The sequence below is a fragment of the Streptosporangium sp. NPDC000095 genome, assembly GCF_042899335.1.
In the GTDB taxonomy this organism is placed as follows: domain Bacteria; phylum Actinomycetota; class Actinomycetes; order Streptosporangiales; family Streptosporangiaceae; genus Streptosporangium.
Genome location: NZ_JBIAZS010000019.1, coordinates 112,480 through 169,251 on the forward strand (window position 1 = coordinate 112,480; position 56,772 = coordinate 169,251).

Here is a 56,772-nt window from a genome sequence, read left to right on the forward strand (position 1 = left end):
CGACCACCGGCCACCGTGCCGCTGACCCTCGGCCGGGCCACACGCCTGCCCCGGACCTCGCGCGGGATCGCCTGGCCATGGGCGGAGCCGGGTACGAGGCCGAGCACGGAGCCGTCAAGCCCCGCGTGGAGTCGCCGGGCGTGGGACGCCGACCCCACCACGGAGCCGTCGGGCCGGGCGCCGCCTCCGGCGGTCCTCCGACCCGACGGCGAGGGAAGGTCAGGGGTTGACCAGGCCCACGGCGAAGGAGAGGTCGTCCAGGGTGAACTGGCTGATGCCGGTCATCCGCAGCGCCTGCGCCCGCACGGTGTAGGTGCCGGGACCCAGCGGCGGGGAGAACCGCTCCAGGGAGTGCGCCTCCTCGGCTCCGCCGGGTGTGTCGAACCTGTAGTCGGTGCTCGTGACAGGGTTGAGCTCCACCGTCGTCCCCGTGGAGTTGACGGCCACGATCCGCACCGAGCACCAGCCGGCAGGATCGCCGACGCAGATGGACTCGGCGGTGAAGCGGGCGTCAACGAACCGGGTGGTGCCCGCGGGCACCGTGACGCTCGTCACGGCGGTCGGGATGTTCGACCATGTGGCGACCGTCTGGACGGTCCACGGGGTGCTCTCCCCGGTGAAGAACTGGACGCTGGTCTCGGTGCCGCCCTGGGAACTGGCGACGGCGCCGGCCGTCCCTGTCAGGGCGAGCGCGACGGCGAGGGCCGTCAAGGTGGGCGTGATCCTCCGGGTCCCGAAGAGCTTGGACATCGGGTTCCTTTCCGTGGTGCCGCCAGACCCTGTGCCGACGGCGGTGAGCTCACACTCACGAGCCGTACGGGTCGTCGAAAAGGGGTGCCTGAACTATCCGTACAGTCCCGTACACGCCCACGACCTCGGCCACAGACCGCTCACTACCGGAGAGCAGGCGGAATCCCGGCGTGGAGCCGGGTCAGCGGGGCCACCGGCATCGAGGTCGAGGAATCAGACCCGGTCCGGCGCGAGCTCGGAACGGTCACCGTTCGGCGGTGACCAGCCAGAGTTCTCCGCCCAGGTGGACGCCTTCGGGACCCGCGTGCGGTCGCAGCGCGTCCTCCAGAGCGGTTCTGGCGGCGTCGGGCGTCATGACCGCGTCGTCGGGGTCGTCGAGGATCGCACGGACCGGGCCGGTGCCGAGGAAGAAGTCGGCGGCGCTCGCGGCGTCCCGGCCGAAGAACAGCGGGACGTCGGCGGAGGTCGCGGTGACCGCCCGGAATCCGGCCGCGCCGAGTACGCTCTCGATCCTCTCCCGGTCGGCGAGCGAGAACATTCCGGGTTCGTACGCGTTCGGGGACGGCGTGGAAGGCCCGGCCGGAGGGGACGACGCGGGAGGCCCGGCCAGAGCGGAGATCGGAATGGTGTACCACTCGCATCGGGCCATGTGCCGCGGGCACACGAAGACGAGACGGCCGGTGGGTTTCAGTGCGCGGCCGATGTTGGCGAAGGCGGCCACCGGGTCGGCGAAGAACATGATTCCGAACCGGCTGACGGCCACGTCGAACTCACCGTCGCCCAGGGGGTGTACCTGGGCGTCCCCTTCCTCGAACCTGAGGTTGACGAGTTCGGCTCGGGCCTGGTCGGCCCGGGCCCGTTCCAGCATCGGCCGGGAGAGGTCGAGACCCACGGCGTACCCGCGGGACGCTTGACGGGCCGCCAGGATGGTCGTCTCGCCCGCCCCGCATCCGACGTCCAGGACCCGATCCGTTTCCCCTATCGCCGCGGCCTCGAACAACAGCCGGTGCAGGGCGGTGTTGCGGCCCGTGATGCGGTCCGTGCTCGCGGCCCAGTGGGCTCCTTCGGGCCCGTTCCATGAATTCGCCTGCGCGGCGTTCGAGAGGGACATGAATCTCCTTTTCCGGTGGGTCGTTCGTTCGGGATGCTGTGGTCGACGGTCATCGGGCGCCCCCGCGATTCCCAGGATCATCCAGGAGTGATATGCGCACCACTGCGGATCTCCTATGGGAGACATGCACGGCCTGTATGGCAGGACGATCGGAGAGGAGGATTTGCCCATGCTTGACCCCTGGACGTTGCAGGTGATGGTCGAGGTGGAGGAACGCGGTTCCTTCTCGGCGGCGGCCGAAGCCCTGTCGATGACGCAGCCGGCCGTGTCACGGCAGATCGGCGGTCTGGAGCGCAGGCTCGGTGTGCCGCTCTTCCGGCGCACCGCGCGCGGTGTCAAGGCGACGGCGGCCGGTGAGATAGTCGTCGATCAGGCGCGGGACGTGCTGGCGCGTCTACGGGCCCTGGAGATGCGGGTGGGCGCCTTCACCAGCGCCGAGACCGGGCATCTGCGCCTGTCGGCGTTCTCCAGCGCGAACACCTGGTTGATGCCGGAGGTCATCAGGCGTTTCAGCCGATCCCACCCCGGAGTGCGGCTGAGTCTGGTGCGGGAGGACGCCGCGGGGCCGATGGCCGCGATCAAAGAGGCTCGCGTCGACCTCGCCCTGGTCACCGCCTGGAGCCTGTACGCGGATCCGTCGGCGGCCAAGCACGACCCGTCGGCCGAACTCCTTGAGCCCGCCGACTTCACCGGGGTCGATCTGCTCCCGTTGCTGGACGAGGAGTTCCAGGTCGCCCTGCCCGCCGACCATCGGCTGGCAGGGCTTCGCCGGGTGTCGCTGTCCGACCTGTGCGACGAGGTGTGGATCGAAGGCGGTTACCCCGACTGCCTCGGCCCGATTCCCCAGCTCGCCGAAGCCCTGGGCAGACCCCCTCGGATCGGGTTCTTCTGCGAGGACTGGAACGGCAGGCAGGCCCTGGTCGCGGGCGGATCCGGCATCATGCTTGTGCCCACGCTGGTGCGGGGCGCCGTACACCCGGGGGTGGTGAGGAGGCCGACCGCGCCTTCGCTCCCTTCCCGCCGGTTGTACGCGGCCTCCCTGGCGCCGCCTTTCCGCCTCCCCGCCGTGACCGCGCTGCTGGACGTGATCGCCCGCGTGAGCCGCGAGCAGATCCCGGCCTGATCGACCGGGCTCTCTCGACGTCGCGGTCGGTCGCGGTACGCGGCGACCTCGCTCCGGGGGTGCGGGCGAGCCGTCGACGGCGGCACGGTCCTCGACGGCCTCAGGTCTCGCTGTGGAGGATCGATTCGGGCGTCGCGGGGTCAGTCGATCGTGATGACGAGCTTTCCCGGCGCGTTGCCCGTCGCCAGGTCGCTCACCGCGGTGGAGGTCTCCGCCAGGGGGTACGTACGCCCGACGGCCGGTCGCACGGTCCCGGCCTCGATGAGGTCGCGCAGCGTGTCCAGGTCGGCGGTGCGGGTCAGCGCGATCAGCGCGTCCAGGCGTTGGCGCGTGAACGGTGTGATCAGCCGGACGGTCAGCATCCGGCCGAGCCCGCCGAACCACCGGCCGCCGCCCTCGCCGCCGACGACGACGAGCCGGCCGCGCTCGGTGAGCAGCCCGCGCAGCAGGGGCAGCGGCCGGATGCCCGCGATGTCGACGACCAGGTCGTACGTTCCGGTGAGCGGCTCGCGCGTGTAGTCGATGACGGCCCGGGCGCCCAGCGACCGGACGAGATCGGCCTTGGCCGTGCTGCACACGGCGGTGACGTGGGCGCCGACGGCGGTCGCGAGTTGCGTCGCGAAGCTGCCCACTCCGCCGCCCGCGCCGATGACCAGCACCTTCTCGCCGACGGTGACCTGGCCGAGGGCCCGTAACGCGGTCACCCCCGAGGTGGGTACGGCCGCCGCCTCGGTGAAGCTCAGGTTAGCGGGTTTGCGGGCGAGCTTGGCCGGGCGGGCGAGCGCGAACTGCGCGTACGCGCCGGTCGCCTCGCCGTACACCTCGTCGCCGGGGCGAAACGCGGTCACGTTCGCGCCGACGGACTCCACGACGCCGGCCACGTCCATGCCCGGCACCCGGTTGCGGGGCCGGCGCAGGCCGAAGCCGGGGCGGGCGACGAGCGGCAACCCGGTCATGATGTGCCACACGCCGTAGTCGACGCCGGCCGCGTGCACCCGGATCAGCACGTCGTCGGCGCCGGGCGTCGGGGTCGGGACCTCGCCGAGACTCAGCGTGTGCGGCGGGCCGTACTCGTCCTGGACGATCGCCCTCATAGGGGGTCTCCTTCGGTGGTGGGGAACCGGAAGACGTCATCGAGTCCGACCCGGATCGGCCGGGCGATGGGGATGTAAAACAAAGCTGACATCAGCCAATGTAAAACGCCGCAGACATCATGTCAAAGTTTATTTACATGCGCGGCCATCGACGCCGTGACGTGCGCTGTTCGGCGTGTGGGTTCGACACCCGCCCATGCCGATGAGAGCGAGCGGTCGTCGCCGGCACACTGGCATGCTGTCGGTATGATCGGACGCCTCGAAAAGACCGTGATCGACTGCCCCGATCCGCGCGCTCTCGCGGAGTTCTACTGCCGGGTGCTGGGGATGAGGATCAACGAGGACATCGGCGGCTGGGTGGTCATCGGCGCGGAACCGGGCCTTCGGCAGGTGGCCTTCCAGCGGGCCGTCCCGTGGATTCCACCGCGCTGGCCCGACCCCGCGCATCCCCAGCAGATGCACCTCGACATCCGGGTGACCGACCCCGATCAGGCCGAGCGGGAATTACTCGCCCTGGGCGCCACCCGTGTCCCGAGTGAACACGAGTCGGGCTTTCGGGCCTTCACTGATCCCGTCGGTCACCCGTTCTGCATCGTCTTCGGTCGCCACAGCTCAAGCTGAGCCGCTCACCGCTGGGGCGCGCGCCGCGAGGGCGCATTCTCCTCCGTGTCAGGCGACGCGGGACGCCGGTGCGGTCCAGGTGTTGCACGCGGCCGGGGAGGCGCCTGCGAAGCCCCGCTGCAGCCAGGCGGCCCGGTTCTTGCCCGTGCCGTGACTGCGTTCCTTGTTGACCTTCTCATCGCCGCTGTCCCGGTAGTGGTCCACGACCTCCTTCCAGTCCTCGTCCCGGTAGTTCTGCGATGACCAGACACCGGCCATGAACGCCGCTCCCAGGCAGTCGGCCTGCAGCTCCAGGCGGCGGCTCTGCGTCAGCGCCTGCGCCTTGGTGCGGGCCGGCAGGTGGGCGTGGGCGTTCAATATGCCGGTGAGGTTCTGTACGTGGTGGGCGTACTCGTGTGCCATCAGATGCAGCATCACCGGGTCGGCAGGTGCTTTGACGGCATAGTCGCTGATCATGATGACCAGCCGCTGTCGGCTGGTGCAGTAGCGGCCGGTGTGGTACCTGCCCCATGCCGATCCGCATGCGCGGCCGGGCTTGGTCATGAACTGAATCGTCGGTTTCTTGAACGGCATGCCTGTCTTCTTCAACTGCTTGGACCATGAGGCGTTCAAGCAGCCCAGTATCGCCGTCAGGTGTTTTTTCGCGGCGGCGACACTGCCGGAGTCTTCGGGGTGCCGCGCACAGGGCAGCGTCAGTTTGCCGCTGCGATACAGCGGATTATGGGTCAATGCCTTGGTGCCGGTGGGAACCGGTGCGCCGATACCGGCGTCGGCGTGGGCGGTGCCGGTAAGCAACAGGCCGACCAGAACCCCGGCCGACAGGGCGATATGGGGGGTACGCATGAAGCGGAACTGTACAGCGCGAAGATCACGCCGACGCATCTGGACTTCCGCTGCCTGGCCGAGGGGGGCGAGACGACATTCTCGACCTGACGGTCGCGTCGGCCGAAGAATACGGCCTGGCCGTACGGGGCTGGCCGCGACCCGCGCGACAGAGAATGCGCGGACAAGGCGTGCCCGTCATCGACAACCCTTTCCTGGACGGCTTCTCTCTTTCCACCGACGACAAAACGGCCCACTACTCCCGCCTGTTGCGCAATATCCGGAAGGCGATCGGAAAAGCATCGAAATTCGCGATGCCTTGATCAACTTCCTGGTGACTCGCTATGGTTGGGCGCTTTGACCGCTCCGTCCCCAAGAGATGGCCATGCGTCGCTACCGTTTCGGCAGAATCGCCGCCCTGATCGCGCTGGGTTACCTCGTCTCGGTCGCCGTACTGGGCGCCTTCGCGCTCACCACCGACCGCGGTGATCTCCTTTGGAGAGTCGTCACCCGAGAGTCCGACATGGGCTGGTTCTTCGGCCCCGACAGAGAGACGGTCATTGTTCCGTGGGGGCTGGCGCTCGTCCTGATCCTCATCGGGGCGCTCCAGGCGTGGGCTCTGTGGCAGGTGCTGCGCGGGCGTGCCCGCGGTGAGCTGACACACCGGGGCAGGAAGGTCGGCCTGCTGCGACTCGCCCTGTACCTCGGCGTCGGCTGTGGCCTGCTCAGCATCGTCAGTACCCCGCTGGTCTTCGCACTGGAGATTTACTGGCTCTGGTCGGTGACGGGGATCGTCTCCGGTTTCGTGCAGTTGGCCGTCGCCTGGCTGTTCTTCCTGGTGCTCCGTGACATTGTCTCCCGCGGGCTTCGGCTGTTCTCACTCGTCGTCGGGAGCATCGCCTGCGTGAGCGGCATCGGCCAGGAGATCGCGGGCGTCTTCGATATGAGCTTCGTCGCGCAGATCCTCGCCCTTGCCAGAGGGTACGGATACGTCTGGCTGGCATGGTTCGTGTCGATTCTGATCGCCCAGGCCAGGGATCCTCGGTGGAGCGCGGCGACCGTCCGGATAGGCGTCATCGCGCAGATGGCGTTCATCCTCCAGCCCAACGGGGTCGTCTCCTTCGGCGACAACGGGTCCCTCGACATCCTCACGGTCTATACGCTCCTCGGCGCCGCCGGCGTCTTCGGGCTGGTGTGGAACGCCAGGACCGCTCATGAGTTGGCGAACCCTCTTCCGGGGTCGGTTCCCCGGCAGGCGCCTGCGCGGTCGGCGGCCAGGTGGTGGCCGCTGGCCGCCGCGGCGGTCGCGCTCCCGCTGATCCCCGCCGCCGTCAACCTCGCGTACGGCATGTACCACTGGATCGGCCCCAGGGGCGCGATCGAGGAGTTCGTCCGCAGGTACGGAGGCAACGGGCATGCTCTGACATGGCTCGCCCTGGACGTCTTCGTCGGTGTCGGCGGTCCCGCACTGCTGATCCTGGTCGCCGTCCTGCGCAGGACCCGCCCTCTCGTGCGATTCACGACGCGGGCGTTGACCGTCGCCGCGGCCGTGGGCCTCGTCAGCGCGCTCACGGCGACGCCGAGGTCAGGGGAGTCCGGCGACTTCTTCTACGAAGGCGCACAGATCTACCCGGAGGAGATGTTCACCCCGGGGAAGGACGGTGAGATCTTCTTCGGCATCTCACCGCTGTGGTACAGCGTGGCCTTGCTCGGCTCCGCCCTGCTCCTGGTGCTTCTGTACCCGGCCGCGCCCGCCCCGCGCGTACGCCGTCGCGTGCTGCCGGCCGTGCTCGCCACACTGGTCGTGCTCGGTTTCGTGCCCGCCGCGGACCAGGCCCGTGGCCTGGTCACCGCGGCCGAGGACTGCGGGCCACGCGAGACGTGGACGGGCGAGCCCGAGGAACCCGACCTCACCCGGGATCAGCGATTCGTGTGCTCCTTCCGGCAGGGAAATTTGGTGAAGTTAGCCGCCACCGCGCCCGACGCCGTGATCCTCGGCTACGCCCGCTGGCTGTGCGGTATCTACACCCGCAACGATCCCCAGGAGGTCGCCCGCCTTCAGACGACGGAGGGGTTGGAGCGCGATGACCTGACCTACCCGCTCGCGGAGATCTGCCCCAGCGCGGGCACCGTGGCCAAGGCCGCGGCCGCCGAACAGAGGCGGGAGGAGCAGGAGTGGGAGGACGACGCGCAGCGCATGTGCGACGCGACTCCTCGCCACCGCCCGCTCATCGAACCGGCCAAGGTGGTCCGCATGAAGGAACCGCAGTGGACGAACTACGGGGTCGTGGAGACGTACGAGCCGACCGAGGACGGCGGGGACCCGCACGACGACGGCCTGCTGGAAGGGGCTCAGGGCACCGGCCTGGTGGCCTCGACCCCCGGTCACCTGATGATCTTCACGCACCCCGACTTCGACCTCTGCGTCACGCTGGAGACCTACACCCACCGCCCACCGGTGGAGACGAAGGGCTGGGACCACGTCGTCGAGGTCGGTTACGAAAGCCCCACCGGAGAGATCGTGCTCAGGGACGATATGAGCGGCACCGAGTTTCCCGACCTGTCGCTCAACGGCCGTGCGGGACACTACCGGATCCGCGTGCACTACGACTGGTTCGATTGGAAGGGTGTGCACGAGAACGGCCAGCGTCTGCTGATCATGGCGTTCCCCGGCGAGGGGGACAAGCGGGTCACGTACCGGAAGCGTCCCATCCGGTGAGCACGCTTCCAGTCGCGCGGCATCCAAGGCTGTGGCGTTCTTGTCACCGTCGGCGTCCAGGGCCTTCGCCCGCCGGTCGGGTGGGGTACGGCGCGGTGGAGGTGGATGGTCGCCCGTCGGACGGGGAACCGGCCGGGGGTACACCGGGATTCCGGTCGCTACGGCAGGCCGCGGAGCGGGCACGGTAGGGCCCGCCTTACCTGTGATGACCTGTCTCCTTCATCGTGAACACGGCGCGACTCCAGAAAGCTGGTGAAAACCAACGGGGGCAAGGAGTCGCACGATGAAGAAGGATGTTTCCCGGCGAAGTGTGATCGCTGGGGCGGCTGCGACCGCGGTCGGGGCGCTGGTAGGGGGCGGCCGGGCCGCGCAGGCGAGCACCAGGGCGGTCGGGGGTGCGGAGGGTAAGGTCACCGCCGTCGTGCGGGTGACGGTCATCGACACGACGGGACGACCGGCGGCTCGTGACATGACGGTGCTGGTGCGGGGCGAGCGCATCGTCGCGGTGGGCCCGGTCCGGTCGGTGCCCGTTCCCGCGGGGGCGACCGTGGTGGACGGCACAGGCAAATTCCTCATCCCCGGGCTCGTGGACATGCACGTGCACTCCACGGAACTGGAGCGCACTTATCCGCCGCTCTACCTCGCCAACGGGGTCACCACCGTGCGGGAGATGAGCGCGAACCCGGCGATCAGTGCCTGGCGGCGTGAGGCGGAGGCCGGTACCCGTCTGGGTCCCCGGTACGTGATCGGCAGCCGCATGATCGACGGTGCGCCGTCGCTGTGGGAGGGGATCGGGCCGCCCTTCGTCAGCGTGGCCGGTCCGGAGCAGGCCCGTGCCGCGGTACGGCGGGAGAAGGCGGCGGGCGCCGACTTCATCAAGACCTACACGCGGCTCAGCCGGGCGTCCTTTCTCGCCCTGGCCGACGAGGCGCGCAGACAGCGGATTCCCATCCTCGGCCATGTGCCGGATTTCGTCCGCTTCACCGAGGCGAGCGATGCCGGGCTGCGGACGATCGAACATCTGTCGGCGGTCTGGTACAACACCTCTGACCAGGAGCGAAAGCTACGTCGGGCGATCACCGCGGTGCCGATCGGCCCGGGAGAATATGCCGGCTGGTACAACCGAATGCACCCCGTGGAGTACGCCGCCGCGCGCAGCTACGATCGGCGCAAGGCCGCCCGCGTCTTCGACCGCCTGGCGCGCAACCAGACCCGGTTGACGCCGACGCTGACCAACCACCGGGTCGTCGACACACCGTCGAGTGTGCGCACCGATGACCCGCGTCACCGCTATTTCCCCGCTCAGATACGGCAGTTGTGGGAGATGACCATGCGGGAGGTGTATCTGAAAGACCGTCCAGCGGAGCAGGCCGCGTCACGCAGGGAGCTTTTCGAACGCCGGCTGCGGCTGGTCGCCGAACTCGATCGCGCCGGGGTGCCGCTGCTGGCGGGCACCGATACCGGCACCTCGTATGTGATGCCCGGCTTCGGCTTGCACGACGAGCTGGAGCTGCTGTCCCAGGCAGGGCTCAGCGGCATGAGCATCCTGCGGGCGGCGACCCTGGAACCGGCGAGGCAGCTCGGGCTGCGTGACCACGGGACCGTCGAGCGCGGAAAGGTGGCGGACCTGGTGTTGCTGGACGCCGACCCGCTGCGCGACGTCCGCAACACGACGCGCATCGGCGCGGTGTTCGTTCGAGGCCGGTTGATCGATCGCGCACAGCGGCAGCGCATGCTGGACGATGTGATCACGGCCGCTCGGGAGGCCGTCCCGGCCGCGGCACGGGTGGCCGGCTGCGCCTGTCATCCCAGCGCTTCACCCGCGCTGCATCACTGAACATCCCGGCGCTTCACCCGCGTTTCATCACCGAACGTTCTCCACCGTCCCGGACCGCGCGTCAGGTCGCCCGCCCGAGCTCGCGGCGGCGGGCGTCGATGCCGTCGAGCAGGCGTTGCAGCCCGTACTCGAAGACCGCGTCCAGGTTGAAGTCGAACGGTTCCCGCGCGGCGTAGCCGAGTCCGGGATTGCCGGTGGAGGCCCACCGGCGCGGGCCGTCCTGGAAGTTCATCCAGTCGTCCGCCGACATCCCGGTGTCCTCTTCCGCCTGCGCCTCCGCGAGACGGACGAGCGCCATGCCGCGTACGTGCCCGAACAGGTTGATGTGCGTGCACAGCATGTCGTGCGCGCCGAACCCCATCGCGCGCAGTGTGCTGAGCGACCACTCGGCGATCGGCAGCACGTTGGGCATGAGTTGCGGGCGGCTCAGCGAGAACACCTCGGCGGCCCACGGGTGACGGCCGAAGACGGTCCAGAACAGGTGCGCGGCCGCTTCGAGGCGTCGTCGCCAGGCCGTCATCGGGATCTCGGGCAACCTGGCGCCGGCGAACACGCTGTCGGCCATTCGCAGCGTCAGGTCGTTCCTGTTCGGGACGTGGCGGTAGAGCGCCATCGTGGAGACGTCCAGGGCGACGGCCACCCGTCGCATCGTGACGAGCGGCAGCCCGTCGGTGTCGGCGATCCGTACGGCGGCCTCGACGATCTCGCGCTGGGTCAGCCCGGGGCGCCGTGTCCGCTCGCCGGTGGACGGGCCGGTCCTCCCGGTCGCAGGCTCGTCTCGCCGCCGGACGACGGTCCCGCGGCCCGGGACCGCCTCGACCAGGCCCGCCTCGCGCAGGGCGCCGAGGACCTTGGTGGCGGTGGCCATCGCGACCCCGCGGTCCCGGACGATCTGCCGGGTGGACGGCACCGGCCGGCCTTCCGCCAGTCGCCCGCTCCGGATGTCGCCGGCGATCTCGTCGGCGATGCGCAGATAGAGCGGTCGGTCTGTCATGACTCTCCAGTGCACTAGTGCGGTCGTGAGCCGACGGACCCCCGCACTACCCCGCTTTTCTGCGATGACATGCGAAGTGCACTAGCTCGCAGCGGTGCGAGGTGGTGGGGCTCCTTCGTCACTGCGTACATTGTAAGCACCGCTCGGGGGTGGGTCCGGGCGACGAGAGAAACGGAGAACACCATGTCTGGTCTGGACACTCGGTCGGTGACATCGGCGGACGGCACGCCCGTCGAATACCTCAGCGTGGGGTGCGGGCCCGATGTCATCGTGGTCCCCGGAGCGCTCGCGGTGGCGTCCGACCTCGCCGCCTTCGCCGGACTCCTGGCGGCCCGGCACACCGTGCACATCGTGCAGCGGCGTGGCCGTGGCGGCAGCGGCCCGCAGGGCGATCGGTACGGCATCGCGCGGGAGTGCGAGGACGTCGAGGCGGTACGCGCACGAACCGGTGCGCGGCTGATCTTCGGGCACAGCTTCGGCGGACTGGTGGCCCTGCGAGCCGCGTGTGAGACCTCGGCGTTCGACGCGGTCGCCGTCTACGAGCCCGGGGTGTCGGTCGACGGGTCGGTCCCGGTCGACTGGATCGAGCGAGCACGCGATGAGATCTCCAAAGGCGCGAACTTCGAGGCGTTCGTCACCTTCGCTCACGGGGCCAACCCCGATCAGACCGGACACCTTCCACGCCGGCTTTTCCGGATCATCCTGCGGTACGCGATCCCCCGCGCGGAGAAGCGGCAGAAACTCGCGCTCATGCCCCAGGCGATCAACGAGCACACCGAGGTGGGGCGGCTCGACGGCCGGTTGGCCGACTATCGTGAGATCTCCGCGACCGCTCTGATCATGCGAGGCAAGGGGCGTGACACCGCTCGGCAGAGCGTCGCCCTCGCCCGGTTGGCCGAGACGATTCCGCGCTCCGAGACCGCGACGTTCGGTACGCTCGACCACTTCGCGCCGGAGAAGAAGCCCGGCGAGATCGCGGATGCCGTCCTGCGGTTCTTCGCCGCGTACGTCCGGCCGGGTGTCCAGGCCGAGGGGTGACCCGTGGCTTCGGGGGAGCCGGGCCCGTCGCCCGCGTCGCCGTCTGCGGAGAGAACGTCGCCTGTGGAGAGAACGCACGCCTGCGACGGGAACGCCGCCTGGCCGGGGGGTTATGGCGCGGCGGTGGCCGAGGGAGGCGTGCGGCCCCTGCGTGAGGCGGCGGAGCGGGGCGGCTGGGTGCGCAGGTGGTCTCGGACGCGGTTCATGATGTCACCGAGGTGGTGCAGGTCGTCGTTCGCCAGCGGGTCGAAGAGCCGGCGGACGATCTGGATGTGGCCGGGCAGGACGCGTTCGACGAGAGCCCGGCCGTCGCCGGTGATGGTGACCAGGGTGGCGCGTTCGTCGTCGGGGCTGGGGCCGCGGGTGATGAGACCGGCCTTCTCCAGCAGCCCGGCCTGGTAGGTCAGGCCACTGCGGCTGTAGACGACGCCGTCGGCGAGCTCGGTCATGGTCAGCGGGCCGTCGTGATGGGCGAGGCGGGCCAGCACCTGGAACTGAACGTAGCTGATGCCGCCTTCGGCGCGTAGCTGCTGCTCGACCTGGTGCTGAAGCAGGCTGACAGCCTCCGTGAGCACGAAGTAGGCGCCCAGCTGGGCGGGATCGAGCGGCTGGACGTCCTCGGTTCCCGTACCGGCTTCCGGCTGGCTGTCGTTCATGCCCTCACGCTACATGTCGCGAATTCGAAGCAGTGTGACGATCGTCACACTCATGAGGGTGTCGCTTTGAATTCGAAGCAAGTTACCGTTCTTCCTGTGTTTCGACCTCGGTTCACAGCCTGTCCTCGCGGGACGGCCGGGGGGTAGGACCATCCGCATCCCCTGACTCGCGCGAAGTGGCTGTCGGTGCCGCTGACGGAACCGTACCGGGCCAACCGGTCCCGCGGCGATCACCGGGCCGCTCCGGCGGATGACGAACCGCCGCTCGAAGCCGTCGGGACACCGCGTCGCGGATCGATGCGGGTGACGGCAACACTGAAAAGCCCTGCGAGATCCCGTCCGATCAAGTGATCGGACGGGATCTCGCCGTTTCCGGATTCTCCGTGCGCCGGATCCGGCCGGGCGCGGGAAAGCGGAGGCCCGGGGCGGTCTTCGCCGCCCCGGGCCTCCGATTCGGTCCGCCTTCCTCGGCTGACGGGCAGCCGGAGGCGTTCATCCGGGGTGATTCACCGCTTCGCGCCCGCCGGTTCGAGGATCTCCCGCGTGCGCACGACCCCTTCCGGCCATCGGGCGTCGAAGTCGTCGAGCAGCGGCTGGAGCGTCGGGGACCCGACCATCCGTACCAGGGCGTCGAGGTCGTCGAACTCGTACTCGGCGAAGTGGACCCCGGGACTGGTCACGCTCCAGCAGCGTCGCCCCGACCTGGCCCCGAGCGTTCTGATCACCAGTGGGAGGTGGTCGGTCTCGTACCAGTGGTCGAAGTCGTCACGCAGGTCGTCACGAACCTCGGCGCGTACCAGGAACACTCCCGGCTTCGCGGTGCCGATCTCAGACATTGCTCAGGTCCTCCTCCTCGTGGGACAGCCCACGACGCGTGAACAGGATCGTGAGGAACGCGATGATCGAGATGCCCGCGGCGAACAACGAGATCGGGATCGTGCTGTCGTAGCTGTCCATCAGCGCGACGGCGAGCGCCGGCGTGATGCCTCCACCGATGACGGCCGCGATGGTGTAGCCGAACGAGATGCCGGTGTAGCGGACCTGCGTTCCGAACAGTTCGGCGAGCCAGGTGCTCATCGGGCCGTAGAGCAACCCGAGGAAGATCAGGCCGACCGAGAAGCCGATGCCCGCGAACAGGGGGTTGCCGGTGGCGATGAGGGGGAACAGCGCGAACACCCAGACGGCGAAGCCGATGACGCCGATGAGCATCGGAGGCTTGCGGCCGACCTTGTCCGAGATGTGGCCGGAAATCATGATCGCGCTGAAGTAGAAGACGGACGCGATCAGGACCATCACCAGGCCGGCCGTCGCACTGAAGCCCACCTCGTTACGGGCGTACGACAGGGCGAAGATGATGGACAGGTAGTAGCCGGCGTGGATGCCGAGCGAGGCGCCGATGGAGGAGAGGACGCTGCGCGGGTAGCGCTTGAACATCTCCATGAGGGGGATCTTGACGACCTCCGTGGTCTTCGACTGCTCGACGACCTCCTTGAACGCCTGCGACTCCTCCAGGGACAGGCGGATGTACAGGCCGACGATGACCATGATGGCGCTCAGCAGGAACGGGATACGCCAGCCCCACGAGTTGAAGGCGTCCTCCGGCATGAACGCCGAGGTCAGGGCGATCAGTCCCGCGGCGAGGATGTATCCGATCGGTGAGGCGCTGCCCATCCAGGCTCCGAAGAAGCCGCGACGCTTGGCCGCCCCTTCGTGCTCGACCACCATCAGCACCGCACCGCCGTACTCGCCGCCCAGCGCCAGACCCTGGATCAGGCGGAGCGTGACAAGGAGGATCGGGGCCGCGATCCCGATCGAGGCGTAGGTGGGGAGCAGGCCGATGGCGAACGTGCCGATACCCATCATGAGCAGCGCGAGGACCAGCATCTTCTTGCGGCCGTACTTGTCGCCGAAGTGGCCGAACACGATGCCGCCGAAGGGCCGCGCGACGAACGCGACGCCGAACGTCGCCAGGGAGAGCAGCGTGCTGGTGAGCGGGTTGTCCGAGGGGAAGAAGAGCGGCCCGAGAACCAGCGCGGCCATGGCGCCGAAAAGATTGAAGTCGAACCACTCGATCACGGTGCCGACCATGGAGGCGGTGGTGACTTTGCGGATGGAGTTCTTGCTGGCTTGGGGGGCGCCCTTGTTGGTGGCGGCGACAGCGTCTTGTGTCATACCGGATTCCTAATGTTCGACATTCGACCTGATGGACGGACGATACCGGTGGGCCGTGATGAAGGCAACAGTCTTATTTGTCGTGCTCACCGGCTCGCTTCGGCTGTGGTGAGGGGGCCGGCCGGGTTTTCCGGCGGTGAATCGCGGTCTCCTGCCCCCTGCGTGAGGGGGTGGCCGCATTGTGCGGGGGGTGTGCGGTGGCGCCTCGCCCTGCCCGGTCGTCGATCCGGGGGTGCTCTGGGTGTCCGGTCGGAGGCTCTGCGTGAAAGCCCCAGGTCATGGGACTTTACCGCACGGTTTCCGGTTGATGTTCGTTACGAGATGTGATGGATTCGTAACGTTCGATCATGGTGTGATGGTGCTGTCGCGCTATCGCCGAGTCTCCGTGGAGCGCAGGCGATCCGCGAAGAGCGCGGGCTGGGGGGCCGAATGGCCGCCGTACTGATCCGCGTGACGCTGCACATGCATCAGCGGGGCGGACAGGAACCCCCCGTCGACCACCAGTTCCTGGCCGTTGACGAACGCGGCGGCGTCGCTCGCCAGGTAGGCGACCACGCTCGCGATGTCGGACGCGCCGCCGATGCGGCGCACCGGGGTGAGCTGGGTGCGCAACGCGAGCAGATCGGGGTCGGCGTAGTGGGCCGCCGACATCTCCGTGCGCACGAACCCGGGGCTCACCGCGTTCGCCCGCACTCCCAGCGGGCCCCACTCCACGGCGGTGTGTCGCGTCAGTGCGACCAGGCCCGCCTTGGAGACGCCGTAGGTGGGGGAGGTGTTCGGCGAGTGCGCGCCCACCGAGGCGATGTTCACGACGGCGCCGCGGCCGTTGTCGATCATGAGGCGGCCCAGCTCGCGAGTGCAGAGCATCGCGGCCGTCAGATTCACCGCGATCGTCTCGTTCCACGCCGCCGTGGAGAGCGACGCCAACGGCCCGGGAGCGCCCAGGATGCCGGCGTTGTTCACCAGCACGTGACAGGTCCCGAACCTGCGGGCCGTCGCCTCCGCGAGACCGACGACGTCCTGCTCGTCGGTCAGATCCCCGGCGTGGGCCATGACGCGGTCGGGCAGGTCGAGCCGCAGGGCGACCTCTTCCAGGCGGTCGGCGTCCCGATCCGTGAGCACCACACTCGCGCCGGCTTCGAGGAACTCGCCCGCGATCGAGCGTCCCAGACCTCCCGCCGCACCGGTCACGACCACTACCTGCCCCTCGAAACCCATCGCGTACTCCCTGTATCGGCTATTTAAGGACTAGCCGATTATTGTCGGACAGTTCGGAATGCGGCAAGGGGGGAGAAATCGACGCGTTTTCGGCCGCGCGGGCTGGAGTCGGGGTGTGCCGAATCGCCGCACGGGACCAGGGATCGGAGGCGGCGGGTCGGAGATGCTCGGGCGGGCCGGAGTCAGGGGCGCCCGGTCAAGGAGACGCCCCGTGCGGGCCCGGAGTCAGGGTCGCACGGGGGTGAGAGGCGCTCGTACGGGCCGGAGCCGGAGGCGCCGGGTCAGCCGTGCTCCGCCGCGGCCACGCGGTGAGCCTGCAGGTAGCGAAGGTGCGTCACCATGGCGTTCTGGGCCGCGTCCTCGTCGCCCGCCTCGATCGCCTTCACGATCTGCAGGTGCTGGAGCACGGTCTCGGCGCCGACCTGCTCGGAGAGGTCGAGGAACCGTACGGGCATCGTCTGCTCGTGCAGGGCCTGGACGAAGGAGCCCAGCACCCGGTTGCCGGACGCGCGGGCGACCGCGGAATGGAAGTCGACGTCGAGCTGGGGTACGGACGGGTCCGTCACGCGGACCGACTTCTGGCGCTCGATGATCCTGTGCATCTGGGCGAGGTCTTCCGCGCTGCGGTGGCCGGCGGCGAGCCGGACCGCGGGGACCTCAAGGTATTCGCGCACCGACTGCACCTCGTCGGCCCCGATGCTGCCGAGGCTGAGCAGGTTCTTCATGGACTCCGAGAGCATCTCGCTGAGTGCCTCGTGGTCCACGGCCCGGACGAAGCTGCCGCCTCCCGCCCCGGGGACCTTCTCGATGAAGTTCTGTGTCGACAGCGAGCGCAGCGCCTCGCGCACCGTCGTCCTGCTCACCTCGAACTGACGTGCGAGCTCGGTCTCGGAGGGGAGACGCTCGCCGCGCTTGAGCTCGCCGTCGAGGATCGCCCGACGGATGCGGTCCTCCACCTGCTGGCGCGGGCGCACGACCGCCTGCCCGAGAGCACGGGGCTCACCAAAGGTCTCCAATGTGGGCCTCTCGTTTCCGGGGGGTTGACAAGTGTCCTACATCAGTCAACCGCCGAAGCAGAAGTCTACTGGCTTCCCAGGGCGGCAGTATGTCGTAGCTCCTAACGGATACTACTTGCCTATGTGGTGAATGTTCGACATTATGCTTACTCGGCACCGCTTCGCGGACGTGGTCGACTCGTTCCTGAGAGAGGGCGGTAAAGACGCCCCCGCGCGATGAGGAGCAACAGCATGTCGGGTTTCCCGGATCTGGCCGGACGAAGAGCCGTCGTCACGGGCGCCAGCAGGGGGATAGGCCGGGCGATCGCGCGAGCGCTGGCCGCGGCCGGCGCGACGGTCGCGATCGGCGGCCGGGACTCCGCGGCACTGAGCGCGGTGGCCGACGAGATCGCCGCCGAGGGGGGCAACGCCCACCCACACGTCGTCGACGTCTCCGATCACGACTCCATTGAGCGCTTCGTCACGGAGGCGGTGGACGGCCTCGGCGGACTGGATCTCCTGGTCAACTGCGCGGGGGTGCTCGCCTCGGGTTCTCTCCTGGACGCCGGTGACGAGCCGTGGGACGCGGTGTGGAAAACGAACGTCCTCGGCACGGTGCGGGTGACACGCGCCGCGGGGGTCCTCCTCACCGCCCAGGGCTCCGGCAGGGTCGTGAACGTCGCCTCGAACTACGCCTTCAAGGGGGTGAGCGGGCACGCCGCCTACTGCGCGTCGAAGGCGGCCGTCGTCTCGTTCACCCGTAGCATGGCGGTCGAGTGGGCGCGCCACGGCGTCCAGGTCAACGCCATCGCCCCCGGGTTCATCGCGACAGACCTCAACGCGAGCATCCGCGCCGACCCCGAACAGAGCGCCCGTGTGACGAGGGCCGTGCCCGCGCGCCGGTTCGGGACGGTCGACGACGTCGTCGCCGCGATGGGACCACTGTGCGACCCCCACAGCACATTTCTCACCGGAGCCGTGCTGACCGTCGACGGAGGAGAGACCGCGCGCTGAGCGGTCGAGCAACACCAACCAATGAGGAGCGCATCGTGAGTTCGCAGAACACACCCGCCGCGGGCGAGCACCCGGGCATCCGCCCGGACAGCAGGCTGACCCGGGATCTCGCGACCACCTACGAGACCGGCGGCCAGTGGACCTCACAGACGCTGACCTCCCTGCTCGCCGACGCGGCCGTCGCACACCCCGAGCTGACCGCGGCGGTCGACTCCGCCGGGCCGGGGGGAAGCCGCCGCGCGATGACCTACGCCGAGCTCGACGCGTACGTCACCGATCTCGCCGTGGGCCTGCGGGCCCGGGGAGTCACCGAGGGTGACTCCGTCGTGGTCATGCTGCCGAACTGCATCGAGTTCGCCGCGCTCATCTTCGCCATCAACCGCGCCGGCGCCGTCTACACCGGTATCCCGGTCGCCTACGGCACCAAGGAGGTCCGCCACATCCTCGCCTCGACCGGCGCGAAGGTGGTGGTGACGCAGGAACGGGTCGCGAGCGCCACCCCGCTGGAGGTCGTGCGAGCCTCGTACGGAGAGGCGGCGCCGCTGGTCGTCGTGCGCGGAGACTCGGGCAGGGGCGAGGGCGAGATCGCGCTCGGGGATCTGGCCGTCCCGGCCGCCGACGGCGCGCGACTCCCGGACGTGGACCCCCGCGGCCTGTGCCACATCGGTTTCACCTCCGGTACGACGGGCGCCCCCAAGGGGGTGATGAACACCAACCAGACTTTGATCGCGGTGCTTCGGAACTGGCTGGCCTACTTCGGTGCGGAGAACCTCGGCGCCCCGATGGTGAACGCCGTGGTCTCACCCGTCGGCCACCACAGCGGCTTCCTGTGGGGAGTCCTGATGACCGCCTACCTCAGGGGGACGGCCGTCTACCTGGAGAAGTGGAGCCCGGCGACGGCCGCGACCTTCCTGCGCGAGGAAGGGGCCACGGTGTTCTTCGGTGCCCCGACGTTCCTCCAGGACCTGCTCACCACCGACCTCGTCGGTGACCCGCGCTGCGCGCTGCGCGCCGTCATCACGACGGGATCGCCGGTCCCGCGTGCGCTTCCCGGTGCCGGGCGCAGTGCCTTCGGCTGCTGGGTGGGCTCCGCGTGGGGAATGACCGAGATCGGGATCGGGATCTCCTGTCGGCCGGGTATGTCCGACCCTGAGCTCGCGAGCGACGGCCGGGCGGTGCCCGGCGTCGAAGTCCGCATCGTCGGGACGGACGGCGAGCCCGTGGCCGCCGACACGCCGGGACGGATGCAGGTTCGCAGCGCGGGACTCTTCCTGGGTTACCAGGGCCTGCCCGACAGGACCCGCGAGGAGATCGACGCGGAGGGCTGGTTCGACACCGGCGACACCGCCCGCATCGACGAGAACCAGCTGGTCTACCTCGAAGGGCGCAGCAAGGACATCGTCATCCGCGGTGGGGAGAACATCCCGGTGGTCGCGGTGGAAAGCGTGCTCTACACCCACCCCGACGTCGTCGACGTGGCCGTCGTCGGTGTCCCCGACGAGCGTCTCGGCGAGCGGGCCTGCGCCGTGGTGCACTCCCGCACCGATGATCTGACCCTGGACGAGCTCAACCGGCACCTGCTCGACAGCGGCGTGTCCAGGCACTTCCTGCCGGAGCGCCTGGTGCTGGTGCCGAGTCTGCCCAAGACGCCCAGCGGGAAGATCCGCAAGGTCGAGCTCCGTCAGCGGCTGGCACTGGTGGAGACGGCGCCCCAATGACGGTGACCTGGGACCCCGCTCCGGTGCTCGCCCGACTCGCCGCGCTGCGTGAGCGCCAGGAGTCGTGGCGGACCCGCGAGATCATCGAGCCCGCAGACGCGCTCGGCCACGCCCGCCTCTGCGACGTTCCGGCCGGCCGATCGGTTTTCGGTGACCGCGAGAAGGAAGGGGTGACCGGCGGCACCCCGCCGGACGGCCCCGACGTCGGCGACCACGGCGGGGAGGACCGCGCCGGTGCCGGTGACCACGGCGGGGAGGATCCCGCCGATGTCGGTGACCATGGCAGGGGGGACCGCGCCGCCGCCGGTGGCCACGGCGGGGAAGACCTCACCGGCACTCGGGAGGTGCCGCCCGGCCTGGCCGTCGCTCTCACGATGCGCGCCGTACTCGGCGTACTGCACGATCACCGCCTCGACCTGCCGTTCGACCACAACGTCCACGCGGCGCAGTCCCTGACGTGGCACGCGCCCATCGCGGTGGGCGCCTCGATCGAGACCCGAGCCTGGATCGGCCGTATCAAGGAAGGCGCGCGCGCCGTCTTCTTCGATGTGGAGACCGAGTCCTTCACCGAAGACGGCCGGATGTGCCTGCGCGGCACCAGCACCCAGGCTCTGCGTCATGGGTGAGCTTCCCGTGCCCGTGGTTGAGGTCCCCGTGCCCGCTCCTCTCGTGTGGGAGCCGGCCGCCGACGTGCCTCGCGACTACGCGCGGGTCTCTCGGGACCACAGTGCCGTGCACCTCGACGAGGCGGTGGCGAGCCGCGTCGGCCTGCCCGGTGTGATCCTGCACGGCATGTACGTCTACGGATACGTGGCCACCTACCTCGGGCGTCACGCGGACGGCCACGGAGGCCGTCTCGCCTCGTTCGAGTGCCGGTTCCAGGCGCCGATGCTGCCGGGAGTGCCCATCCGGGTGCGGTTCGAGCGTGGTGACACCCGGGAGTCCGTACGCGTCGAGGCCCGCCAGTCGGACCGTCCGGTCCTGTCCGGGGTCGCCGTCCTGACGCCGGCCCTGCCGTCGGCCGGATCTTCCGACGCCTCCTGAGCTCTATGAGGACAAACCAGACGGTGTTGACCAATCGATAAATGTCCAACATTATTAGTAGGTGATTTCATTGGACACCAGCAGTGGGCCTGTGGACGAGCCGTCGGGGCCTCTCGACGGCGTGCGCGTGGTCGACATGACCACCTCCTATGCCGGCCCCACCGCCGCGATGTACCTCGCCGACCTCGGCGCGACAGTGATCAAGGTTGAGCGCCCCGGCAGCGGGGACGACGCCCGGTCCTGGGGCCCGCCGTTCGTCGACGGGGTCTCGGCGTGGTTCGCCTCCGCCAATCGCAACAAGCGGTCGGTCGTCCTCAACCTCAGCGCACCCGAGGGGCGCGAGGTGCTCCTGCGGCTGCTCGACACCGCGGACGTCTTCCTGCAGAACATGAACCCCGCGAAGCTCAGCCGCATCGGGATCGACGGTGAGACCCTCCGGCGCCGCAACCCCCGGTTGGTGTACTGCGCCATGTCCGGGTTCGGCCTCACCGGCCCCGACAGCGACCTGCCCGGATACGATCTCGTCGCCCAGGCGCGGTCCGGGCTGATGTCGGTCACCGGGGAGAAGGGCGGGGCACCCCAGCGCGTCTCGACCGCGCTCTCCGACGTGGCGACGGGGATGGCCGCGGCGATCGCCGTCAACGCGGCACTGGTCCGTCAGTGCCGTACCGGACAGGGCGACGCCATCGACGTGTCCCTGCTCGACACCGACCTCGCCCTGATGGCGCCGCGGGTCGCCGCGTTCCTCGCCGGCGAGCCGGAACCGGCGCCCAGCGGCGGCACCGATTCGGTCCTCGCCATGTACCAGCCCTTCGAGGCCGCCGATCGGACCATCGTGATCGCGATCGGCAACGACTCCATGTGGCAGCGGTTCTGCGGCGCCATCGAGCTTCCCGAGCTGGGTGCCGATCCGGGGCTGTCGGACAACGCGAGCCGCCGTGCCGACCGCTCACGGATCACCGAACTGGTCGCGCGGCGACTCGCCACGCGGCCCGCGGCGGAGTGGCTCCGGCTGCTCGCCGACGTCGAGGTGCCGGCCGCGCTGGTGCAGACCCTCTCCGAGGTCACGAAGGACCCCCAGGTCGTGGCGCGCGGCGCGATCCTTCCCGTCCCGGGGGGCCACGACGACCTCGTCAGCGTTCGCAGCCCGTTCCGCCTCGCCTCGCAGGAGAAACCACGTAACGAGCGGTTCCCCGCGCTGGGGGCGGACACCCGGACGACCCTGCTGGATCTGGGATACACACAGGAGCAGATCGACGAACTCGCGGCGGCCCGCGTCGTCGGTCTGGAGGCAGCGGAGATCGCGTCATGACCCCGTCCGAGAGCGTCCTCGTCGAGCGGACCGGCCCGGTCACGATCGTGACCGTCAACCGGCCGGAGGCGTACAACGCGCTCAACGCCGAGGTCCTGTCCCGGCTGCGCGCCGCGGTCCTCGACGCCGACGCCGACCCCGCGGTCCGCGCCGTCGTCGTCACGGGAAGCGGTGAGAAGGCGTTCTGCGCCGGCGCCGACCTCAAGGAACTCGCCGGGATGGGCGCGGACCGCGCCCACGAGACGCTCCGCACCGGACAGCGGATCCTGCGGGACATCGAGCGGGCGACCGTACCCGTGATCGCGGCGGTCAACGGCGTCGCGCTCGGCGGCGGCTTCGAGCTCGTGCTCGCCTCGACGTTCCCGGTCCTGTCGACCGGGGCCTCCCTCGGGCTGCCCGAGTCCGGGCTCGGGCTGATGCCCGGGTACGGCGGCACGCAGCGGCTGCCCCGCGCGATCGGCGCCCCCGCGGCCGCGCATCTCATGCTCACCGGAGCGCGGCTGGACGCGCAACGCGCCTACCAGCTGGGACTCACCCCGATCCCTCCCGTCGCCCCCGCCGACCTCATGTCCACCGCGTCGGCACTCGCGGAGAAGATCGCCGCCCAGGGGCCGATCGCGGTCCGCTCCATCCTCACCGCCCTCGAATGCGGCCGGGACGCCGGGCTCGACGCCGGACTCCAGATGGAGACCGGCCTGGCGGCACTCGCCGTCGCCGGCGCCGAGTCCGACGAGGGGATCACCGCCTTCCTGGAGCGGCGGCCGCCCCGGTTCACCGACCCCGCGTCCAGCCCCGGGGAGTCCGCGTGAACACGGAACGACTGGCACGACTCGACCTCGACACCGACCCGAAGGCGTACCTGGCCCTTCACGAGCGGCTCGACGAACCCGTCGCCGACGCGGCACTGAGCGACAGGGAACTGGAGGTGCGCGCCCTCACCCGGGATGTCGTCTCCCGCGAGGTGGCGCCGCGAGCCCACGACCTCGACCGCACCCACGCCTTCGCGCACGACAGCGTCCAGGCGCTCGCCCGGGCGGGCCTGATGGGTCTGATCTTCCCGGAGAGCCTGGGCGGAACCGGAGACACCAACGTCGCCTACGCCGTCGCGATGGAGGAGATCACCGCGGGCTGCGCCGCCACGTCCCTGGTGTTCATGACGCAGACCCACGCGGCGTACCCCATCATGATCGCCGGCAGCGACGACCTGGCACGGCGCCACGTTCCCGGCCTGCTCGACGGATCGGTGTACGGGGCGCTCGGCATCACCGAGCCGAACGCCGGCAGCGACGTGTCCGGCCTGCGCACCACCGCCCGGCCCGTCTCCGGCGGCTACCTGCTCAACGGTTCCAAGACCTTCATCACCACCGGTGACAGGGCCGGTGTGATCGTCTGCTTCGCGACCACCGACAAGACCCTCGGCCGCGACGGCGTCAGCGCCTTCGTCGTCGACGGCGGCTGGGACGGCGTCCGCCCCGGCCGGCCGTTCGACAAGATGGGGATGCACGGCTCAAGCACCGCCGAACTCTTCTTCGACGACGTGCGCGTCCCGGCCGACCACCGCCTGGGCGCGGAAGGCGAAGGCTGGCGCGTGGTCATGAACTCGGTCGTGAAGTCACGGATCAGCGCGGCGGCGCAGGGCGTCGGGCTGGCCAGAGCCGCCTACGCGCGCACACTCGCCGTCCTGACCAGGACACACGGGACGCGCCTGCCGGACGAGCACGTCTTCGCACTCGCCGACCTGCGCGGACGCATCCTGCAGGGCAGGCTGCTCCTGCACGCGGTGGCCCGCCGGGCGGACGCCGCCGACGACATCTCGACCGGGCAGATCGGGATGATGAAGCAGGCGTGCACCGACCTGGGCTTCGCCGCGGCGGTCGAGGCCACCCGGATCCTGGGGCCCTACGGCGACCTCGCGGTCCTGGGCGTCGAACGCTGCCTGCGCGACGCCAAGGTGACCCAGATCTACGACGGCACGAACGAGATCCAGCGAATTCTGATCGGCCGCGAGATCACCCGTTCGATGAAGGGAGCGACATGAGCGACCTGCAGGGCAAGGTCGCGATCGTCACGGGAGCCGGTCGCGGGCTCGGCCGCTCGATGGCGGCGGCGCTCGTCGACGCCGGAGCCTCGGTGACGGTCGCGGCACGCACCGCCGCCGAGCTCGACACGTTCGTCGAGGAGGCCGGGAACGCCGGAGGCCGGGCGCTCGCCTGCCCGACCGACATCACCGACGAGGCGGCGGTGGAACGCATGGTCGCGGCGACCGTGGAGACCTTCGGGCGCGTCGACGTGCTCGTCAACAACTCCGGGATCGTCGCCTCCACGCCGTTGCTCGACCAGCCGGCCGCCGAGTGGGACCGCGTCGTCGCGACCAACCTGCGCGGCACCTTCCTCGCCACCCGGGCGGCCGGTCGGCACATGGTGGCCCAGGGAGCGGGCAAGGTCATCAACATCGCCTCCAACTTCGCGCTCCAGGGCGTCGCCGACCACGCCGCCTACTCGGCCTCCAAGGCGGCCGTGATCGGGTTCACCCGCTCGATGGCGATCGAGTGGGCGCGCTCGGGAGTGCAGGTCAACGCGATCGCACCGGGATACTTCGCCACCCCGCTCAACGCCGGGATGCGCGAGGACGCCGACGTCCTGGCGAAGGTCGTACGAACCATCCCGGCACGTCGCATCGGCGAGCCCGACGAGCTCAGGCCGTGGCTGCTGCTGCTCGCCGGTAGCGCCTCGGACTTCATGACCGGAGAGGTCATCGTCGTCGACGGCGGCCAGAGCGTCCGATGACCGGCCCCAGCCCGGGCCCCGGTTCCAGCCCCGGCCTGGGCCACGGCCCCAGCCCGGGCCGCAGCCACAACCCCGGCCACAGCGAGGAGGAGACCCCGTGAGGAACGAGAGCAAGACCGTCGCCGTGCTCGGCGCCGGCACCATGGGCTCCGGCATAGCCATCGTGATGGCGCGAGCCGGGCACCGGACCATCCTCTTCGACGTCGACGAGAACAACCTCAAACGCGGCATCGAGACCGTGCACGGCTTCTTCGACAAGGGCGTCCGGCTCGGCAAGATGGACGAGGGAGCGGCGCGGAGGGCGAAGGACGCCCTCGTGGGCAGCACCGACCTCACCGATCTGGCGCCCTGCGACGTGGTGGTCGAGGCGGTCTTCGAAGACCTGCGGGTGAAGAAGGAGATGTTCGGCCGCCTCGACGAGATCGTGTCGGACTCGACGCTGTTCCACACCAACACCTCGACGCTCTCGGTCACCGGCATCGCGTCCGGGTCGCGCCGGCCGGAACGGGTCGTCGGCACCCACTACTGCAACCCCGCGCCGCTGATGAAACTCGTCGAGGTGGCCGATGGACGGCACACCGCCGGCTGGGCGCACAGGGCGACCGAGGAGTTCCTCGGCTCCCTCGGCAAGGTGAGCGTCGTCACCAAGGACAGCCCCGGGTTCATCGTGAACAGGTTCCTCATCCCGTGGGAGAACTCGTGCATCCGGGCGCTCGAGGCGGGCGTGGCCACCAAGGAGGACATCGACGCCGCGGTGCTCGGCGCCGTCGGCCACCCGATGGGGCCCTTCCGGCTGCTCGACATCGTCGGCCTCGACATCCACCAGCAGGTCGCGACGCGGCTGTACGAGCAACTGCGCGACCCGCGGTTCTTCCCGCCGCCGATGGTCGAACGGATGGTCGCGGCCGGCGACCTCGGTCGCAAGACCGGTCGCGGCTTCTACGAGTACGACGACACCCGGCTCTTCGGATCCTGAAGGAGGCAGACGATGAACCAGTTCCACAGAATCGGAGTGGTCGGCCTGGGAACCATGGGCGGCGGCATCGCCCAGGTGTTCGCCATGTCCGGCCGCGACGTCGTCGCCGTGGAGGCCGACCGGACACGGGCCGAGGCGGGCGTCGCCGCGATCGGCGCCTTCCTCGACGGTGGCGTGGCCCGCGGCAAGGTGAGCGGCGAGGAGAAACGGGCCGCACTCGCCCGCATCACCACCGTCACGTCGCCGGGCGACCTGGCCGGCGTGGACCTCGTCGTCGAGTCGGTGACCGAGAACCTCGAGGTCAAGCGCGAGGTCCTCGCCGCCGCCGCTCTCGCCGTCGGTGACGAGACCCCGATCGTGACCAACACCTCGGCGCTGTCGGTGACCGAGCTCGCGGCCCTGCTGCCCAACCCCGCGCGGGTCGCCGGGCTGCACTTCTTCAACCCGGCGCCGGTGATGCGCACCGTCGAGGTGGTCCGCGCCCTGCAGACGGACCAGGGCCTCGTCGACCGGCTCGTCGCGCTCGTGAACAGCCTGGACGGCAAGCAGCCCGTCGTCGTGAAGGACCGCCCAGGCTTTCTGATCAACGCGCTGCTCCTTCCGTACCTCAACGACGTCATCCAGGAGTACGACGAGGGGCTCGCCACCGCCGAGGACATCGACCTGGCGCTCAAGTTGGGGCTGGGCTACAGGTCGGGCCCACTGGAGATGCTCGACATGATCGGCCTCGACGTGCACCTGCACGCCACGGAGAACGCGTACGCCGCCACCTCCGACGACCGCTACGCGCCGCCCCCGCTGCTGCGGCAGATGGTCGCCGCCGGCCGGCTCGGCACCAAGAACGGCAAGGGTTTCCGCGCCGGAGAGAAGAGGACCCGATGAAACCGTCGCACTACGAGGACATCCTCATCGACCTCGAAGGCCCGGTCGTCACGATCACGATCAACCGGCCGGAGGCGGGGAACAAGTTTCGCCACCGGACCTGCCTGGAGCTGTTCGACGCGCTCCAGCGCTTCCGCCTCGACCCCGCCCTGCGCGCCGCGGTCCTCACCGGGGCGGGAGAGAAGTTCTTCTGCATCGGAGGCGAACACGACCCGGTCACCTCCCTGGACCAGTCGCAGGTCCTGCCGATCGTCGACGTCTACCAGGCGCTCGACACCATCCCCAAGCCCGTGGTCGCCGCCGTGAACGGGTTCGCCGTCGGCGGAGGCAACGTGCTCCACACGGTGTGCGACCTCACGATCGCCTCGGAGAACGCGGTCTTCCGGCAGGTCGGGCCCATGGTGGGCAGCTTCGACGCCGGTTACGGATCCTGGTATCTGGAGGACACCATCGGCCGCAAGCGGGCCAAGGAGATGTGGTACCTCAACCAGAAGTACTCCGCCGAGGAAGCGCTGGCGATGGGGCTGGTCAACGAGGTGGTGCCCGCCGACCGGCTGCGCGAGCGGGTCGCCGAGGTGACCCGCGCACTCACCTCCCGCGGTCCGATGGCGATCGCCGGTATGAAGGCCGCGTTCTCGGCTCGCCACAACGGCGTTTCCGGCCAGGCGCGGATGGCCCACGACCAGCAGCTCTCCTTCTACCTGCAGACCCGTGAGGCCCACGAGCTGAGCGACTCGTTCGGCGAGCGTCGCGCGCCCGACCCGGAAAGCTTCTGGTCGTGACGTCGTCTTCGCACCTCACGGCGGGGATCTCCATGCGGAAAGGACCACGATGAGCCGGTTCGGCCCCGCCCTCGACGAGGAGCAGCGCGACCTGGTGGCGATGCTGGACGCCTTCGTCGCCGATCACGACGTGGTGTTGTCCGACGACGCTGACGTCGTCGGCGGGCTCGCGACCGAGCTCGCCGAACTGGGCGTCTGGACCATCGGTACCGACGAGCGGTACGGCGGCGGCGGAGCCGGCCGCCTCACCACCGCCGTGGCGATGGAGCGGCTGGGACGTGCCTGGCCGGCCCTCGGCTGGGCGGCCACCCAGGCGCACGCGGCGGTCGACGTCCTCGGCGGCGACGACCGGTTCGCCGACGTGGTCGCCGCCGTGCACACGGCCGCCGTGGCGATCGCCGTCGTGGACGCGACGTCGCCGCAGGTGCGGCTGGACTGGTCGGCGGATGCGCTCAGCGGTTCCGTGGACCGGATCGATCCGGCCGCCGAGGCCCCCTACCTGCTGCTGCTCGGCGACGACGACACCGCGGTGCTGGTCGGACCGGAGGCGATGACCACCCGGCCGCTGGAGCGGACCGGGCTGGGCGGCGCCCTGACACGATCGGTGCGGCTCAAGGACACCGTTCCCGCGGGCGCGGTTCACCGGATGGGAAACGTCGACGTCGGCGCGGCGCGGACCCGACTGCGCCAGGGGGCCGCGGCGGTCGCCGCGGGAATCGCCGGGGCCGCCGCCGATGCCGCGGCCGCCTACGCCGCGGAGCGCCACCAGTTCGGCGGACCCCTCACCGAGCTGCCGACCGTGCGGCAGTCGCTGCTCGACCAGGCGATGCGGACCTCGGTGGCGCTGGCGGTGGCGTTCGCCGCGGACGAGCGCGACGGGGACGGCGAGGGCGACCGGGGAGACAGCGGCGTCAGGGGCGTCAGGGGCGTCGAGGACGGCGGGGGCGTCGAGGGTTCGGTGCGGGCGCTCGCCGCCGTACGCCACGCCTGCGACGCCGCGATCGAGGTGGCCGCCGCGGCCCTGCAGTCCCACGGCGGCTACGGCTACCTGGCCGAGTACCCCGTCGAACGCCACCTGCGCGACGCGGTCTCGCTGCGCGCGGCGACGGACACCCAGACCGCCACCGCTCTCACCGCCCGTACCCTCGTCGGTCTGGGCCCGCTCCGTGAGGCCGAGGCGTCATGACACCCCCCGTACCGACCTCGCGTCCTCGGCTCCCCCTGCACGGAGTGAAGGTCCTGGACCTCTCCACCCTGCTGCCGGGCCCCCTCGCGACCCTGATGCTGGCCGACGCGGGCGCCGACGTCGTCAAACTCGAACGGCCGGGCCGCGGGGACGAGATGCGCACCTATGAGCCGCGCTTCGGCGAGGCGAGTGCGAACTACGCGGTACTCAACCGGGGGAAACGGGCGTACGCCGCGGACTTCAAGGACCCCGTCCAGCGGGACCGCGTGCTCGAACTCGCCGCCGAGGCCGATGTCGTGGTCGAGCAGTTCCGGCCGGGTGTCGCCGACCGGCTCGGCCTGGGGTACGAGCACGTGCGCGCGGTGAACCCCGACGTTGTCTACTGCTCCATCAGCGGGTACGGCCCGACGGGCCCACGGGCCACCCGCGCGGGCCACGACCTGAACTATCTCGCCGAGTCCGCCCTGCTCGGGGCGGCCGTCGACGGCACCGGATCCCCCGGTTTGCCGGTGACCGTGCTCGCCGACATCGCCGGCGGCACCTACCCCGCGGTCGTCAACATCCTGCTCGCCCTGCGACAGCGGGACGTCACCGGTGACCCGGTCCACCTGCAGATCTCGATCACCCACAACCTGCAGGTCCTCGCGTACGGCTACTTCGCCACCCACCAGGCGGGCGGGGGCTGGCCTCGCCCCGGCGCCGAACTCCTCACCGGCGGCAGCCCGCGCTACCAGGTGTACGAGACCGCGGACGGCCGTCACGTCGCCTGCGCGGCGTTGGAGCAGAAGTTCTGGGACCGGCTGGTCGAGCTGGTGGGGCTCGACCCGAGCTTCCACGACGACCGCGGCCAGGAGCGGGCCGTGATCGGCGCGCTGGCCGGACGGTTCGCCTCCGAGACCGCCGACCACTGGCGGTCCGTACTCGACGGTGAGGACGTGTGCACCGTCGTCGTCGCGACGTGGGACGAGGCGGTCGAGGCGAACCTCGTCGACGTCGACGCGCCCCAGCGGGTGTCCGCACCCGGAACGCGGGACTCGTTCGCGACCCTCCCCAGCCCCATCTCGCCGACGCTACGTCAGGGACCCGGCACCGTGCCCTACCCCGCACTCGCCGATCTGGGCGAAGAGTCGCCCTGGTCCTGACGCCCGACCAACCGAAGGAGACATCCATGCGCGCTGCACTCGTCAAGGAGTTCGGCCCCCCGACCAGCCTCGTCGTCGAAGACGTACCCGACCCGGTGCCGGGTCCGGGCGAGGTCGTGATCGAGGTCGGTGCCGTCAGCGTCAACTTCCCCGACATTCTCGTCGTCGAGGGCAAATACCAGAACCTGCCGGAACGGCCCTTCAGCCCCGGCAAGGAGGCGGCGGGACGCGTCAAGGCGGTCGGTGCGGGCGTCGAACGACTCCGGGTCGGCCAGCGTGTCCTCGCGCTGGTCGAGTTCGGTGGCTACGCCGAGCAGCTGCGCGTCCCCGAGGAACTGGTCATGGAGTTGCCCGACGCGATGTCCTACGAGTCGGCGGCCGCCTCCGGCCTCGTCTACTCCACGGCCTACTTCGGGCTGCTGCGCCGAGGCCGGATGAAGCCGGGGGAGACCGTTCTGGTCACCGGCGCGGGCGGAGGCGTCGGTTCTGCCGGCGTCCAGCTCGCCAAGGCGTACGGCGCGCGGGTGATCGCGCTGGCCCAGGACGACGCGAAGGCGGAGCTGGCCCGCCGGCAGGGCGCGGACGTCGTGCTCACCTCCACCCCGGAGACGTTGCGCGACGACCTGCTGGCGGCCACCGACGGCAGGGGCGTCGACGTGGTCCTCGAGATGCTCGGCGGTGACTTCCTCACCCAGATCATCCGGGCGACCGCCTGGGAGGGCCGCATCGTGATCGTCGGATTCGCCTCGGGTGGTCAGAACCCCATCAAGCCCGGACACATCCTGGTGAAGAGCATCAGCATCGTGGGACTCCAGAGCAGCGACTACCGCGACCGGATGCCGGAGCTGATGCGCTCGACCATGGCCGAGGTGTTCCGGTTGTTCGTCGACGGGAAGGTCGACGCGGCGGTCGACACGACGTTCCCGCTCCAGAAGGCCGGCGACGCCCTGCAGTACGTCAAGGAGGGCCGGGTCAAGGGCAAGGTCGTGTTGACGACGGGCCTGGGCTGAGCAGGAAAGGACTCCACGGGTGACCACCTCGTTTCTCTACGCCGCCGTCCGTACGCCGTTCGGCCGTTTTGGCGGCGCCCTCGCCGAGGTGCGTCCCGACGACCTGGCCGCGGCCGCGCTCACGGGGGTGCTCGACACGGTGCCGGCGCTGGATCCCGCACTGATCGACGATGTGATCTACGGCAACGCCAACGGCGCCGGTGAGGACAACCGCAACGTCGCGCGCATGGCGGTGTTGCTCGCCGGGCTGCCCACCTCGGTGCCCGGCTCGACGGTGAACCGGCTCTGCGGCTCGTCGCTGGACGCGGCGATGACGGCGTCCCGGATGATCGAGGCGGGTGACGCCGAGGTCGTCGTGGCCGGCGGTGCCGAGTCGATGACGCGGGCGCCGTGGGTGCTCCCCAAGCCCAGGCGCGGCTATCCCGCGGGTGACCTCAGCGCGGTCTCCACGACGCTGGGGTGGCGGCTGGTCAACGCGCGTATGCCGAAGGAGTGGACGGTCTCCCTGGGCGAGTGCAACGAGCAGCTGGCCGACAGGTACGGCATCACCCGCGAGCGGCAGGACGAGTTCGCGGCGCGCTCGCACCGGCTCGCCCACGCCGCCTGGGAGGACGGGTTCTACGACGATCTGGTCGTTCCGGTGGAGAACACCGGGCTGCACAGGGACGAAGGCATCAGACCCGGCTCGTCCCCCGAGACGCTGGCCGGGCTGAAGCCCTCGTTCAGGCCCGACGGGTCCATCACGGCGGGCAACGCGTCCCCGCTCAGCGACGGGGCGTCCGCCCTGGTCGTCGGGTCGGAGGAGGCCGGATCGCTCATCGGCTCCGACCCGGTGGCCCGCTTCGCGGGCCGGGGAGTGCACGCGCTGGATCCGCAGGACTTCGGATTCGCACCGGTCGAGGCGGCCGGGGTCGCCCTGGCGAGGGCGGGGATCGGCTGGTCCGACGTCGGCGCGGTCGAGCTCAACGAGGCCTTCGCCGCGCAGTCACTCGCCTGCGTCGACGCCTGGAAGATCGACCCCGACATCGTCAACACCAAGGGCGGCGCGATCGCGATCGGGCACCCGCTCGGGGCCTCGGGCGCGCGCGTCCTCGGCACGCTCGCCCGGCGCCTCGCCTCGGAAGGGGAGCGCTGGGGCGTCGCGGCCATCTGTATCGGCGTGGGACAGGCCCTCGCCGTCGTACTGGAAAACGTCACCGACACAGGGAAGTGGTCATGATGCGGTCCACCAGCGCTCCGTCGACGGTGGGGGTGTACGGAGGCGGGCGGATGGGCGCGGGCATCGCGCACGCGTTCCTGCTGGCAGGCGCCGACGTACGGATCGTCGAGACCTCGGACGACACCGTGCGGGCCGCCCGTGAGCGGGTGGAGGGCAGCGTGGCGAACGCCGAGCGGAGGGGGAAGCTCCCCGCGCCCGCGGCCGAACTCCTCTCACGGCTGGTCGTCACCACCGACCGCACCCCGCTGGGGGCGTGTGCCCTGGTGATCGAGGCGGTCCCCGAGGATCCCGACCTCAAGCGGCGGGTGCTGCGCGACGTGGAGGAGGTCGCGGCGGACGCCGTGCTCGCCACCAACACCTCCAGCCTGTCGATCGACGACCTGGCCAGGGAGCTGGCCCGGCCGGAGCGCTTCGTCGGCCTGCACTTCTTCAACCCCGTACCGGCCAGTGAGCTGGTGGAGGTCGTCGTCGGCACCAAGACCTCACGGGACCTCGTCGCGGACGCGCAGACCTGGGTGACCGCCCTCGGCAAGACCGCGATCACGGTGAGCGACTCGCCGGGCTTCGCGAGCAGCCGGCTGGGGGTGGCCCTCGCCCTGGAGGCGATGCGGATGCTGGAGGAGGGGGTCGCGTCGGCGGAAGACATCGACACGGCGATGACGCTCGGCTACAAGCACCCCCTGGGCCCCCTGAAGACGACCGACGTCGTCGGACTCGACGTCCGGCTCGCCATCGCCGAACACCTCGCCCGCGAACTGGGAGCGCGCTTCGAACCTCCCCGCATCCTGCGCGAACTGGTCGCCGCGGGACACCTCGGGCGCAAGACGGGCAAGGGCTTCTACGACTGGTGAGCCCGTCCCCGTGGGGGCGGCTGGGCGAGCCGGTGGGCGAAGTAGTCCGTCCCCGTACAGGGCCGGCCGGGCAAGCCGGTGGGCGATGTAGGCGGCACCGGTGAGTCCCGTTCCCGTACGAGGTCAGCCCATCCACATGCCGCCGTTGACGTCGATCACCGCCCCGGTGACCGAGGCGGCGGATGAGGAGCACAACCACTCGACCGTGCCGGCGATCTCCTCGGGGCTGGTCACCCGGCCGAGGGGGATCTGGCGTCGCAGGGCGTCCATCTCCTCCTCGGACAGGCGGGTCAGCATCGGGGTCGCCACCGGGCCGGGGGCCACCGCGTTCACCCGGATCCCCCTCGCCGCCTGGTCCTTGGCCAGGTGGCGGGTGAGGCCGATCAGCCCGGCCTTCGCGGTGGCGTAGGCGGGGCCTGACAGGCGGTTGCCGCCGTGGCGGCCGTTGACCGAGCTGAACAGGACGACCGAGCCGCCCTCGCCCATCAGGGGGAGCGCCGCCTGGGTGACGACGAGGGCGGAGGTCAGGTTGTCGTCGAGCACCCGGCGCCACTGGGCCAGGTCGAGCTCCTCGATGCCGCCCTCGCCGACGGAGCCGGCGGCGTGGACGACGTTGTCCAGGATCGGGGTGTCACCGAGTGCCTCACGTACCGAGGAGGGGTCGCTCGCGTCGTGGCCGAGGGCTCTGTCGATGACGATCAGGTCGTGGCCGAGGGCGCGCAGGCGGTCGGCGCAGGCGCGGCCGATGCCACCCGCACCCCCCACCACCAGGGAAGTCTTCGCCATCCGGACATTTGTATCAGGGATGGGTGAGGCCGGACGACCCGGGGGCGGGCTATGCTCTGAGCTTGTGCGGGCGGAGGAGAGTACGGCGAACGGGACCCCTGCCGACGACGGGCAGACCAGCAGCGGTGTCGAGAGGGCACTGCAGGTGATCTTCGCGGTCGCGGCGGCGAAGGAGCCCGACATCGGCGTCTCCGAGCTGGCCAGGTCGCTCGGGCTGAGCAAGGCGGTGGTCCACCGGGTGGTCCGCACCCTCGTGGCGGCCGACTTCTTCTCCTTCGACGAGCGCACCCGGCGTTACCGCCTGGGGCCCGGCGCGGTGAGCGTGGGCCTGGCGGCGATGGCGCAGATGGAGGTGCCGAGGATCGCCCAGCCCTACCTCGAACGGCTGGTCGCCCACACCAAGGAGACCGCGACCCTCTCGGTGCGGTACGGCACCCAGCGCATGTATCTCACCCAGGTGCTCTCACCGCAGGAGATCCGCATGTCGGTGCAGCTCGGGCGGCTCTACCCGCTCCACGCCGGCGGGTCGTCGAAGGCGATCCTGGCCGCGATGGAGGCCGAGGAGATCCGCGGTTACCTGTCCTCGCAGCCGCTTGAGGCGCTGACCGGGATCACGATCCAGGACCCGGCCCGGCTCGCCGACGAGCTGGAGACCATCCGGCAGCGCGGTTACGCCGTGAGCCTCGGCGAGCGCCAGCAGGGGGCGGCGTCGGTCGCGGCGGCGGTCCACGAGGCGACCGGCCGGGTTTACGGCTCGATCTCGGTCTGCGGGCCGGTGAGCCGGCTCAGCGTCGGCAACATCGAGGAGTACGGCCGCCTCGTCCACGAGGCCGCCACCGAGGTCTCCCGCCAGCTCGGTTACCGTTCCTCCTGACTTCGCCGCCTTCCTGGCTCCATCTCCCTACCTCGCGACCTTCACTTCGCGATCTTCCTGGCTCCGCTGCCCTCCCGGCCTCGCCGCCCCTGGCTCCGTTGCCTTCCCGGCTTCGCCGCCCGGTTTCCTGAGCGGAACGCGGTTGATCCTCAGGACCGGCCGACTGCGGGGCCGGCTCACCGTTCGGGCCGGCCGCCCCTGAGGGCCGACTGACCGAAATCCCTGACAGGCGCCCGCCGTCGACGCGGCGGCGCCTCTTTTACCTGCTGTTATCACTCTGTGTAGCGATCGATTGCGCACCGGTCACCCTCAGATATGGTGATAAAAGCGTCAAATCGCCCCTGCGTGTTACAAACTCGAAAAACAGTGATGGATCCCTTGACCTGCTTTTGGTGGCGCGCCTAGCATCACGGTATCCGGTACGGCGTTCCGCCCAGCGATACACCGGGAGCCTGGAGGGCAGCACATGTCGACCTCAGTCCGCACTTCGGAGGAGATGCGGCCCCGCGCGCCTCGACGTAAGTGGACCGATTCCTCGTTGATGCTGTGGATCACCACCCCTCTGCTGCTTCTGGTCTTCATCGGGGCGTGGAAGGCCTACACCGTGCTGTTCGGCGTCGGAGAGCTGATGCTTCCCCCGCCCGAGACGGTCGGCGCGGCCCTGGTCGAACTGATGCAGGGCTCGCTCATCTACGAGGCGATCAAGGTCACCCTCTACGAGACGCTGGTCGGGTTCGCCCTCGCCGCCGTCGTCGGGGTGGCCCTGGGCATCATCCTCGGCAAGGCCCGCAGACTGGAACGGGTCCTGTCGCCGTTCCTCATCGCCACCCAGGTCGTACCGAAGGTGGCCATCGTCCCGCTGTTCCTTCTGTGGTTCGGTTTCGGACCCACATCCAAGATCTTCATGGCGGCGATCATCGCGTTCTTCGTGATGATGCAGAACACGATCCTCGGGATCCGGTCGATCGAACCCGGTCACCGCGATCTCATGCGCGTCATCCAGGCACCCTGGTGGAAGCGTGTGATCTCCCTGGACATCCCGTCCTCGCTGCCCTATGTGCTCACCGGCGTGGAGCTGGGCATCGTCTTCGCCATCACCGGCGCCGTCGTCGGCGAGTACCTCGGTGGCGACGAGGGCCTGGGTGCCCTCGCGACGATGATGCTGGCCGGTCTCCGCACCGACATGCTCTTCGCGGTCGTGATCGTGATGACGGTGCTCGGTTTCCTCCTCTACGCCGTCACCGCGGCCATCCGGAGGTTCGCGATCCCCTGGCACGAGTCGTCCGGCCGTCCCACGTCTCTCTAGAACAGGAACACCTACATGGACCGCCGCAACTTCCTCCGCGGGGCCGGGCTGCTCGTCGCCACCGCCACCGGAAGCCAGTTCCTCATCGGGTGCTCGTCGGACGGCTCCGGCGGGGACACCGCCGCCAGCACCGGTCCTTCGGGCGAGCAGCTGCGCAACCTCGTCTACATGACCCCGTTCCAACACATCATCGCCCACTCCGACGTGTACGTCGCCCAGGCCCAGGGGTTCTTCGCCGAGGAGGGCCTGCTGATCACGTCGATCGGCGGCACCGGCACGGCGAGCTCCGTCTCCCAGGTGGCGGGCAAGCAGGCCATGTTCGGCAAGGCCGCCTCCGTCATCACCTGCCCGCTCATCGCCGACCAGGACACCCCGATCGTCACGGTCGGCCAGAAGGACCAGGTCAGCCAGTACAGCGTCGCGTCCCTGCCGGACAAGCCGCTGACCAGCCCCGAGCAGTGGCAGGGCAAGACCATCGGCGTCATCTCCAAGGGCGGCACCACCGAGCTGCTGCTCGACGCGATGTCGGTCGCCGAGGGGCTTGACCCCACGAAGGTGAAGAAGGTCGTCACCGGCGCCGACGTCGGCTCGCTGGAGTTCCTCAACCGGGGCGAGGTGGACGGCTTCATCACCTTCATCGGTTCCGAGACGGCCTTCAGGCAGCGCAACATCGAGCTGAACTACCTGAACACCGACCTGTTCGCGCCGCTCCCCGGCGACTCCTACTTCGTCACCAGGGAGACCGCGCAGGCCGAGGGCGAGGCGATCACCAGCTTCCTGCGGGCCTGCCGCAAGGCGTGGAAGTTCATGGCGGACACCGCCAACACCGACAAGGTGCTGGAGGCCGTGGGCGTGCTCAACGAGATCGAGGTCTCCGACAAGGCACTGGCCGCCGCGAAGGTCGCCGCCGAGGTCAAGGTCAGCACCGCCAAGAACGGTGACTTCCTGTCGATGGACACCGCCGTCTGGGAGAGCGGGATCGAGCTGATGCGCAAGTCCGGAATGATCAAGGACACCAAGCGGCCGGTCACCGACTTCATCGACACCACGTTCATCGACTCCGTGTGAAAGGCCGCTCCTGATGCAGCGCACCACGACCACCGACCTCGTGGTGGTCGGCGCCGGCACCGCCGGGTTGCCGGCCGCGATCGAGGCCGCGGCGCACGGTCTGCGGGTCACGGTCGTCGAGAAGGGCGACCGGCCCGGCGGCACCCTGTGGCGGTCCTGGGCACAGCTCTCGGCGGGCGGCACCGCCCTGCAGCGTGCCAAGGGCATCCGTGACAGCCCCGACCTGCACTTCGACGACGTGATGCGGATCAGCAGGAACACCGCCGATCCGGAGCTGGTCCGGCTCGCGGTGGACCACGCGCCCGCGACGATCGAATGGCTGATGGCCTCGGGTTTCGACATGGACCCCGACGCCCCGGCGGTGCTGCACTTCCACGAGCCCTACCTGCTGCCGCGCACCTACTGGGGGCGCAACGCGGGGCGGTCGGTGCTGGAGGTGCTGCTCCCGGCGTTCGAGAAGGCGTGCGCGGGATCGGTCACGTTGGCGCTCGGCACCGAACTGGTGGCGTTCCGGACCGCGGAACGTGCTGTGGAGACCGGAAAGCCCGGGGAGCCCAGGGTGGCCGGGGTGACGGTCCGGGACCCCGATGGAACGTTCCGGGAGATCGACGCGACGAACGTGATCCTCACCAGCGGCGGCTACGCGGGCAACCCCGAGTTGTTCCCCCGGCTCACGTCGGGGGCGCCGCTCGCGGGCCCCGCCTCGCCGGGCGCCGAGGGTTCCGGCATCCTCGCCGCCGTCGACGCCGGTGGCCGGGTGCGCGGTCAGGACCGCTTCCTTCCCACGTACGGCGGGGTGCTGCGGTCGGGCAGCACCTGGGAGACGGTGGGGCTGGACGACTATCCGGCCCTCACCCCGCAGGCGCGGGCCCCGTGGGAGATCCACGTGAACACCCGCGGCGAGCGGTTCGTCGCCGAGGACGCCCCGAGCGTCGACGACCGGGAGAACGCCCTGCTCGCCCAGCCCGAGCTGAAGTTCTGGGTGGTGTACGACGCCGCGATCCGCCGGTCGGCGCCGGCGCTGTTCCCCACCTGGGACGAGACGGAGCTCGACCGGGCCTTCGACGACCACCCGTCGTTCGTCACCGCGCTCGACCTGACGACGCTGGCGCGGGCCGCCGGGATGGATCCCGGCGTCCTGGCCGACACCGTGGCCGCCTACAACACGGCCGTCGCCTCGGGCGACGACCCCTTCGGCCGGGCCCACCTGCCCGCGCCGATCGCAGAACCGCCGTACTACGCCGTACTGAACCACGGCACCACGCTGAAGAGCCCGGCGGGGCTCGCCGTCGACAGCCGGCTGCGTGTCATCGGGCCCGACGGCCCGTTCGCGAACCTGTGGGCCGCGGGCGAGGTCATCGGCGGCAGCACCTTGTCCGGCAAGTCGTTCGTGAGCGGGATGAGCGTCACTCCCGCACTCGGGTTCGGCCGGATGCTCGGACGCCGGGCGGCCGGCGCCACCACCGATCCAGGGAGCATGTGATGTGGAACAGGCCTGACGTCGACTTCGTCCAGACCCAGGACGTGCCGTGGCAGCCCGTCCAGGACGGGGCGTTCGGCGCGGCGCAGGGCGGGCTCAAGCGGTTGCTGAGCCGCGACGCCGGCACGGGCGCGGAGACCGCGGTCCACCGGCTGACCGGCCGTCACCAGGGTGTGCTGTCCGCCGGGGTGGATCTGTTCGTGGTCGCGGGGGAGGGGTTGCTCGACGGAGAGCCGCTCCGCACCGGCGACTACGTCTACGCCCGGGCGGGCAGCGCGATCGACCTGGTCGCGTCGGTACGCGGCCTCACCGTCTACGCCGGATTCTGGGGCGAGCCCGGCTTCGCCGCCGGCGTCGGCTCCGGTGAACCGCTTCTGCGGATCACCCCCGAGCGGGAACCGTGGATCCCGGCCGGCTGGAGCGGCGAGGTGGAGCTCGAAGTCGGGGCGATGTCGAAGACGCTGCGCTCCGACGGCGAGGTCTACATCTACCTCGCCGCGATGATGCCCGGCTGGAAGTCGCCCATGGCAGAGGCCCACCCGGTCTACGAGGAGTCGTTCAAGATCTACGGCGACGTGCTGATGGGCCCGCTCGGCGTGATCCGCGAGGGCGGCTACTTCTTCCGCTCACCGGGGGTCTTCCACGGCCCGCTCTACTCACGCGGCGGGACGATGTCGTTCATCCGCTCCGACGCGGCGCCGACCACCGAGTACCGCGTCCCCGAACCCGGCAACACCTGGGACGAGCTGTCGGAGCGTGCGTATGTCCGATGAACGGATGATCGACGGCGGGGCGGCGATCTCGATCAAGGGCGTCGGCAAGGAGTACACCACCGACGCCGGACCGGTCCGCGCCCTCGTCCCGACCGACCTGGAGATCAAGCCGCGCGAGTTCGTCGTGCTGCTCGGCCCCTCCGGCTGCGGGAAGACGACGCTCCTGCGGATGCTCGGCGGGCTCATCGCGCCGACCGAGGGCACGATCGTCATCGGCGACAAACTCCTGTACTCGGAGGGCGACAACACTCCTTCGCGGGAGGCGCTCGGCTCGCTCGGCTTCGTCTTCCAGCAGGCGACGCTGATGCCGTGGCGGAAGATCTGGAAGAACATCGCCCTGCCGCTGGAGGGCAAGGGCGTCGGCCGCAAGGAGCGCCGCAGCAGGGCCGAGGAACTCGCCGACATGATGGGCCTGGCGGACTTCCTCGAACACTTCCCGCGCGCGCTCTCCGGTGGCATGCAGCAGCGGGTCGCCATCGCGCGGGCGCTGATCCACCGGCCGTCGATCCTGCTCATGGACGAGCCCTTCGGCGCCCTCGACGCGATGACGCGCGACCGGATGAACTCCATGCTCCAGCAGCTGTGGATGGACACGGGGAAGACGACCGTGCTGGTCACCCACTCGATCTCCGAGGCGGTCTTCCTCGCCGACCGGGTGGTGCTGCTCTCGCAGCGGCCCGGACGCATCCAGGACGTCGTCGAGATCGACTTCCCCCGCCCGAGGTCGCTCGACATCGTCAAGACACCGCAGTTCGGGGAGATCGTCCAGCACCTGCGCTCCCAGCTCGGTGAGATCTGATGGGCGGGACGACCGACGGGCCGACGAACGGGACGACGAACGAATCGACCGGCGGGGCGACGCGCGGGGCGACCCGCGCGCTGGCCCGCTTCGTCGCGGAGCTGACCTTCGACGACCTGCCGGAGCCGGTCGTCGCCAAGGCCCGCCACCTGCTGCTCGACTTCTTCGGGGCGGCACTGGCGGGCGGCCGGGTCCCGGAGGCGGCCACCATCACCGAACTGGTCCGCGCCAGGGGCGGCACCCCTGAGGCGACCGTGCTCGGTGCCGGTTTCTCCACCACCCTGGCGGACGCCGCCTACGCGAACGGATGCGCGGCCGACGTACTGGAACACCAGGACGGATACCGGTTCGGCGGATTCCATCCCTCCCACGCCCTTCCCGCGCTGCTCGCGGTGGCCGAGTCCCGCGACGCCGACCTGCGCGCGCTGCTGACGGCGGTGGTGGCGGCGTACGAGGTGGCGAACCGGATCGGCCGGGTCATGCACCCCGGCGCGACCGTCGCCGGATGGTTCCCGGTGGCCGCCGGGTACGGCGCCGCCGCCGGATGCGCGAAGCTGCTCGGCCTCGACGAGGACGGGATCGTGTCGGCCGTCGGCGCCGCCGGGTTCTTCGTGCCCGCCGTCATGATCGAGGAGATCTTCGCCGGGTTCACCGTGAAGCCCGCGTTCGCCGGGCAGATCGCCCGCGCGGGGGTCGAGGGCGCCCTGCACGCCCAGGCCGGGCTCACCGGCTGGGACGAGGTCGTCGAACACCCGAGAGGGCTGGTCGCCCTGTTCCGCGGCGACCCCACGGACTCCCGCCTCACCGACGGACTGGGCGAGGAGTGGACGGTCCTGGAGGTCCACCAGAAGCGTTTCGCCGGGTGCCGCCACACCCACGGCGCCGCCCAGGCGTGCGCCGAGCTCGCCGCCGAACACGACCTCGACGTGGCCGAGGTGACCGCCGTCGACGTCGAGACCTACGACGTCGCCAAGGTCCTGGTCGACCGTCCCGCGGGTGGCTCGGTGGTGCCGTGCACGTTGAGCCTGCCGTACGTGGCGGCCGTCGCCCTCGCCGACCGCGACGTCACCGCCGCCCAGTACGCCCCGGAGCGCACCTCGGATCCGCTCGTCAACCGGGTGGCCGCCTCGGTCCGCATCCGGGTCGCCCCCGACCTCGACGCGCGCTACCCGGAGTACACCGCGACCCGCGTCACCGTCACGACCGGGAAGGGGACGCACACCCGCCAGATCGACCTGCCGGTAGGAGACAGCCGCAACCCGCTGACCAGCCAGGAGCTGCTCGGCAAGTATCGGGGCTCGGCCGTCCCCGTCGCCGGGGAGGAGGCCGCCGACCGCGCCGCCGAGTTGCTCCTGACGGCGAAGGACACCCCCGTACGCGCCCTGGTCACGATCACGACAGGAGGACAGCCATGCTGAGCCCGGACAGTCCGCAGCACGTCATCACCCCGCAGCCGCTCACGGCCGCCGACTTCGCCCCCTACGGCGAGGTGATGTCGCTGGAGGCCACCCCCCGGTTGCCGATCGACTTCTACTCCGGCAAGAACGCCGTGCACGGGCCGATCCGGCTCGACTCCGACACCCCGCCGGAGTTCCTGGTGTTCCGCGTCGGCATGCGGGGCGACAACCTGCGCTACCTGGAGCGCCACGTCGAGATGACGCAGACGATGATCCCGCTCGGCGGCAAGCCCTACGTCGCCGTCGTCGCGCCGCCGGACGTGCCGCTGGAGCACGGTTTCCCGCCGCTCGACCAGGTGAAGGCGTTTGTGGTGCCGGGCGACGTGTCGATCAACCTCTACCGGGGCACCTGGCACGAGCCGCCGTTCCCCTCGGTCGACGGCCAGCTCTTTCTGATCACCAGCCACGAACGGCTCACCCAGGGCCTGCAGTGCCGCCTCGACGAGAACGGCGAGCTCGACAAGTTCGACGTCGAGAAGCGCAATCCGTTCCACCGCACCGGCCAGCGGGTCAGGGTACGGCTGCCGTGACGGCGATCGGCACCTCGGTCCGCAAGGCGGACGGCGAGGTCCTGCTGACCGGGCGGGGCCGGTTCGTGGACGACTACGTCCTGCCCGGCATGATGCACGCCGCGATCGTCCGCAGTGACGTCGCGCACGCGCGCATCACCGGGATCGACATCTCCGAGGCCGAGCGTGCCCCGGGTGTCGAGCTGGTGCTGACCGGGGAGAGGGCGGCTCGGCACAGCGGGCCGATCCCGCACTTCATCGACCCGGCCGCCCGGGGCGGACGCCGCGCCGAGGTGCGCTGCCTGGCCGTGGACAAGGTGGTCCACGCCGGTCAGGCCGTCGCCGCCGTGGTCGCCCGCACCCGCCGCGAGGCCGAGGCGGCGGCCGGACTGGTCAGGGTCGGCTACGAGCGGCTGCCCCACGTGCTCGACGCCGACGCCGCGCTGCGGCCCGACGCGCCCCGGTTGTACGACGACTGGCCCGACAACGTCATCCTGCACAACCACTACGGCACCGGCGACGTCGACGCCGCCCTCGAAACGGCCGACCTCGTCGTCACCGAGACGATCCGCATCGGCCGTAGCACCACCGCGCCCATGGAGCCGCGCGGCTACCTCGCCTCCTGGGACCGCTTCGACGAGTCGCTGACCGTGCACGGTTCCGTCCAGAACCCCCACCAGCTTCGCTGGATGCTGGCCCGCAGCCTCGGCCTCGACGAGACCAGGATCAGGGTCGTCACCGCGCGGGTCGGCGGCAGTTTCGGGCTGAAGATGCAGGGACACCCGGAGGAGACCCTGATCTGCCTGCTCAGCAGGCTCACCGGCGCGCCGGTGAAGTGGATCGAGGACCGCCGCGAGTGTTTCCTGTCGGGGGCCCGCGAACAGGTGCACCGTGTCACCGTCGGCGCGATGCGCGACGGGCGCATCGTCGCGGTCAGGGACCGGATCGTCGCGAACGCGGGCGCGGTGACGGCACAGCCGGGCTGGGCGATGCCCAACATGTCGGCGACCACGCTCGCCTCCGGTTACCTCGTACCGAACGTCGAGGCCGAACTGCACGTGGTGGCGACCAACAAGCCGCCGCTGAACGCCGCGAGGGGTTTCGGCAAGGACGGCGCCCACTTCGTGATGGAACGGGTCGTCGACCTGGTGGCCCGCGGGCTGGGGGCCGATCCGGCGCGGGTGCGGCGGGTCAACTTCGTACCGCCCGACCGATTCCCCTTCCGCACCGCGACCGGCCTGAACATCGACAGCGGCGACTTCCCCGGCCTGCTCGACAAGGCGCTCAAGGCGCTGGACTACGACGCCCTGCGCGACCGCCAGCGCGAGCTGCGTGCCCAGGGGCGGCACCTCGGGATCGGGCTCGCCTTCGAGCTCACGCCGGAGTCGGCCGACGGTCCCGGCACCTTCGTCTCCGGGTTCGACGTGACGACGGTCCGGATGAACATGAGCGGCGGCGTCACCGTGCTGACCGGGGTGACCAGCCCCGGCGGCGGCAACGACACCGCGATCGCGCAGATCGTCTGCGACGAGCTCGGGGTGCCGCTGAGCTGGATCCAGGTCGTCCAGGGTGACACCGACCGGTGCCCGAGCGGGTTCGGCAACTTCAGCGGGCGCGGCATGGTCGTCGGCGGCGGGTCCGCCGCGCTCGCCGCCCGCGACGTACGGGCCAAGATCGCCACGGTCGGCGCCCGCATGCTGGGCGTCTCCTCCGACGAGGTCGAGGTGACCGGCGGCGTGGTGCGGGTCTCCGGCGAGCCCGACCGGTCGGTGCCGGTGCCCGACGTCGCCGCGGCCGTGCTCACCCGCGCGTTCGCCGTGGCCTCGGAGGTCGAGCCGGTTCTGGAGGCCACCCGCGCCTTCAAGCCGGGCAACATCAACCACGTCCCGGACGAACGCGGACGTATCCAGCCTTACCCCACCTACTCCAACTGTCTGCACGCCGCCGTCGTCGAGGTCGACGCCGACACCGGCCTCACCGAACTGGTCGACTTCGTGATGGCCCACGACTGCGGGGTCGTCATCAACCCCGCCCTCGTCGAGGGCCAGGCCCACGGCGCGATCGTGATGGGCCTCGGCGCGGCGCTCACCGAGGAACTCGTCTACGACGACGAGGGCCGCCTGCTCAGCGACCGCTTCAAGTCCTATCTGCTGCCTCGCGCCGGCGACCTGCCGAAGGTCCGCCTCGAACACCAGGTCACCCCGAGCCCCTTCACCATGTACGGCAACAAGGGCGCGGGCGAGGCCGGGGTCGGCGGCGCGCAGGCGGCGGTGGCGAACGCGATCGAGGACGCCCTCGCGCCCTTCGGCGTCACCGTGACACAGGTGCCGCTGCCGGCGCCGGTCGTGCTCGACCTCATCGAACGGGCCCGCTCGAAATGATCACCCAGAACTTCGCCTACCACGCGCCCACCGACCTCGAAGGGGTGGTGGCCGCGCTCGCCGGGCACGACGCCGTGATCGTGGGCGGCGGCACGATGGTCATCCCCGACCTCACCCACGGCCGGACCTCGGCGGACGTCGTCGTCGACCTGTCACGGGCCGGACTGTCCGGGATCACCCGGGCCGGCGACACCGTGGTCGTGGGCGCGACGACCACGTACACCCGTCTTCTGCGCGGCGGCGGCGAGCAGGTGCCACCGCTGCGGCGAATCGCGGGCGGGATCACCGGCGGCCCGCAGATCCGCAACCGGGGCACCGTCGGCGGGTCTGCCTGCTACGCCAACCCGTCCTCCGAGGTCCCGGCCATGCTGGTCGCCCTCGGGGCGGAGCTGCGGCTGGTCTCGGCCGCCGGGGTCCGCGAGGTCGCGGCGGCCGACTTCTTCACCGGCGCCTTCACCACCGCGCGGCGGCCGGACGAGGTGCTGGCGGCGCTCGTGCTGCCCGACCCGGCCGGCCCCTTCGGCTACCACAAGCTCAAGCTCGCCGAGAGCAGCTGGCCCATCGCGACGGCGGCCTGCGTGCGCCTGCCCGGAGGAGGGCTGCGGCTCGCCCTCGGCGGGGTCGCGGCCACACCGCTGCCGGTGCACCTCGAATCAGACGACCCCGGGCACGTGCGCGCGGAGGTCGGGCGGGTGCTCACCGAACCGTGGAGCGACGTGCTCGCGGACGGCGACTACCGCCGCCGGGTCGCACCGGTGGCGGCCCTGCGGGCCGTCCGGGAACTGCGGGCCGTCGAGGAAGTGCGGGCCACCGAGGAATCGCGGGCCGTCGAGGAAGTGCGGGCCACCGAGGAATCGCGGGCCGTCGAGGAGTCGCGGGGCATCCGGGAACCGCGCTCCGCCCAGGAAGGAGAACCGCGATGACCAGGGTCAACCTCACCGTGAACGGCCGGGCGCGGGAGATCGACGTCGAGACGTCGAAACTGCTCGTCCACGCCATCCGCGAGGACCTCGGACTGACCGGCACCCACGTCGGCTGCCTCACCGGGGACTGCGGCGCCTGCACCGTGCGCGTCGACGGCGCCACCGTCAAGTCGTGCTCGGTGCTCGCGGTCGGCGCGGAGGGCGCCGACCTCACCACGATCGAGGGCCTCGCGGGCGAGGACGGGCTGCACCCGGTGCAGCGGGCGTTCTGGGACGAGTTCGGCTTCCAGTGCGGCTACTGCCTGCCCGGCATGCTGCTCACCGCCTGTGAGCTGCTGGAGGACGACCCCGACCCCGACGACGACGCGATCGTCGAGGCGATCAACGGCAACCTGTGCCGCTGCACCGGCTACGCCGCCATCGTGCGCTCGATCCGCTGCGCCGCCGACCGGATGAAGGACACCCCATGAGCACCACTGACGCGGCCATCGCGATCGTCGAGGATTTCCTGGCCGCGGTCGGCCGGGGAGATCTGGAGTCGGCAGGGACCCACCTCGCCCCCGACGCCGTGATGATCTTCCCGGGCGACCGCCTTTACACCACCCTTCGCGACCTGGCGGACGCCTCCGCCACCCGCTACCGGCATGTCGACAAGCACCGCACCGAGTACGAGGCGTTCACCGAAGCCTCGGGTGACGTCGTCGTCTGGTCGATGGGCACCCTGTACGGCGAGAACAACCAGGGCGTCGGGTACGACGGCGTGCGCTACGTGGACCGGTTCCGGTTGAGCGCGGGCCGGATCGTCGAACAGCGGGTCTGGAACGACCTGGAGATCAGCGGCGTGCTCCGGGCACGTACCACGGAGGAGATCGACCCGCGCTGGCGCACGGCCGCGCCGACGGCGACGACGCCGACCGCGCCGACGACGACCGCGACGGTACGCCGCGTCGCCACCGCCGCCTGGGACGGCGCGCTGCGCGGCGGAGCCGGCCGCCTCGCCCTCGCCTCGGGCGCCACCGATCCGCTGCCGATCTCCCTGGAGAGCAGGAAGAACAGCGTCGCGCCCGCGACCTCGCCCGAGGAACTGCTCGCCGCCGCGCACGCCGCCTGCTTCGCGATGGCCCTGCGCGGCGCCCTCGACGCCGTCGCCCCCGGCACCCCGGAACAGGCCGTCGAGGTCACCGGCACGTGCGTGCTGCGCATCGACGCGGCGGGCTGGACCATCGACGCCATCCGTCTCGACGTGACCACCAGGAGCGTGCCGCGCGACGCGCTGGAGACCGCGATCCCCGTCGCCGAACGCCGTTGCGCGATCTCCAACGTGGTGAAGGGCAACGCCGTCGTCACGGTCACCGTACGGGAGCAGCGGGATGACTGAACGTCACCCGCACGTGTTCGCACCCCTGAACCTGGGCGGCCTGACCCTGCGCAACCGCGTCTTCGTGTCGGCCCACACCACCAACTTCGGCGTGGACTTCCTGCCGACCGCCCGCCACGTCGCCTACCACAGGGAACGGGCGAGAGGTGGGGCCGGGCTGATCATCACCGAGCCGCTGCGCGTGCACGACACGAGCCTGGGCCGCGTGGGCGGGCTGAGCGCCTCCCGGGCCGCGCTGCCGGGCCTGGCCGACATCGTCACCGCCGTACGCGACGAGGGCGCCGTGATCTTCACCCAGATCACCCACACCGGGCGCCACAGCGACAACCTCTTCCGGCGGGCCGCGTCGTGGGGGCCGAGCGCCGTGCCCTGGCACACCACCGGCCAGGTCCCGCACGTGATGACCGCCGCCGACAGGAAAGAGGTGCGACGGGCCTATGTCACGGCGGCGCTGCTCGCGGTGGAGGCGGGGTTCCAGGGGATCGAGGTGCACTTCGGGCACGGGCACCTGCTGCACCAGTTCATCTCACCCGCCGCGAACACGCGGACCGACGACTACGGCGGCACCGAGGAGAACCGGCTGCGGTTCCCGCTGGAGGTGCTCGACGACGTGCTGGACGCGGTCGGGTCGTCGGCGCTGGTGGGGGTGCGGATGAGCGCCGACGAACTGCTGCCGGGCGGGCAGGACCTCGCCGAGGGGCGGCGCATCGCGGAACTCCTGTGCCGGACCCGGCCGATCGCGTTCCTCAACGTGTCGGTCGCCTCCTACACGGTGCCGTCCATCGGTCACCACGTCGCCGACATGAGCGAGGGCCGGACGCCCTACCTGCCGGAGACGCTCGCGATCGCCGAGGTCGCGGGTGACGTTCCGGTCTTCGCGGCCTGCCGGTTCGTCGACGTCGACGACGCCGAACGGGTCCTCGCGGGCGGCGAGATCGCGGCCGTCGCGATGACCCGCGCCCACATCGCCGACCCCCACCTGCTCGCCAAGACGGCCGAGGGGCGCGAGGGCGAGGTACGGCCCTGCGTCTCGTGCAACTTCTGCATCGGCGAGATCGCCGGGCATCGCGCCATCACCTGCATGATGAACCCCACCGTGGGACGCGAGGCCGAGTGGCCGGTTCTCCCGGAACCCGCGAGCCCGGCCAGGACGGTGCTCGTCGTCGGCGGCGGCCCGGCGGGAATGGAGACCGCGAGGGTCGCCGCGGAACGCGGCCACCGGGTGCGCCTGTGGGAGCGGGGCGACGAGCTCGGCGGCCAGGTGCGGGTCGGGCGGCGGGGGATCGGACGACACGAACTCGACCTGCTGCGGACCTACGAGGAGCACGAGCTGGACAGGCTCGGGGTGACCGTCAGGACCGGGGCGGGGGCGGTGACCGCCCAGGAGGTGGTCGCGGCGGCTCCCGACGTCGTGGTGATCGCCACCGGATCGACCCGCCGCCGCCCCCTCGCCGCCTTCGAACGTCGTTCGTGGGAGGGACGGACCGTCGTCGTGGTCGATCGGGAGGGCACCTGGACCTGCGCGTCCGTCGCCGAGACCATCGCCGGGTCCGGCGGGACGGTGCACGTGGTCACCCCGGCGACGTCCCCGCTGTGGGGGGTGACCGAGTACAGCCGGATGACCGCGCTCGAACGGCTCAGGAACCGGGGCGTCGACATCTGGACCGGCGCCGTCGCCGAGTTCGGTGAGGGACGGGCCGTGGTGCGCTCCTCCCTCGTCTCGGCCGAGACCGTGATCGACGGGGTCACCGACGTGATCGAACTCGACCCTCCGGACGCCCTCGACACCCTCGCCGCCGACCTCGCGGGGAGCGGGCTGACCGTGCACGTCATCGGTGACGCGGTGGCGCCCCGATCCCTGCTCGACGCCATGTACGAGGGCCACGCCCTCGCCCGCGCCCTGTGAACCCATGAACCCGCGCCCCGTGAACCCGTGTCCGACGAACCCGCGCCCCCGTGAGAACGACGGCCCGCGCCCTGTGAACCCCACCCCCCATGCCCCGTGAAAACGACAGAGGACAAAGGAGGCGCCGCCATGGCGCGCAAACTGGTACTGCTCACCTACGACATCCGGCCCGGATCGGACCTGACCGAGTACGCCGACTTCACCCGCTCGGTGGACTACCCCGCCTTCCGCCAGAACCCCGGCATCCAGGACTACGCGAACTACGTGGTGAGGAGGAACGTCCGGGGCGAGGAGAGCTTCCGGCACTTCGACCTCATGTTCGTCGACGACCTCGACGCCTTCCACGCCGACGGGAAGCTGCACTTCGGCGACCCGGTCATCCTCGACCACGCCGCTCGCTGGCGGGCCAAGTGGGGGCAGGACGAGGCCACCGGCTGGCGTGCGAACGTGAACATCAGCTACGCGGACGAAATCTAGGGGTGAGCGACTACCCGACGTCGCGTCGGGCGGTCGTCCTGGCCGTGCTGCTCGGCATGACCTATATGTATCCCGCCTACCTGGTGGGCACCCTGGGCGTGGCGATCCGGCACGACATCGGCCTCGACAGTGCGGGCCTCGGCCTCACCGTCAGCGTCTTCTACGTGGTCGGCGCGGTCGCCATGTCCCCGGGCGGCCGGATCGCCGACCGCGTGGGCCCGCGCAGGGCCCTGCGGTTGTCGGCGGTCATGACCGGCCTCTGCCTCGTCGGGGTGGCCGTGTTCGGCGGGTCATGGGCCGGTCTGCTCGCCGCGCTCGCCGTGGGCGGGATCGGCTCGGCGGTCGGCGCCTCGATCGGCACCGTACTGATCGTCGAAAACGTGCGGGCGTCTCGGCGGCCGATGGCGTTCGGCCTCGAACGGTCGTCGATCCCGGCCTCTACGCTGGTCGCCGGGCTGTCGCTGCCGCTGCTCGCCACCGTGATGCACTGGCGGCTGGTCTTCCTCGTGGGCGGTGTCGCGGTCGCCGCGCTGCTGCTGATGCGGGTGCCCGGCACTCCTGCTCCGGCCTCGGCGGGACGCCCCGCGCGGGTGAAGCTGACGCCGCTGATGCCCCTGTTGCTGGTCACCGGCGCGTTCCTGCTGGGGTCGGCCGCCGCGACCGCGCTGAGCAGTTTCTTCGTGGACTACAGCGTCACGCTCGGCCTGTCCCCGTCCTTCGCGGGCATCGCGCTCGCCGTGAGCAGCGCGGTCATCATCGCCGTGCGGCTGACCCTGGGCCGTACCAGGTACGGCCGTCTCACGGTCGCCGCGATGATGGCGCTCGGCGGGGTCGGGTTCCTGCTGTTCGTTCCCGGCGACCGGGGGTTGTTCCTGGTCGGCACGCTGGTGGCCTGCGGCGCCGGCTGGGGCTGGACCGGCCTGGTCGCCCTCACCGTCGCAGAGACCTACGCCACCATGCCGGGTGCCGCGTCCGGCGTCGTGCAGTCGGGCGGCGCGGCCGGGGGCATTCTCGGGCCGCTGCTCGTGGGAGCAGTGGCGCAATATCACTCGTACGCCGCCGGCTGGTTGCTGGCGGCGGCGTTCTGCGGGCTGGCCGCACTCCTCGTGCTGGTCAACCGGGCCGCATGGGAGGCGACCTGATGAACTTCACCACCCTCGATCATCCGCCGACGTCGTGTGACGTGCTGGTCGTCGGCAGCGGCGCGGCCGGGCTGACCGCCGCCTGCAGGGCCGCCGACGCCGGACACCACGTCGTCGTCGTGGAACGGGCCTCCGTGCTCGGTGGCACCACCGCCGTGTCGGGCGGCGTGATCTGGGCGCCGGGCAACCACCTCGCCGACGCCGACAGTGCTGCCGACGGTGCCGCCGACGCCCTGCGCCACCTCGTCGCGGTCACCAGGGAGACCGTGCCGCGCGCTCGCCTGGAGTGGTTCCTGCGCACGATCGGGGAGGCCGTACGCTACCTGTGCGACGAGACCCATGTGGACCTGTTCGCCCTGGAACGCCCCGACTACCGGGCCGATCTGCCCGGTGCCAGGCGCGGGGGCCGGGCCCTGGACAACCGGCCGTTCGACGTCACCGCGTACCCGGGACTGGAGCGTCTGCTCCGGCCGCCCACCTATCTGCCCTGGCTCACCATGGCCGAACGGGAGCAGGACACCGGCGCCGACCTCGCCGCGCTCGACCGTGAGCGCCGCGACCGGGGGGTGCGCACGCTGGGCGGGGCGCTCGCCGGTTCGCTCGCCGTCTCCGCCCGCGCCCGCGGTGTGGAGTTCCTGCTCGGTGCCCGCGCCGTCGGCCTGGAACGGTCGGGCCGGTCGTGGGACCTCACTCTCGAGGACGCCGGTCACGTCACCGCGCGCCGGGCGGTCGTGCTGGCCGGCGGCGGCTTCGAGTGGGACCCGGCGCTCCAGCGGGCGTTCCTGCCCGCCCGGCTCACCCCGATCGGGGCACCGGGCAACGAGGGGGACGGCCTGCTCATGGCGCTGCGCGCCGGGGCGGCGGTCACCGACCTGACCGCCTCGTGGGGGGTGCCCGTGTTCTGCGACCCCGAGGCCCGCTACGACGGGCTGCCCACCGGGCGGCTCGCCACCGTGGAGCTGACCAGGCCGGGCTCGATCATGGTCAACGGCTCCGGCCGCCGGTTCGCCGACGAGACAGGGAGCTACCACGACCTGACGAAGGTGTTCCGCGAGACCGACCCCGCCACCGGCGCGCCCCGGCACGTCCCCGCCTGGTTCGTGTACGACGCCGTCCACCGCGCCCGGTATCCGGTCGCGGGCGGCCCTCCCGGAGGCACCCCCTCCTGGGCGGTCACCGGTTCGACGCCGCACGAACTCGCCGACGCCTGCGGTATCGACGCGTCGGCCCTGGCCGAGACGATCGCGGAGTTCAACGCCGACGCCCTCGCGGGCGCCGACCGGAGGTTCGGGCGCGGTCCCGCGTCCCTCGCGCCGCTGGCGGAAGGGCCGTTCACCGCGGTCCCGGTCGTTCCGGGCACCCTCGGCACCTGCGGCGGCGTGGTCACCGACGACCACGGACAGGTCCTCACCCCCGGCGGGACCCCGGTGGACGGCCTGTTCGCCGCCGGGAACGTCTCCGCGAGCGTCTTCGGTGACCACTACCCGGGTGGCGGCACCTCCCTGGCCGCGGCCGTGGCCCGCGCGTACGCCATCGGGGCGGCGCTCGGAGGAGGGGGACGGCGTTGACCGTACCAACCGCCCTGACATACGCTCTGAGCGGACCGGCGTTCGCTATAGCGGAACAAGGAGTGATGGTGGAAGACGGACCTCTGACAGGTCTGCGAGTAATCGACGTGTCGACCATCCTCGCCGGCCCGCTCTGCTGCCAGATTCTCGGAGACCAAGGTGCCGAGGTCGTGAAGGTCGAGCACCCGGTCGCCGGGGACGGCATGCGCGGCCACGGTCCTTCCAAGGACGGCGTCCCGCTCTGGTGGAAAGAGATCTCGCGCAACAAGCGCACGATCGGACTGAGCCTTTCCGTTCCGGAGGGCGCGCAGCTGTTCCTGGAATTGGCGAAGACGGCCGACGTCGTCGTGGAGAACTTCCGGCCGGGCACCCTCGAACGCTGGGGCGTCGGGCCTGAGACGCTCCACGAGATCAACCCCCGGCTGGTGATCGTCCGGATCACCGGCTTCGGGCAGGAGGGCCCTTACGCGGCCCGCCCCGGGTTCGGCACCCTCGCCGAGGCGATGAGCGGCTTCGCCCACCTCACCGGCGAGGCCGACGGCCCCCCGACCCTCCCGGCGTTCGGGCTCGCCGACAGCATCTGCGGCATCGCGGCCAGCTCGGCGACGATGATGGCGCTCTGGGCCCGGGAGCGGACCGGCCGGGGCGAGGTCGTCGACATCAACCTCCTCGAACCGATCATGACCGCGGTCGGCCCCCACGCCACCGTCTACGACCAGCTCGGCGTGATCGGCCGCCGCCAGGGCAACCGGTCGGGCAACAACTCCCCGCGCAACACCTACCGCTGCAAGGACGGCGGCTGGGTCGCCATCTCCACCAGCGCCCAGAGCATCGCCGAACGGGTGATGACGCTGGTCGGCCACCCCGAGGTGATCACCGAACCGTGGTTCGCCTCCGGGCGGCAGCGGGCGGCCCACGCCGACCTGCTCGACGCCCACGTCGGCGGCTGGATCGCCGAACGCACCCGCGAGGAGGTCATGGCCGAGTTCGAACGGGTCGGCGCCGCCGCCGCACCCGTGTACGACGCCCGCGACCTCGCCGAGGACCCCCACGTGACCGGCACCGGCATGCTCACCCGCGTTCCCGACGAGGACCTGGGCTCGGTGCTGATGCACAACGTGATGTGGCGGATGCCCGGCGCCCCCGGGCGGGTCCGCTTCACCGGCCGGCCCCTGGGCGCCGACACCGACGAGATCCTGCGGGAGCTCGGGGTCGACGCCGCGACGACCGCCGACCTGCGGGTACGCAAGGTGATCGCATGACAGGCGCCGGATCCACCGGTGTGAGGACCGGAAACCGCACCGCAGACGCCGGGACCACCGAGGTGAGGACCGGAGACCGCGCGACAGACACCAAAACCACCGGCGCGAGCGCCGGAAACCACACCGCAGACACCGGGACCACCCGTGTGAGGACCGGAAACCGTACGACAGACGCCGGGACCACCGGCGTGAGCACCGGAAACGGAAGGCCAGGCGACGTGAGCGGCACCGCTACCACCGACCCGCTGCTACAGGCGGTCCGCGACGGGGTCGGCATCTACGACCTGGGGCGTCCGCTGACCATCGGAATGCCGCAGTCACCGAACCACCCCCCCTTCTGGCACACGCTGCCCCGCCGCCACGGCGACATGGTCCGTGCCGACGGCGGCTCCGCCGCCAACGACATGATCAGCATGGGCACCCACGTCGGCACCCACATCGACGCCTTCGCCCACGTCTCCCACGACGGCCGCCTCATCGACGGCTCCGACGCCCTCGAGGCGAGCCGCGGCGGCCGGTTCGCCGAGCTCGGGGCGCACACGATCGCCCCGATGGTGCGGCGCGGCGTGCTGCTGGACGTGCCCGCCGCCCTCGGCGTCCCGGAGGGCTGCGAGGCCGGTTTCGAGATCACCCCCGACGACCTGGAGAAGACGGTCGCGAGACAGGGCACCCCCCTGGCCCCCGGAGACGTGGTGCTGGTGCGCAGCGGCTGGGGCCGCCTCTTCGGAGACCCCGACCGGAACGTCTACATCGGCCGCGACTCGGGCGTGCCGGGTGTCGGCGAGGCGGGCGCGACCTGGCTCGCCGACCAGGGCGTCCACGCGGCGGGCGCCGACACGATCGCCTTCGAATGCCTCAAACCCGGCAGCGGCCACAGCGTGCTGCCCGCCCACCGGGTGCTCCTGGTCGAGCGCGGCGTCTACATCATCGAGACGCTCGACCTGGAGGAACTCGCCGCCGCGGGGGTGCACGAGTTCACGTTCGTGCTCGCCCCGCTGCCCATCTTCGGCGCCACCGGCTCACCGGTCCGTCCGCTGGCGGTGGTGGGCCGTGGGTGAGCCGATCCTCGCGGCCGAACTCGCCAGGTTCGCCGCCGCCACCCTGGGCGACCGGCCACCCGCCGACGTGATCGCCAGCGTACGGCAGCGGGTGCTCGACGTGCTCGGGCTGTGCGTGGCCGCCTACCGGCTGCCGACCAGCGTGGCCGCCTCCGGCTACGCCGCCGACCAGGGCGGGCGGCCCGAGGCGTACGCCGTCGGGGTCGCCCAGGCCCTGCCCGCCGCGCAGGCCGCGTTCGCGAACGGCGTGCTGGCGCACTCGCTCGACTACGACGACACCCACCTGCCGTCGGTGCTGCACCCGAGCGCCGGGGTGATCCCGGCCGCGCTCGCCGCCGCGCAGGCCTCGGGGGCCTCGGGCGCCGACACGGTCGCGGCGATCGCGGCCGGACTGGAGATCACCGTCCGGCTCGGCATGGCCGGCTACGACACCACGCTCGGCAACTCGGTCTTCTTCGAACACGGCCAGCACGCCACCTCCATCTGCGGCACGATGGGCGGCGCCGCCGCGGCGGCCCTGCTCATGGGCCTGGGCGAGGACGGCGTACGCGACGCGCTGGGCGTCGCCGCCTCGTTCGCCTCGGGCATCATCGAGGCCAACCGCACCGGCGGCACCGTGAAGCGGCTGCACTGCGGGTGGGCCGCCCACTCGGCCGTCACCGCCGCGTCGCTGGTCGGGCGGGGTTTCACCGGTCCGCCGACCGTGCTGGAGGGCCGGTTCGGCTTCTTCGAGGCGTTCATCCGCGACGACAAGACCGACCTGTCGCAGGTGCTCGACGGACTCGGTGACCGCTGGGCGGTGCCGGGCGTCTTCTTCAAGCCCTACCCGGCCAACCACTTCACCCACACCGCCATCGACGCCGGGCTCGCGCTGCGGGCGCGGGGCCTGCCGCTCGACCGGATCGAGCACATCGAGCTCCGGGTGCCCTACGCGGTGATCCGCACGATCGGCCAACCGATCAGCGGCAAGCGCGCCCCCGAGACCGGTTACCAGGCCCAGTTCAGCGGCCCCTACGCGGTGGTCGCCGGGCTCGTCGGCGGCTCCGGCCTCGGCGTGGGACTGGACGACTTCACCGACGACCTCGCCAGGGACCCGTGGCGACGGGCCCTGATGGCGAAGGTCGACGTCGTCGCCGACGAGCGGTGCGACGAGATCTACCCCCACCAGTTCCCGGCCGTGGTCCGGGTGCGCACCGACGACGGCCAGGAGTGGACCGAGGAGGTGCTCGCCAACCGGGGCGGTCCGGCCAGGCCGCTCTCGGACGCCGAGCTGTCGCGCAAGTTCCGGGAGAACGTCTCGGGCCGCCTGCCGGACGAGGCCGCGGAGACCGTCCGCGACCAGGTGCTCGCACTCGACCGGCTGCCCGGCGTCGCCGACGTGCTGCGCCCGCTCACCCACCTCGAAGGAGTCTCCCTGTGACCTCGTTTGACCTGATCATCAAGAACGTCCGGGTCGTCCACCACGACCACGCCGAGCCGGCGGACGCCGACATCGCGGTGCTCGACGGGCGGATCGCCCGCGTCGCGCCCGGCATCGACCCGGCCGAGGGCCGCGAGGTGGTCGACGGCGGCGGACGGCTCGCCTTCCCCGGCGTCGTGGACGCCCACCAGCACTGGGGCATCTACAACCCGCTCTCGGTGGACACCGAGACCGAGAGCCGCGCCTGCGCGCAGGGCGGCGTGACCTCCGCCCTGACGTACATGCGCACCGGGCAGTACTACCTCAACAAGGGCGGCGAGTACGCCGAGGTCTTCCCCGAGGTGCTCGCCGCCTCCGACGGCAGGGCCTTCGTCGACTACGCGTTCCACCTGGCCCCGATGATGCGCCGCCACATCGAGGAGATCCCGTCGCTGGTCCGCGACCACGGCGTCACCTCGTTCAAGGTGTTCATGTTCTACGGCAGCCACGGCCTGCACGGCCGCTCGGCCGACCAGAACTCCTTCCTGATGATCCCGGAGGGCGAGCGCTACGACGTCGCCCACTTCGAGTTCGTCATGCGCGGCATCCAGGCCGCCCGCCAGAGGTTCCCCGACCTCGCCGAGGAGATCTCGCTCTCGCTGCACTGCGAGACGGCCGAGATCATGACGGCGTACACGAAGATGGTCGAGGAGGAGGGCACCCTCACCGGTCTCGCCGCCTACAGCGCCTCCCGCCCGCCGCACTCCGAGGGCCTCGCCGTCAGCATCGCCTCCTACCTCGCGCACGAGACCGGCCTGCCGACGATCAACCTGCTGCACCTGTCGTCGGCGAAGGCGATGGACGCCGCCCTGCGCATGGCCGACGCGTTCCCGCACATCGACTTCCGCCGCGAGGTCACCATCGGCCACCTGCTGGCCGACATCACCACCGCGAGCGGAATCGGCGGCAAGGTCAACCCGCCGCTGCGTCCCCGCGAGGACGTCGAGGCCCTGTGGGGCCACGTGCTCGACGGCAAGGTCGACTGGGTCGTGAGCGACCACGCCTGCTGCCGCGACGAGCAGAAGTTCGGCGACCCCCGCGAGGACGTCTTCGTCGCCAAGTCGGGCTTCGGCGGCGCCGAGTACCTGCTGCC

The 56,772-nt window shown here is 70.8% G+C and carries 54 protein-coding genes (2 of these 54 cut by a window edge); 43 read left to right on the top strand and 11 right to left on the bottom strand.

Annotation, left to right across the window (positions count from 1 at the left end; all coding sequences use genetic code 11):
* On the top strand, positions 1-25 hold the end of the coding sequence (locus tag ACFY3V_RS33320; RefSeq protein WP_389779057.1) for a hypothetical protein. The gene continues 3,890 nt to the left of window position 1, outside the view; the window shows 25 of its 3,915 coding nt (coding positions 3,891-3,915); its start codon lies beyond the left edge, outside the window; it ends in the stop codon at positions 23-25.
* Between the two features lie 194 nt (positions 26-219).
* Here ACFY3V_RS33320 and ACFY3V_RS33325 read toward each other — a convergent pair whose 3' ends face one another.
* Complete coding sequence (locus tag ACFY3V_RS33325) at positions 220-750, bottom strand: hypothetical protein (RefSeq protein WP_389779059.1); 531 nt, start codon at positions 748-750, stop codon at positions 220-222.
* 244 nt (positions 751-994) lie between these two features.
* On the bottom strand, positions 995-1,861 hold the full coding sequence (locus ACFY3V_RS33330) for a class I SAM-dependent methyltransferase (protein ID WP_362903657.1): 867 nt from the start codon (positions 1,859-1,861) through the stop codon (positions 995-997).
* A gap of 169 nt (positions 1,862-2,030) precedes the next feature.
* Here ACFY3V_RS33330 and ACFY3V_RS33335 point away from each other — a divergent pair, with 169 nt between their 5' ends.
* Entirely contained in the window at positions 2,031-2,984 is a 954-nt protein-coding gene (locus tag ACFY3V_RS33335) for a LysR family transcriptional regulator (protein ID WP_389779061.1), read from the top strand.
* A 140-nt stretch (positions 2,985-3,124) separates the two neighbouring features.
* Here ACFY3V_RS33335 and ACFY3V_RS33340 read toward each other — a convergent pair whose 3' ends face one another.
* Positions 3,125-4,078: an NAD(P)-dependent alcohol dehydrogenase gene (locus tag ACFY3V_RS33340; protein ID WP_362903661.1), complete on the bottom strand. Its 954-nt coding sequence runs from the start codon at positions 4,076-4,078 to the stop codon at positions 3,125-3,127.
* 246 nt (positions 4,079-4,324) lie between these two features.
* On the opposite strand from ACFY3V_RS33340, the gene ACFY3V_RS33345 reads away from it, so the two are divergent.
* Entirely contained in the window at positions 4,325-4,699 is a 375-nt protein-coding gene (locus ACFY3V_RS33345) for a VOC family protein (protein ID WP_362903663.1), read from the top strand.
* Positions 4,700-4,747: 48 nt separating this feature from the next.
* On the opposite strand, the gene ACFY3V_RS33350 is transcribed toward ACFY3V_RS33345, so the two are convergent.
* The gene (locus ACFY3V_RS33350; protein WP_389779064.1) at positions 4,748-5,542 is read right to left on the bottom strand and encodes a neutral zinc metallopeptidase; all 795 of its coding nucleotides are present in this window, start codon (positions 5,540-5,542) and stop codon (positions 4,748-4,750) included.
* A 170-nt stretch (positions 5,543-5,712) separates the two neighbouring features.
* Between ACFY3V_RS33350 and ACFY3V_RS33355 the strand changes: the two genes are divergently transcribed.
* The 3 genes from ACFY3V_RS33355 to ACFY3V_RS33365 all read left to right on the top strand — a co-directional run bounded on the left by ACFY3V_RS33355 (position 5,713) and on the right by ACFY3V_RS33365 (position 10,077).
* Complete coding sequence (locus ACFY3V_RS33355; protein WP_362903667.1) at positions 5,713-5,844, top strand: hypothetical protein; 132 nt, start codon at positions 5,713-5,715, stop codon at positions 5,842-5,844.
* Between the two features lie 62 nt (positions 5,845-5,906).
* Positions 5,907-8,240, top strand: a complete 2,334-nt coding sequence (locus tag ACFY3V_RS33360) for a hypothetical protein (protein WP_389779066.1) — start codon at positions 5,907-5,909, stop codon at positions 8,238-8,240.
* Between the two features lie 283 nt (positions 8,241-8,523).
* Positions 8,524-10,077, top strand: a complete 1,554-nt coding sequence (locus ACFY3V_RS33365; RefSeq protein ID WP_389779068.1) for an amidohydrolase family protein — start codon at positions 8,524-8,526, stop codon at positions 10,075-10,077.
* Between the two features lie 61 nt (positions 10,078-10,138).
* Here the strand turns inward: ACFY3V_RS33365 and ACFY3V_RS33370 are convergent, their stop codons facing one another.
* Complete coding sequence (locus ACFY3V_RS33370) at positions 10,139-11,071, bottom strand: TetR/AcrR family transcriptional regulator C-terminal domain-containing protein (protein WP_389779070.1); 933 nt, start codon at positions 11,069-11,071, stop codon at positions 10,139-10,141.
* A 207-nt stretch (positions 11,072-11,278) separates the two neighbouring features.
* On the opposite strand from ACFY3V_RS33370, the gene ACFY3V_RS33375 reads away from it, so the two are divergent.
* Positions 11,279-12,109: an alpha/beta fold hydrolase gene (locus ACFY3V_RS33375; RefSeq protein WP_389779072.1), complete on the top strand. Its 831-nt coding sequence runs from the start codon at positions 11,279-11,281 to the stop codon at positions 12,107-12,109.
* 110 nt (positions 12,110-12,219) lie between these two features.
* On the opposite strand, the gene ACFY3V_RS33380 is transcribed toward ACFY3V_RS33375, so the two are convergent.
* From ACFY3V_RS33380 to ACFY3V_RS33400, 5 genes are all read right to left on the bottom strand, one after another.
* Positions 12,220-12,765 carry a MarR family winged helix-turn-helix transcriptional regulator gene (locus ACFY3V_RS33380; RefSeq protein WP_389779074.1) on the bottom strand — a complete coding sequence of 182 codons (546 nt, stop codon included), beginning with the start codon at positions 12,763-12,765 and terminating at the stop codon, positions 12,220-12,222.
* A 506-nt stretch (positions 12,766-13,271) separates the two neighbouring features.
* Complete coding sequence (locus ACFY3V_RS33385; RefSeq protein ID WP_389779076.1) at positions 13,272-13,601, bottom strand: hypothetical protein; 330 nt, start codon at positions 13,599-13,601, stop codon at positions 13,272-13,274.
* Positions 13,594-14,937: an MFS transporter gene (locus ACFY3V_RS33390; protein WP_350945446.1), complete on the bottom strand. Its 1,344-nt coding sequence runs from the start codon at positions 14,935-14,937 to the stop codon at positions 13,594-13,596. The genes ACFY3V_RS33385 and ACFY3V_RS33390 overlap by 8 nt, the downstream gene beginning before the upstream one ends.
* Positions 14,938-15,306: 369 nt before the next feature.
* Positions 15,307-16,155: an SDR family NAD(P)-dependent oxidoreductase gene (locus ACFY3V_RS33395; RefSeq protein WP_389779078.1), complete on the bottom strand. Its 849-nt coding sequence runs from the start codon at positions 16,153-16,155 to the stop codon at positions 15,307-15,309.
* A gap of 281 nt (positions 16,156-16,436) precedes the next feature.
* Positions 16,437-17,171: a FadR/GntR family transcriptional regulator gene (locus ACFY3V_RS33400; protein ID WP_350945444.1), complete on the bottom strand. Its 735-nt coding sequence runs from the start codon at positions 17,169-17,171 to the stop codon at positions 16,437-16,439.
* Positions 17,172-17,402: 231 nt separating this feature from the next.
* On the opposite strand from ACFY3V_RS33400, the gene ACFY3V_RS33405 reads away from it, so the two are divergent.
* The 16 genes from ACFY3V_RS33405 to ACFY3V_RS33480 all read left to right on the top strand — a co-directional run bounded on the left by ACFY3V_RS33405 (position 17,403) and on the right by ACFY3V_RS33480 (position 33,073).
* The gene (locus ACFY3V_RS33405; RefSeq protein WP_389779080.1) at positions 17,403-18,164 is read left to right on the top strand and encodes an SDR family NAD(P)-dependent oxidoreductase; all 762 of its coding nucleotides are present in this window, start codon (positions 17,403-17,405) and stop codon (positions 18,162-18,164) included.
* 35 nt (positions 18,165-18,199) lie between these two features.
* Positions 18,200-19,882, top strand: coding sequence for an AMP-binding protein (locus tag ACFY3V_RS33410; RefSeq protein ID WP_362903684.1), 1,683 nt, complete (start codon positions 18,200-18,202; stop codon positions 19,880-19,882).
* Positions 19,879-20,508, top strand: coding sequence for a MaoC family dehydratase N-terminal domain-containing protein (locus ACFY3V_RS33415; RefSeq protein ID WP_389779083.1), 630 nt, complete (start codon positions 19,879-19,881; stop codon positions 20,506-20,508). The genes ACFY3V_RS33410 and ACFY3V_RS33415 overlap by 4 nt, the downstream gene beginning before the upstream one ends.
* On the top strand, positions 20,501-20,926 hold the full coding sequence (locus ACFY3V_RS33420) for a MaoC family dehydratase (RefSeq protein WP_362903688.1): 426 nt from the start codon (positions 20,501-20,503) through the stop codon (positions 20,924-20,926). The genes ACFY3V_RS33415 and ACFY3V_RS33420 overlap by 8 nt, the downstream gene beginning before the upstream one ends.
* Positions 20,927-20,987: 61 nt before the next feature.
* Positions 20,988-22,238 (top strand): CaiB/BaiF CoA transferase family protein, encoded by a 1,251-nt coding sequence (locus ACFY3V_RS33425; protein ID WP_389779085.1) that lies wholly within the window; start codon positions 20,988-20,990, stop codon positions 22,236-22,238.
* The gene (locus ACFY3V_RS33430; protein ID WP_362903692.1) at positions 22,235-23,047 is read left to right on the top strand and encodes an enoyl-CoA hydratase/isomerase family protein; all 813 of its coding nucleotides are present in this window, start codon (positions 22,235-22,237) and stop codon (positions 23,045-23,047) included. Before ACFY3V_RS33425 ends, ACFY3V_RS33430 begins: the two co-directional genes overlap by 4 nt.
* The gene (locus ACFY3V_RS33435; RefSeq protein WP_362903694.1) at positions 23,044-24,276 is read left to right on the top strand and encodes an acyl-CoA dehydrogenase family protein; all 1,233 of its coding nucleotides are present in this window, start codon (positions 23,044-23,046) and stop codon (positions 24,274-24,276) included. Before ACFY3V_RS33430 ends, ACFY3V_RS33435 begins: the two co-directional genes overlap by 4 nt.
* The gene (locus ACFY3V_RS33440; RefSeq protein ID WP_362903696.1) at positions 24,273-25,025 is read left to right on the top strand and encodes a glucose 1-dehydrogenase; all 753 of its coding nucleotides are present in this window, start codon (positions 24,273-24,275) and stop codon (positions 25,023-25,025) included. The genes ACFY3V_RS33435 and ACFY3V_RS33440 overlap by 4 nt, the downstream gene beginning before the upstream one ends.
* Positions 25,026-25,122: 97 nt before the next feature.
* Positions 25,123-26,001, top strand: coding sequence for a 3-hydroxyacyl-CoA dehydrogenase family protein (locus tag ACFY3V_RS33445; protein ID WP_350945435.1), 879 nt, complete (start codon positions 25,123-25,125; stop codon positions 25,999-26,001).
* Between the two features lie 12 nt (positions 26,002-26,013).
* Positions 26,014-26,883, top strand: a complete 870-nt coding sequence (locus tag ACFY3V_RS33450) for a 3-hydroxyacyl-CoA dehydrogenase family protein (protein ID WP_389779088.1) — start codon at positions 26,014-26,016, stop codon at positions 26,881-26,883.
* On the top strand, positions 26,880-27,665 hold the full coding sequence (locus tag ACFY3V_RS33455; protein WP_350945433.1) for an enoyl-CoA hydratase-related protein: 786 nt from the start codon (positions 26,880-26,882) through the stop codon (positions 27,663-27,665). The genes ACFY3V_RS33450 and ACFY3V_RS33455 overlap by 4 nt, the downstream gene beginning before the upstream one ends.
* A gap of 49 nt (positions 27,666-27,714) precedes the next feature.
* Complete coding sequence (locus ACFY3V_RS33460) at positions 27,715-28,851, top strand: acyl-CoA dehydrogenase family protein (RefSeq protein ID WP_389779091.1); 1,137 nt, start codon at positions 27,715-27,717, stop codon at positions 28,849-28,851.
* A gap of 44 nt (positions 28,852-28,895) precedes the next feature.
* Positions 28,896-29,993 carry a CaiB/BaiF CoA transferase family protein gene (locus ACFY3V_RS33465; protein WP_389779093.1) on the top strand — a complete coding sequence of 366 codons (1,098 nt, stop codon included), beginning with the start codon at positions 28,896-28,898 and terminating at the stop codon, positions 29,991-29,993.
* Positions 29,994-30,019: 26 nt separating this feature from the next.
* Positions 30,020-31,003: an NADPH:quinone oxidoreductase family protein gene (locus ACFY3V_RS33470; RefSeq protein WP_389779095.1), complete on the top strand. Its 984-nt coding sequence runs from the start codon at positions 30,020-30,022 to the stop codon at positions 31,001-31,003.
* A 19-nt stretch (positions 31,004-31,022) separates the two neighbouring features.
* Positions 31,023-32,222, top strand: a complete 1,200-nt coding sequence (locus tag ACFY3V_RS33475) for a thiolase family protein (RefSeq protein ID WP_389779097.1) — start codon at positions 31,023-31,025, stop codon at positions 32,220-32,222.
* Positions 32,219-33,073, top strand: a complete 855-nt coding sequence (locus tag ACFY3V_RS33480; protein WP_389779099.1) for a 3-hydroxyacyl-CoA dehydrogenase family protein — start codon at positions 32,219-32,221, stop codon at positions 33,071-33,073. The genes ACFY3V_RS33475 and ACFY3V_RS33480 overlap by 4 nt, the downstream gene beginning before the upstream one ends.
* A 123-nt stretch (positions 33,074-33,196) precedes the next feature.
* Here the strand turns inward: ACFY3V_RS33480 and ACFY3V_RS33485 are convergent, their stop codons facing one another.
* Complete coding sequence (locus ACFY3V_RS33485) at positions 33,197-33,859, bottom strand: SDR family NAD(P)-dependent oxidoreductase (protein WP_389779101.1); 663 nt, start codon at positions 33,857-33,859, stop codon at positions 33,197-33,199.
* 64 nt (positions 33,860-33,923) lie between these two features.
* On the opposite strand from ACFY3V_RS33485, the gene ACFY3V_RS33490 reads away from it, so the two are divergent.
* From ACFY3V_RS33490 to ACFY3V_RS33585, 20 genes are all read left to right on the top strand, one after another.
* Positions 33,924-34,733: an IclR family transcriptional regulator gene (locus ACFY3V_RS33490; protein WP_350945426.1), complete on the top strand. Its 810-nt coding sequence runs from the start codon at positions 33,924-33,926 to the stop codon at positions 34,731-34,733.
* A 541-nt stretch (positions 34,734-35,274) separates the two neighbouring features.
* The gene (locus tag ACFY3V_RS33495) at positions 35,275-36,039 is read left to right on the top strand and encodes an ABC transporter permease (RefSeq protein WP_389779104.1); all 765 of its coding nucleotides are present in this window, start codon (positions 35,275-35,277) and stop codon (positions 36,037-36,039) included.
* Positions 36,040-36,054: 15 nt separating this feature from the next.
* Positions 36,055-37,107 (top strand): ABC transporter substrate-binding protein, encoded by a 1,053-nt coding sequence (locus tag ACFY3V_RS33500; RefSeq protein WP_362903711.1) that lies wholly within the window; start codon positions 36,055-36,057, stop codon positions 37,105-37,107.
* Positions 37,108-37,120: 13 nt separating this feature from the next.
* Positions 37,121-38,590: an FAD-dependent oxidoreductase gene (locus tag ACFY3V_RS33505; RefSeq protein WP_389779106.1), complete on the top strand. Its 1,470-nt coding sequence runs from the start codon at positions 37,121-37,123 to the stop codon at positions 38,588-38,590.
* Positions 38,590-39,360 carry a hypothetical protein gene (locus tag ACFY3V_RS33510; RefSeq protein WP_350945422.1) on the top strand — a complete coding sequence of 257 codons (771 nt, stop codon included), beginning with the start codon at positions 38,590-38,592 and terminating at the stop codon, positions 39,358-39,360. The genes ACFY3V_RS33505 and ACFY3V_RS33510 overlap by 1 nt, the downstream gene beginning before the upstream one ends.
* Positions 39,350-40,159 (top strand): ABC transporter ATP-binding protein, encoded by an 810-nt coding sequence (locus ACFY3V_RS33515; RefSeq protein WP_350945421.1) that lies wholly within the window; start codon positions 39,350-39,352, stop codon positions 40,157-40,159. Before ACFY3V_RS33510 ends, ACFY3V_RS33515 begins: the two co-directional genes overlap by 11 nt.
* On the top strand, positions 40,159-41,577 hold the full coding sequence (locus tag ACFY3V_RS33520) for an MmgE/PrpD family protein (protein WP_389779109.1): 1,419 nt from the start codon (positions 40,159-40,161) through the stop codon (positions 41,575-41,577). Before ACFY3V_RS33515 ends, ACFY3V_RS33520 begins: the two co-directional genes overlap by 1 nt.
* The gene (locus ACFY3V_RS33525; protein WP_389779111.1) at positions 41,571-42,146 is read left to right on the top strand and encodes an ureidoglycolate lyase; all 576 of its coding nucleotides are present in this window, start codon (positions 41,571-41,573) and stop codon (positions 42,144-42,146) included. Before ACFY3V_RS33520 ends, ACFY3V_RS33525 begins: the two co-directional genes overlap by 7 nt.
* A complete protein-coding gene (locus tag ACFY3V_RS33530) occupies positions 42,143-44,506 on the top strand; it encodes a xanthine dehydrogenase family protein molybdopterin-binding subunit (RefSeq protein ID WP_389779113.1) in 2,364 nt (787 codons plus the stop codon). The genes ACFY3V_RS33525 and ACFY3V_RS33530 overlap by 4 nt, the downstream gene beginning before the upstream one ends.
* Positions 44,503-45,429, top strand: a complete 927-nt coding sequence (locus ACFY3V_RS33535; protein ID WP_389779115.1) for an FAD binding domain-containing protein — start codon at positions 44,503-44,505, stop codon at positions 45,427-45,429. The genes ACFY3V_RS33530 and ACFY3V_RS33535 overlap by 4 nt, the downstream gene beginning before the upstream one ends.
* Complete coding sequence (locus ACFY3V_RS33540) at positions 45,426-45,899, top strand: (2Fe-2S)-binding protein (RefSeq protein ID WP_350945416.1); 474 nt, start codon at positions 45,426-45,428, stop codon at positions 45,897-45,899. The genes ACFY3V_RS33535 and ACFY3V_RS33540 overlap by 4 nt, the downstream gene beginning before the upstream one ends.
* Positions 45,896-46,807, top strand: a complete 912-nt coding sequence (locus ACFY3V_RS33545) for an OsmC family peroxiredoxin (protein WP_389779118.1) — start codon at positions 45,896-45,898, stop codon at positions 46,805-46,807. Before ACFY3V_RS33540 ends, ACFY3V_RS33545 begins: the two co-directional genes overlap by 4 nt.
* Positions 46,800-48,713 (top strand): NAD-binding protein, encoded by a 1,914-nt coding sequence (locus ACFY3V_RS33550; protein WP_389779120.1) that lies wholly within the window; start codon positions 46,800-46,802, stop codon positions 48,711-48,713. The genes ACFY3V_RS33545 and ACFY3V_RS33550 overlap by 8 nt, the downstream gene beginning before the upstream one ends.
* 129 nt (positions 48,714-48,842) lie before the next feature.
* Positions 48,843-49,190, top strand: coding sequence for a hypothetical protein (locus ACFY3V_RS33555; protein WP_350945413.1), 348 nt, complete (start codon positions 48,843-48,845; stop codon positions 49,188-49,190).
* A 2-nt stretch (positions 49,191-49,192) separates the two neighbouring features.
* A complete protein-coding gene (locus tag ACFY3V_RS33560; RefSeq protein ID WP_362903729.1) occupies positions 49,193-50,332 on the top strand; it encodes an MFS transporter in 1,140 nt (379 codons plus the stop codon).
* Positions 50,332-51,900 carry an FAD-dependent oxidoreductase gene (locus tag ACFY3V_RS33565; RefSeq protein WP_389779123.1) on the top strand — a complete coding sequence of 523 codons (1,569 nt, stop codon included), beginning with the start codon at positions 50,332-50,334 and terminating at the stop codon, positions 51,898-51,900. Before ACFY3V_RS33560 ends, ACFY3V_RS33565 begins: the two co-directional genes overlap by 1 nt.
* A 68-nt stretch (positions 51,901-51,968) precedes the next feature.
* A complete protein-coding gene (locus ACFY3V_RS33570) occupies positions 51,969-53,162 on the top strand; it encodes a CaiB/BaiF CoA transferase family protein (RefSeq protein ID WP_389779125.1) in 1,194 nt (397 codons plus the stop codon).
* 218 nt (positions 53,163-53,380) lie between these two features.
* Positions 53,381-54,220 (top strand): cyclase family protein, encoded by an 840-nt coding sequence (locus ACFY3V_RS33575; RefSeq protein WP_362903735.1) that lies wholly within the window; start codon positions 53,381-53,383, stop codon positions 54,218-54,220.
* Entirely contained in the window at positions 54,213-55,640 is a 1,428-nt protein-coding gene (locus ACFY3V_RS33580; RefSeq protein WP_389779127.1) for an MmgE/PrpD family protein, read from the top strand. The genes ACFY3V_RS33575 and ACFY3V_RS33580 overlap by 8 nt, the downstream gene beginning before the upstream one ends.
* Positions 55,637-56,772 carry the 5' portion of a dihydroorotase family protein gene (locus tag ACFY3V_RS33585; protein ID WP_362903739.1) on the top strand. Its footprint extends 331 nt past the window's final position, so only the first 1,136 of its 1,467 coding nucleotides appear in the window; it begins with the start codon at positions 55,637-55,639; its stop codon lies beyond the right edge, outside the window. Before ACFY3V_RS33580 ends, ACFY3V_RS33585 begins: the two co-directional genes overlap by 4 nt.

Coding starts and splice junctions, on each gene's coding strand:
- ACFY3V_RS33405 (WP_389779080.1), top strand. CDS start 17,403: ATGTCGGGTTTCCCGGATCTGGCCGGACGAAGAGCCGTCGTCACGGGC.
- ACFY3V_RS33525 (WP_389779111.1), top strand. CDS start 41,571: ATGCTGAGCCCGGACAGTCCGCAGCACGTCATCACCCCGCAGCCGCTC.
- ACFY3V_RS33345 (WP_362903663.1), top strand. CDS start 4,325: ATGATCGGACGCCTCGAAAAGACCGTGATCGACTGCCCCGATCCGCGC.
- ACFY3V_RS33540 (WP_350945416.1), top strand. CDS start 45,426: ATGACCAGGGTCAACCTCACCGTGAACGGCCGGGCGCGGGAGATCGAC.
- ACFY3V_RS33550 (WP_389779120.1), top strand. CDS start 46,800: ATGACTGAACGTCACCCGCACGTGTTCGCACCCCTGAACCTGGGCGGC.
- ACFY3V_RS33515 (WP_350945421.1), top strand. CDS start 39,350: ATGTCCGATGAACGGATGATCGACGGCGGGGCGGCGATCTCGATCAAG.
- ACFY3V_RS33565 (WP_389779123.1), top strand. CDS start 50,332: ATGAACTTCACCACCCTCGATCATCCGCCGACGTCGTGTGACGTGCTG.
- ACFY3V_RS33380 (WP_389779074.1), bottom strand. CDS start 12,765: ATGAACGACAGCCAGCCGGAAGCCGGTACGGGAACCGAGGACGTCCAG.
- ACFY3V_RS33440 (WP_362903696.1), top strand. CDS start 24,273: ATGAGCGACCTGCAGGGCAAGGTCGCGATCGTCACGGGAGCCGGTCGC.
- ACFY3V_RS33420 (WP_362903688.1), top strand. CDS start 20,501: ATGGGTGAGCTTCCCGTGCCCGTGGTTGAGGTCCCCGTGCCCGCTCCT.
- ACFY3V_RS33415 (WP_389779083.1), top strand. CDS start 19,879: ATGACGGTGACCTGGGACCCCGCTCCGGTGCTCGCCCGACTCGCCGCG.
- ACFY3V_RS33385 (WP_389779076.1), bottom strand. CDS start 13,601: ATGTCTGAGATCGGCACCGCGAAGCCGGGAGTGTTCCTGGTACGCGCC.
- ACFY3V_RS33365 (WP_389779068.1), top strand. CDS start 8,524: ATGAAGAAGGATGTTTCCCGGCGAAGTGTGATCGCTGGGGCGGCTGCG.
- ACFY3V_RS33535 (WP_389779115.1), top strand. CDS start 44,503: ATGATCACCCAGAACTTCGCCTACCACGCGCCCACCGACCTCGAAGGG.
- ACFY3V_RS33335 (WP_389779061.1), top strand. CDS start 2,031: ATGCTTGACCCCTGGACGTTGCAGGTGATGGTCGAGGTGGAGGAACGC.
- ACFY3V_RS33470 (WP_389779095.1), top strand. CDS start 30,020: ATGCGCGCTGCACTCGTCAAGGAGTTCGGCCCCCCGACCAGCCTCGTC.
- ACFY3V_RS33360 (WP_389779066.1), top strand. CDS start 5,907: ATGCGTCGCTACCGTTTCGGCAGAATCGCCGCCCTGATCGCGCTGGGT.
- ACFY3V_RS33545 (WP_389779118.1), top strand. CDS start 45,896: ATGAGCACCACTGACGCGGCCATCGCGATCGTCGAGGATTTCCTGGCC.
- ACFY3V_RS33480 (WP_389779099.1), top strand. CDS start 32,219: ATGATGCGGTCCACCAGCGCTCCGTCGACGGTGGGGGTGTACGGAGGC.
- ACFY3V_RS33520 (WP_389779109.1), top strand. CDS start 40,159: ATGGGCGGGACGACCGACGGGCCGACGAACGGGACGACGAACGAATCG.
- ACFY3V_RS33325 (WP_389779059.1), bottom strand. CDS start 750: ATGTCCAAGCTCTTCGGGACCCGGAGGATCACGCCCACCTTGACGGCC.
- ACFY3V_RS33500 (WP_362903711.1), top strand. CDS start 36,055: ATGGACCGCCGCAACTTCCTCCGCGGGGCCGGGCTGCTCGTCGCCACC.
- ACFY3V_RS33350 (WP_389779064.1), bottom strand. CDS start 5,542: ATGCGTACCCCCCATATCGCCCTGTCGGCCGGGGTTCTGGTCGGCCTG.
- ACFY3V_RS33510 (WP_350945422.1), top strand. CDS start 38,590: ATGTGGAACAGGCCTGACGTCGACTTCGTCCAGACCCAGGACGTGCCG.
- ACFY3V_RS33485 (WP_389779101.1), bottom strand. CDS start 33,859: ATGGCGAAGACTTCCCTGGTGGTGGGGGGTGCGGGTGGCATCGGCCGC.
- ACFY3V_RS33390 (WP_350945446.1), bottom strand. CDS start 14,937: ATGACACAAGACGCTGTCGCCGCCACCAACAAGGGCGCCCCCCAAGCC.
- ACFY3V_RS33455 (WP_350945433.1), top strand. CDS start 26,880: ATGAAACCGTCGCACTACGAGGACATCCTCATCGACCTCGAAGGCCCG.
- ACFY3V_RS33450 (WP_389779088.1), top strand. CDS start 26,014: ATGAACCAGTTCCACAGAATCGGAGTGGTCGGCCTGGGAACCATGGGC.
- ACFY3V_RS33460 (WP_389779091.1), top strand. CDS start 27,715: ATGAGCCGGTTCGGCCCCGCCCTCGACGAGGAGCAGCGCGACCTGGTG.
- ACFY3V_RS33340 (WP_362903661.1), bottom strand. CDS start 4,078: ATGAGGGCGATCGTCCAGGACGAGTACGGCCCGCCGCACACGCTGAGT.
- ACFY3V_RS33330 (WP_362903657.1), bottom strand. CDS start 1,861: ATGTCCCTCTCGAACGCCGCGCAGGCGAATTCATGGAACGGGCCCGAA.
- ACFY3V_RS33495 (WP_389779104.1), top strand. CDS start 35,275: ATGCTGTGGATCACCACCCCTCTGCTGCTTCTGGTCTTCATCGGGGCG.
- ACFY3V_RS33370 (WP_389779070.1), bottom strand. CDS start 11,071: ATGACAGACCGACCGCTCTATCTGCGCATCGCCGACGAGATCGCCGGC.
- ACFY3V_RS33555 (WP_350945413.1), top strand. CDS start 48,843: ATGGCGCGCAAACTGGTACTGCTCACCTACGACATCCGGCCCGGATCG.
- ACFY3V_RS33505 (WP_389779106.1), top strand. CDS start 37,121: ATGCAGCGCACCACGACCACCGACCTCGTGGTGGTCGGCGCCGGCACC.
- ACFY3V_RS33395 (WP_389779078.1), bottom strand. CDS start 16,155: ATGGGTTTCGAGGGGCAGGTAGTGGTCGTGACCGGTGCGGCGGGAGGT.
- ACFY3V_RS33430 (WP_362903692.1), top strand. CDS start 22,235: ATGACCCCGTCCGAGAGCGTCCTCGTCGAGCGGACCGGCCCGGTCACG.